The sequence below is a fragment of the Maribellus maritimus genome (genome assembly GCF_022267315.1).
In the GTDB taxonomy this organism is placed as follows: domain Bacteria; phylum Bacteroidota; class Bacteroidia; order Bacteroidales; family Prolixibacteraceae; genus Draconibacterium; species Draconibacterium maritimum.
The window spans coordinates 115,343-169,338 of record NZ_JAIKLE010000014.1 but is presented as its reverse complement, the minus strand read 5'-3'; the positions used below and the strand labels follow the sequence as shown (position 1 = coordinate 169,338).

General features: G+C 37.8%; 45 protein-coding genes (1 of these 45 cut by a window edge). 24 read left to right on the top strand and 21 right to left on the bottom strand.

Translation table 11 applies throughout. The features are described 5' to 3' along the window. Positions 1–105: 105 nt before the first annotated feature. The 6 genes from K5G00_RS14285 (at position 106) to nifJ (ending at position 10,581) form a co-directional block, all read left to right on the top strand. Positions 106–468 carry a hypothetical protein gene (locus tag K5G00_RS14285; RefSeq protein ID WP_238766855.1) on the top strand — a complete coding sequence of 121 codons (363 nt, stop codon included), beginning with the start codon at positions 106–108 and terminating at the stop codon, positions 466–468. Positions 469–511: 43 nt separating this feature from the next. Then, positions 512–1,105: a class I SAM-dependent methyltransferase gene (locus K5G00_RS14280; protein ID WP_238766854.1), complete on the top strand. Its 594-nt coding sequence runs from the start codon at positions 512–514 to the stop codon at positions 1,103–1,105. A 34-nt stretch (positions 1,106–1,139) separates the two neighbouring features. After that, positions 1,140–3,287 carry a carbohydrate binding family 9 domain-containing protein gene (locus K5G00_RS14275; RefSeq protein ID WP_238766853.1) on the top strand — a complete coding sequence of 716 codons (2,148 nt, stop codon included), beginning with the start codon at positions 1,140–1,142 and terminating at the stop codon, positions 3,285–3,287. A 362-nt stretch (positions 3,288–3,649) separates the two neighbouring features. Continuing rightward, a complete protein-coding gene (gene rho / locus K5G00_RS14270; RefSeq protein ID WP_238766852.1) occupies positions 3,650–5,485 on the top strand; it encodes a transcription termination factor Rho in 1,836 nt (611 codons plus the stop codon). 315 nt (positions 5,486–5,800) lie between these two features. Then, positions 5,801–6,976, top strand: coding sequence for an ATP-binding protein (locus K5G00_RS14265; protein ID WP_238766851.1), 1,176 nt, complete (start codon positions 5,801–5,803; stop codon positions 6,974–6,976). A gap of 50 nt (positions 6,977–7,026) precedes the next feature. After that, positions 7,027–10,581, top strand: a complete 3,555-nt coding sequence (gene nifJ / locus K5G00_RS14260) for a pyruvate:ferredoxin (flavodoxin) oxidoreductase (protein ID WP_238766850.1) — start codon at positions 7,027–7,029, stop codon at positions 10,579–10,581. Between the two features lie 54 nt (positions 10,582–10,635). Here the strand turns inward: nifJ and K5G00_RS14255 are convergent, their stop codons facing one another. From K5G00_RS14255 to K5G00_RS14235, 5 genes are all read right to left on the bottom strand, one after another. Beyond that, on the bottom strand, positions 10,636–11,367 hold the full coding sequence (locus K5G00_RS14255; RefSeq protein ID WP_238766849.1) for a penicillin-binding transpeptidase domain-containing protein: 732 nt from the start codon (positions 11,365–11,367) through the stop codon (positions 10,636–10,638). A 105-nt stretch (positions 11,368–11,472) separates the two neighbouring features. Beyond that, on the bottom strand, positions 11,473–11,916 hold the full coding sequence (locus K5G00_RS14250) for a GNAT family N-acetyltransferase (protein WP_238766848.1): 444 nt from the start codon (positions 11,914–11,916) through the stop codon (positions 11,473–11,475). A 135-nt stretch (positions 11,917–12,051) separates the two neighbouring features. After that, positions 12,052–13,278 carry an alpha/beta hydrolase-fold protein gene (locus K5G00_RS14245; RefSeq protein WP_238766847.1) on the bottom strand — a complete coding sequence of 409 codons (1,227 nt, stop codon included), beginning with the start codon at positions 13,276–13,278 and terminating at the stop codon, positions 12,052–12,054. A gap of 67 nt (positions 13,279–13,345) precedes the next feature. After that, a complete protein-coding gene (locus K5G00_RS14240; protein ID WP_238766846.1) occupies positions 13,346–14,383 on the bottom strand; it encodes a M56 family metallopeptidase in 1,038 nt (345 codons plus the stop codon). Next, positions 14,380–14,751: a BlaI/MecI/CopY family transcriptional regulator gene (locus K5G00_RS14235; protein ID WP_238766845.1), complete on the bottom strand. Its 372-nt coding sequence runs from the start codon at positions 14,749–14,751 to the stop codon at positions 14,380–14,382. Before K5G00_RS14235 ends, K5G00_RS14240 begins: the two co-directional genes overlap by 4 nt. 175 nt (positions 14,752–14,926) lie before the next feature. Between K5G00_RS14235 and K5G00_RS14230 the strand changes: the two genes are divergently transcribed. Next, positions 14,927–15,928, top strand: a complete 1,002-nt coding sequence (locus tag K5G00_RS14230) for an SMP-30/gluconolactonase/LRE family protein (RefSeq protein ID WP_238766844.1) — start codon at positions 14,927–14,929, stop codon at positions 15,926–15,928. 241 nt (positions 15,929–16,169) lie between these two features. On the opposite strand, the gene K5G00_RS14225 is transcribed toward K5G00_RS14230, so the two are convergent. The 3 genes from K5G00_RS14225 to mazG all read right to left on the bottom strand — a co-directional run bounded on the left by K5G00_RS14225 (position 16,170) and on the right by mazG (position 19,015). Next, entirely contained in the window at positions 16,170–17,729 is a 1,560-nt protein-coding gene (locus K5G00_RS14225; protein WP_238766843.1) for an ADP-ribosylglycohydrolase family protein, read from the bottom strand. 51 nt (positions 17,730–17,780) lie between these two features. After that, a complete protein-coding gene (locus tag K5G00_RS14220) occupies positions 17,781–18,152 on the bottom strand; it encodes a hypothetical protein (protein ID WP_238766842.1) in 372 nt (123 codons plus the stop codon). Between the two features lie 86 nt (positions 18,153–18,238). Beyond that, complete coding sequence (mazG, locus tag K5G00_RS14215) at positions 18,239–19,015, bottom strand: nucleoside triphosphate pyrophosphohydrolase (protein ID WP_238766841.1); 777 nt, start codon at positions 19,013–19,015, stop codon at positions 18,239–18,241. Between the two features lie 95 nt (positions 19,016–19,110). On the opposite strand from mazG, the gene K5G00_RS30190 reads away from it, so the two are divergent. From K5G00_RS30190 to K5G00_RS14205, 3 genes are read left to right on the top strand one after another with little or no spacing between them, the layout of a single operon-like run. Beyond that, a complete protein-coding gene (locus K5G00_RS30190) occupies positions 19,111–19,317 on the top strand; it encodes a DUF3098 domain-containing protein (RefSeq protein WP_394800864.1) in 207 nt (68 codons plus the stop codon). Then, a complete protein-coding gene (locus tag K5G00_RS14210; RefSeq protein ID WP_238766840.1) occupies positions 19,314–19,892 on the top strand; it encodes an RNA polymerase sigma factor in 579 nt (192 codons plus the stop codon). Before K5G00_RS30190 ends, K5G00_RS14210 begins: the two co-directional genes overlap by 4 nt. 3 nt (positions 19,893–19,895) lie before the next feature. Further along, complete coding sequence (locus K5G00_RS14205) at positions 19,896–20,264, top strand: hypothetical protein (protein WP_238766839.1); 369 nt, start codon at positions 19,896–19,898, stop codon at positions 20,262–20,264. A 64-nt stretch (positions 20,265–20,328) separates the two neighbouring features. Here K5G00_RS14205 and K5G00_RS14200 read toward each other — a convergent pair whose 3' ends face one another. Next, positions 20,329–23,319 carry a glycosyltransferase family 117 protein gene (locus tag K5G00_RS14200; RefSeq protein WP_238766838.1) on the bottom strand — a complete coding sequence of 997 codons (2,991 nt, stop codon included), beginning with the start codon at positions 23,317–23,319 and terminating at the stop codon, positions 20,329–20,331. An 88-nt stretch (positions 23,320–23,407) separates the two neighbouring features. Here K5G00_RS14200 and K5G00_RS14195 point away from each other — a divergent pair, with 88 nt between their 5' ends. From K5G00_RS14195 to K5G00_RS14185, 3 genes are all read left to right on the top strand, one after another. Then, positions 23,408–24,409 carry a PhoH family protein gene (locus K5G00_RS14195; RefSeq protein WP_238766837.1) on the top strand — a complete coding sequence of 334 codons (1,002 nt, stop codon included), beginning with the start codon at positions 23,408–23,410 and terminating at the stop codon, positions 24,407–24,409. A gap of 33 nt (positions 24,410–24,442) precedes the next feature. Further along, on the top strand, positions 24,443–25,393 hold the full coding sequence (locus K5G00_RS14190) for a phosphoribosylaminoimidazolesuccinocarboxamide synthase (protein ID WP_238766836.1): 951 nt from the start codon (positions 24,443–24,445) through the stop codon (positions 25,391–25,393). 67 nt (positions 25,394–25,460) lie between these two features. Then, positions 25,461–25,967: a TlpA family protein disulfide reductase gene (locus tag K5G00_RS14185; protein ID WP_238766835.1), complete on the top strand. Its 507-nt coding sequence runs from the start codon at positions 25,461–25,463 to the stop codon at positions 25,965–25,967. 56 nt (positions 25,968–26,023) lie between these two features. On the opposite strand, the gene K5G00_RS14180 is transcribed toward K5G00_RS14185, so the two are convergent. Beyond that, positions 26,024–27,085, bottom strand: coding sequence for a serine hydrolase domain-containing protein (locus K5G00_RS14180; RefSeq protein WP_238766834.1), 1,062 nt, complete (start codon positions 27,083–27,085; stop codon positions 26,024–26,026). A gap of 328 nt (positions 27,086–27,413) precedes the next feature. Here K5G00_RS14180 and trhO point away from each other — a divergent pair, with 328 nt between their 5' ends. From trhO to K5G00_RS14165, 3 genes are all read left to right on the top strand, one after another. Beyond that, entirely contained in the window at positions 27,414–28,457 is a 1,044-nt protein-coding gene (gene trhO, locus K5G00_RS14175) for an oxygen-dependent tRNA uridine(34) hydroxylase TrhO (RefSeq protein WP_238766833.1), read from the top strand. Between the two features lie 126 nt (positions 28,458–28,583). Next, the gene (locus K5G00_RS14170; RefSeq protein WP_238766832.1) at positions 28,584–29,558 is read left to right on the top strand and encodes a tRNA dihydrouridine synthase; all 975 of its coding nucleotides are present in this window, start codon (positions 28,584–28,586) and stop codon (positions 29,556–29,558) included. 86 nt (positions 29,559–29,644) lie between these two features. After that, positions 29,645–30,811, top strand: coding sequence for a sialidase family protein (locus K5G00_RS14165; protein ID WP_238766831.1), 1,167 nt, complete (start codon positions 29,645–29,647; stop codon positions 30,809–30,811). A gap of 8 nt (positions 30,812–30,819) precedes the next feature. Here the strand turns inward: K5G00_RS14165 and folE are convergent, their stop codons facing one another. Further along, positions 30,820–31,542, bottom strand: a complete 723-nt coding sequence (gene folE, locus K5G00_RS14160; protein WP_238766830.1) for a GTP cyclohydrolase I FolE — start codon at positions 31,540–31,542, stop codon at positions 30,820–30,822. 265 nt (positions 31,543–31,807) lie between these two features. Between folE and K5G00_RS14155 the strand changes: the two genes are divergently transcribed. Continuing rightward, the gene (locus K5G00_RS14155; protein ID WP_238766829.1) at positions 31,808–33,457 is read left to right on the top strand and encodes an alpha-L-fucosidase; all 1,650 of its coding nucleotides are present in this window, start codon (positions 31,808–31,810) and stop codon (positions 33,455–33,457) included. On the opposite strand, the gene K5G00_RS14150 is transcribed toward K5G00_RS14155, so the two are convergent. After that, positions 33,454–34,341: an SMP-30/gluconolactonase/LRE family protein gene (locus K5G00_RS14150; protein WP_238766828.1), complete on the bottom strand. Its 888-nt coding sequence runs from the start codon at positions 34,339–34,341 to the stop codon at positions 33,454–33,456. The two genes, K5G00_RS14155 and K5G00_RS14150, sit on opposite strands and share 4 nt — an antisense overlap. A 122-nt stretch (positions 34,342–34,463) precedes the next feature. On the opposite strand from K5G00_RS14150, the gene K5G00_RS14145 reads away from it, so the two are divergent. The 3 genes from K5G00_RS14145 to K5G00_RS14135 all read left to right on the top strand — a co-directional run bounded on the left by K5G00_RS14145 (position 34,464) and on the right by K5G00_RS14135 (position 39,407). Further along, positions 34,464–35,882, top strand: a complete 1,419-nt coding sequence (locus K5G00_RS14145; protein WP_238766827.1) for a sialate O-acetylesterase — start codon at positions 34,464–34,466, stop codon at positions 35,880–35,882. A 278-nt stretch (positions 35,883–36,160) separates the two neighbouring features. Further along, entirely contained in the window at positions 36,161–38,506 is a 2,346-nt protein-coding gene (locus K5G00_RS14140; protein ID WP_238766826.1) for a TonB-dependent receptor, read from the top strand. Positions 38,507–38,516: 10 nt separating this feature from the next. After that, positions 38,517–39,407, top strand: coding sequence for a DUF4249 domain-containing protein (locus K5G00_RS14135; RefSeq protein ID WP_238766825.1), 891 nt, complete (start codon positions 38,517–38,519; stop codon positions 39,405–39,407). Between the two features lie 3 nt (positions 39,408–39,410). On the opposite strand, the gene K5G00_RS14130 is transcribed toward K5G00_RS14135, so the two are convergent. The 8 genes from K5G00_RS14130 to K5G00_RS14095 form a co-directional block, all read right to left on the bottom strand. Next, positions 39,411–40,793 (bottom strand): hypothetical protein, encoded by a 1,383-nt coding sequence (locus tag K5G00_RS14130; protein ID WP_238766824.1) that lies wholly within the window; start codon positions 40,791–40,793, stop codon positions 39,411–39,413. Positions 40,794–40,897: 104 nt separating this feature from the next. Then, a complete protein-coding gene (locus K5G00_RS14125) occupies positions 40,898–43,213 on the bottom strand; it encodes a glycosyl hydrolase family 95 catalytic domain-containing protein (protein ID WP_238766823.1) in 2,316 nt (771 codons plus the stop codon). A 131-nt stretch (positions 43,214–43,344) separates the two neighbouring features. Then, positions 43,345–44,025 (bottom strand): TonB-dependent receptor plug domain-containing protein, encoded by a 681-nt coding sequence (locus K5G00_RS14120; RefSeq protein ID WP_238766822.1) that lies wholly within the window; start codon positions 44,023–44,025, stop codon positions 43,345–43,347. A 96-nt stretch (positions 44,026–44,121) separates the two neighbouring features. Continuing rightward, the gene (locus K5G00_RS14115) at positions 44,122–44,814 is read right to left on the bottom strand and encodes a TonB-dependent receptor plug domain-containing protein (RefSeq protein WP_238766821.1); all 693 of its coding nucleotides are present in this window, start codon (positions 44,812–44,814) and stop codon (positions 44,122–44,124) included. Positions 44,815–44,988: 174 nt separating this feature from the next. Further along, positions 44,989–45,930, bottom strand: a complete 942-nt coding sequence (locus K5G00_RS14110) for a glycosyltransferase family 2 protein (protein ID WP_238766820.1) — start codon at positions 45,928–45,930, stop codon at positions 44,989–44,991. A gap of 57 nt (positions 45,931–45,987) precedes the next feature. Beyond that, positions 45,988–46,281 (bottom strand): DUF1330 domain-containing protein, encoded by a 294-nt coding sequence (locus tag K5G00_RS14105; RefSeq protein WP_238766819.1) that lies wholly within the window; start codon positions 46,279–46,281, stop codon positions 45,988–45,990. 72 nt (positions 46,282–46,353) lie between these two features. Then, complete coding sequence (locus K5G00_RS14100) at positions 46,354–47,250, bottom strand: hypothetical protein (protein ID WP_238766818.1); 897 nt, start codon at positions 47,248–47,250, stop codon at positions 46,354–46,356. Positions 47,251–47,312: 62 nt separating this feature from the next. After that, positions 47,313–48,524 carry a C1 family peptidase gene (locus K5G00_RS14095; RefSeq protein ID WP_238766817.1) on the bottom strand — a complete coding sequence of 404 codons (1,212 nt, stop codon included), beginning with the start codon at positions 48,522–48,524 and terminating at the stop codon, positions 47,313–47,315. Between the two features lie 367 nt (positions 48,525–48,891). On the opposite strand from K5G00_RS14095, the gene K5G00_RS14090 reads away from it, so the two are divergent. Further along, on the top strand, positions 48,892–49,641 hold the full coding sequence (locus K5G00_RS14090; RefSeq protein WP_238766816.1) for a hypothetical protein: 750 nt from the start codon (positions 48,892–48,894) through the stop codon (positions 49,639–49,641). A gap of 227 nt (positions 49,642–49,868) precedes the next feature. Here K5G00_RS14090 and K5G00_RS14085 read toward each other — a convergent pair whose 3' ends face one another. Further along, entirely contained in the window at positions 49,869–50,441 is a 573-nt protein-coding gene (locus K5G00_RS14085; RefSeq protein WP_262921365.1) for a DNA-3-methyladenine glycosylase I, read from the bottom strand. 92 nt (positions 50,442–50,533) lie between these two features. Here K5G00_RS14085 and K5G00_RS14080 point away from each other — a divergent pair, with 92 nt between their 5' ends. The 3 genes from K5G00_RS14080 to K5G00_RS14070 all read left to right on the top strand — a co-directional run. Further along, the gene (locus K5G00_RS14080) at positions 50,534–52,555 is read left to right on the top strand and encodes a tetratricopeptide repeat protein (protein WP_238766814.1); all 2,022 of its coding nucleotides are present in this window, start codon (positions 50,534–50,536) and stop codon (positions 52,553–52,555) included. Between the two features lie 160 nt (positions 52,556–52,715). Next, positions 52,716–53,582, top strand: coding sequence for an AraC family transcriptional regulator (locus K5G00_RS14075; RefSeq protein WP_238766813.1), 867 nt, complete (start codon positions 52,716–52,718; stop codon positions 53,580–53,582). A 104-nt stretch (positions 53,583–53,686) separates the two neighbouring features. Beyond that, positions 53,687–53,996, top strand: partial view of a pirin family protein gene (locus K5G00_RS14070; protein WP_238766812.1) — the start only. 401 nt of this gene lie beyond the right edge of the window; only the first 310 of its 711 coding nucleotides appear in the window; the start codon lies at positions 53,687–53,689; its stop codon lies off the right edge, out of view.

Below are 53,996 nucleotides of genomic sequence, written 5' to 3'. Positions count from 1 at the left end.
TCAAGTTCTTTTAAATCCTCTTTTATATTGAATTTGCTTTGTCTTCCCATGCTTCAAAGATAATACAGCGACACTATATACTCAAATTGGTATTACAATTTAAAAATGGAAACAGTTACCCGACCAACTATGACGCACATTCTTACTGTGAGCGATAAAAATCTTTTTAATTCAAAAACTTCTGATCCATTACCTGTGAATTCCACAGACAACATCAGGAGATTCTTTGGGAAAAACGATACAATCAGGCTAAGTCAAATTCAATCCGGAGATTTAAACAGACTATTGAAAATTAACTACGGTATAAACATGGATGACAATATGGACACATCCGAATATTTTTCTTTAGAAATACCTTCAGAACGACTACCTCAACTTAAAAAATATTTGAAAAAAACTTATGGAATTCAAATCAGACAGAAAAGAGTAAAAAAAGAATTTTTGATCGTTAAACAACAAAAAAACTAAACTTCCATTTTTTACTTTTGTTACTTCGAATAAAACAATTAAAATGAGTGAATTTTGGAATAAAAGATATGCAGAAAATGAATATGCGTACGGTACGAATCCCAACGAATATTTTAAAAAAGAAATAGAAAAATTAAAACCCGGAAAAATCTTATTGCCAGGGGAAGGAGAAGGCAGAAATGCTGTTTTTGCTGCAAAAAAAGGTTGGGAAGTAAGCGCATTCGATAGCAGTAGCGAAGGAAAAAGGAAAGCGGATAAGCTGGCAAAAAAAAATAAAGTTGAAATTGACTATCAAGTTCTGGATTACGATTCAGCAAATTTCCAGCCGGACACTTACGATGCAATTGCATTGATATACACACACATGTCTCCAGAAAAAAGAAAAAAATACCACCAAAAATTGATTACATTTTTAAAACCCGGTGGAATTCTAATTTTGGAAGGATTTGCCAAAAAACAAATTGAAAACAACACCGGCGGCCCCAGAGATATTGGGATGTTATTTTCGAAAGAAGAACTGGAAAATGATTTCGGTTCACTGCAAAAACTCAAAATGAAAGAAATGGATATTTATTTTAAGGAAGGTATTTTTCATGATGGAAATGCATCAGTCATTCGTATTTTTGGAATGAAATAGTTATTTTCGGCATTCTAACACTTACAACTAAACCTTGAAAAAAATAATATTAACAACTTCGGTCATTGTTTTTACCCTAAACACCTTATTAGCACAAAACTTTATAAAAGCCATTCGCATTGAAACTCCGCCTGAAATTGACGGTTTTGTAAACGAAGAGGTCTGGAATCAGGCTTTTGCAGTTGATGAATTTTATCAAAGAGAGCCAAACGAAGGAGAAGCTGTAACCGAAAAAACAATTTTTTATACCTGTTACGATGAAAACAACATTTATTTTGCGGTGAAATGCTGGGACGATCCGGATAAAATTACAGCCAAAGAAATGGCCCGTGACGTGAGCCTGGGAAATGATGACCGTATTCAGATTATCCTGGACACATATCTCGACCGCAGAAACGGTTATTGGTTTCAAGTTGGGCCGCGAGGTTCTATTGGAGATGCCATTGTAAGTGAAAATGGAGCAGCATTTAACAAACAGTGGGATGGTTTATGGGAAGGCAAAGCCAAAATCCTTGATTACGGCTGGGAAGCAGAGCTTGCTATCCCGTTTAAAACCCTTGGTTTTGACAAAAATAACACGCAATGGGGAATTAAATTTATTCGAAACATCGTAAACAAACTGGAAACCGACTACTGGCCCGAAGCAAATCTAAACACCCATAAATTTCAGGTCTCAGATGCCGGCATTTTAGATGGGTTGGAGAATATTACACAGGGAATTGGCCTTGATATTTCACCCTATATCATTACGGGTCTGGACACAAAAAAAGGAGGAAAAAATGATCCAAAACTTACCGGTGGCGTTGACCTTTTTTACCAGATTACACCAAGCTTAAAATCATCATTAACCATTAATACCGATTTTGCTGAAACCGAAGTTGATGACCGCCAGATCAATCTTACCCGTTTTAGCCTTCACTTTCCTGAAAAAAGGGATTTCTTCCTGGACGGAGCCAATTATTTTCAATTTGGTATTGAAGGCGATCGGGAAAGTCCCGTGGCACAAAAAATTATTCCTTTTTTTTCGCGCCGTATGGGTTTAAATGAAAATGGTTCGCCAATTCCCATTAATGTAGGAGCAAAACTTACAGGACAGGTAGACAACTGGAACATTGGACTAATGCATATTAATGATGACAGGGAAACCGGAACAAACAATTTTTCGGTTGCACGTGTCACACGAAATTTAGGAAAACAATCGTCTGTTGGAGTTATCGGAACTTATGGAAACTCTGTTGGAGAAGAAAGCAATCTTCTTACAGGAGCCGATCTCAAACTGTCAACATCCACTTTTCAGGGAAATAAAAATGTTTCATTTTTTCTTTTTGGATTGAAATCAAACACCAAGAATGTGGAAGGTGCGGATGCAATCTGGGGCGCGCAATTTGTTTATCCCAACGACCTGATTAAAGCCAGGTTGGGATACCACGAAATTGGCAAAAACTTTATAGCCGGTATGGGATTTATTCCACGAACCAACATAAGAGAAAGCTATGGCGAACTTGAGTTTGGTCCCCGTCCAAACAAGTGGGGAATTATGCAAATTCAATTTGGAGGCAAATTTAGCTATATCACAAATCTTGAAACCCATGACCCTGAAACAAGGGAATTCAAAATTAAACCTTTAGGGCTTCGCTTTCTTTCCGGTGAAGAACTCAGCTATTCACTGATTAATCAGTACGAGATGCTTACTGAAGATTTTAATATTTTTGAAAATTTTGTGATTCCACAGGGAAAATATGAATGGTGGTACCATGTTTTTGAATTGGAAACCAAAGGAGCCAGAAATTTATGGGGAGAAGCAAGTTATGGTTTTGGCGACTTTTATACGGGCTACAGAAAAGATATAATTTTAGAGGCTAACTGGAAAGTTGCTGTACCCTTCTTTATTGGCGGGGCAATTACCAGAAACGAGGTAGATTTGCCGGATGGAAATTTTACAGCAAACATTTACCAGGTAAATGCTAACATTTTGTTTAGTCCCAACATTACTTTATACAATTACCTCCAGTATGACAATGCCAGTAAAAATATTGGATGGCAATCCCGCTTTCAGTGGATTTTAAAGCCGGGAAACGAGATTATCCTGGCCTGGAATTCAAATTTTTTAAAACCTGTTGACAAATTTTTTATGGACGAAAGCGCAATTCGCTTAAAATTGAAGTACAATATTCGATTTTAAACTTTATATTTGCTGAAGTTTTTATATTTCACCTGTTAGAATATAACAGACTCGAAAGAACAAAAATCAAAACTTGAAAAAATAATCAATTACAACTTTATTTGGATAATAACGTATACGAGGGTTACTTAGCCTCCTAAAAAGCACTTTTTATAAGACGTAAGAACAATAATAGACTAACAGACGTTTAAATAGAGAGTTTTAAAGGAGAATTTAGTAAAAAGAGAATTTAATTCTTGGTAAGTAGGTGGTAATTATTTATACTTGCACCCGAATTTCAAGAAATTCTCGTCCCCGCGTCATTTGTTCCAGATAGTTTATCAGCAATTTAGTTCACAAAAGGGAATAATTAAGTTTTAACAATGTACGATATTTTAGAATTAAACAAGAAACTCGTTCCAGAGTTACGTGAGATCGCGAAAGAGCTCAACATTAAAAGAGTTGAATCTTACAAAAAACAAGATCTGGTATACAAAATACTGGATACTCAAGCTATACAGGAGGCTGAGAAAAAAGAACAAAAGCCTTCAGGTAAAAGCCAAAACAAAGAAGAAAAATCAATAAAAAACATTTTGCGGAAGAAGCCCGAAAATAAAGAGGAAAAAGATTCGTCACAAAACGATAACCAAAGAGGGAAACGCCCTCGCCGCGAAAGAGTTGAACCGGTTGTAAAGCATGAGAAAGTAGCTCACGCAAAAAAGAAACAGGAGAAAAAAGATCCGCAGGTTCAATCCAGACAAGATCAAATAAAAGCAATAATTAAGGGTTTTAACCGAGAAAAAGGCCCTTCCAGCGAAATTGAACCGGAAAAAAAGGTAGAACAACAGCAAGAGCAACAGCAAAAACCACAGCAACCCAAACAGCAGGAACCCAAACAGCAGGAACAGAAACCGGAAGAGAAAAAATTCGAAGTAAAAGTTCAGAAAGACACAAATAAAAAAGAAGAGCCTCAAAAACAACCTCAAAAAACAAACGAGGCGAAATCAAAATCACAAGATCAATCGAAACAACAAAAACCTGAGAAAAAACAAAACAACGGTCACAACAATAGTTATCATAAAAATAAAGCATACGAATTTGAAGGTATTGTTACAAATACCGGTGTTTTGGAAATTCTTCAGGATGGTTACGGTTTTTTACGATCTTCGGATTATAACTATTTGAACTCGCCTGATGACATTTATGTATCGCAGTCACAAATCAAATTATTTGGATTAAAAACAGGCGACACGGTAAAAGGGACTATCCGTCCTCCCAAGGAAGGAGAAAAATATTTTCCGTTAATAAAAGTTTTGGAGATTAACGGAAGAAGCCCGGGGTATATCCGCGACAGAGTGCCGTTTGACCACCTTACTCCACTTTTTCCCGATGAAAAATTCGAACTGACAGGAAACGGGCATGACAATATTTCAACCCGAATTGTTGACATGTTTGCACCAATTGGAAAAGGGCAACGTGGATTAATTGTTGCTCAGCCCAAAACAGGTAAAACTGTTCTTTTAAAAGAAATCGCCAATGCAATTGCAGCCAATCACCCCGAAGTTTATATGATTGTTTTGCTTATTGATGAGCGTCCGGAAGAAGTTACAGATATGGCACGAAGCGTAAATGCAGAAGTGATCTCTTCAACATTTGATGAGCCCGCTGACAAACACGTAAAAGTGGCCAATATTGTTCTGGAAAAAGCAAAAAGGATGGTTGAATGCGGACACGATGTTGTAATTCTTCTCGACTCAATTACTCGTCTGGCCCGTGCATATAATACGGTACAACCAGCCTCTGGCAAAGTGCTTTCGGGAGGTGTGGATGCCAATGCTTTGCACAAACCGAAGCGTTTCTTTGGTGCAGCAAGAAATATCGAAGAAGGTGGTTCTTTAACCATTTTGTCTACTGCTCTTACTGAAACCGGTTCAAAAATGGATGATGTTATTTTTGAAGAATTTAAAGGAACCGGTAATATGGAGTTGCAACTCGACAGGAAACTTTCAAACAAACGAATTTTCCCTTCTGTAGATATTCCAACATCAAGCACACGAAGAGAAGATTTATTGTTGCCAAAACATGTATTAGACAAACTTTGGATATTGCGGAACTATCTTGGCGATATGAATTCACTGGAAGCGATGGAATTTATGAAAACCAGATTGATGCGTGCAAAATCGGTTGAAGAATTTTTAGCTTCAATGAACGACGGATAAAAAATAAAAATTCGAAAAAATATGTAAACAAAAGCAGGTGAATCGACCTGCTTTTTTATTTTCTCAGAATTAAAAATTAAATTTTATTAAAGCTTAAAAGTATTCTCCACTCAATTATCCTACTTTACTAAAAATACTCATATATTACCCTTTGTTTTATTTCTCATAAAAGCTTAAAAAAATCAACAACTGGTTTACTATTTTCAAAATCAGATTATTTTTACTAGTTATAAATTGCAGCAATTTTATATTTTTGCTATATACAGATTACAATACCAATAAAAATTGAAGTATTTTTGCCTAAAATTTTAACACTTGGAATATTTTCAACATACACATAAATCGTTACTGGAAAGCTCTAAAAAAACAATTAAAAGAGAGCTTACAAATAGTATTGAATGGAATAACCGATTGATAGCTATAAAAGGATTTCGAGGGGTTGGAAAAACCACATTTCTTCTTGACTACTTAAAAAAATATTTCGCGGACGATAATTCGACACTTTATATCAACCTCAATAACTTTTATTTTACAAAACGAAAAATCAGTTCGTTTGCCGATGAATTTACCAAAAGAGGAGGAAAAATTCTCTTGCTTGATCAAATTCAAAAGTACCCGGAGTGGTCATCCGATCTAAGGAAGTGTATTGATGATATACCCGACTTAAAAATTATTTTTACCAGTTCACCTGTATTAAGAATTGCAGAAGGTAATCCGGATTTAAACGGAATAGCAAAAATTTACCATTTGGAAGGTTTATCATTTCGGGAGTATCTAAATTACCAAACCGGGAGCAATTTCCATTTTTATTCTCTTGCTGAGATTATTGAAAATCACGTTGAAATTGCCAAGGAAATCGTGACTCAGATAAGACCGCTGGCTTATTTTGACGATTATTTAAAAACCGGATATTTCCCGTACTCAATTGACAACCCCAATTTTTACATGAACACGCTTCTTAAAAACGTTAATCTGGCACTGGAAATTGATGTACCGTATATCAACCAGATCGAACTGAAATATTTACCAAAACTAAGAAAACTGTTGCATATCATAGCCTCAGAAACTCCATTTACACCGAATGTTAGTAAATTGGCATCCGCAGTAAAAACTTCAAGGGCTACAATAATGAATTACCTTAAGTATTTAAAAAATGCAAAGCTGATTCAATTATTGTATTCAAATGGAGACGATGAGCAGATGAAAAAGCCGGATATGGTATACATGCATAATACAAATCTTTTGTATGCCATTTCACCGGACAATACTGATAATTTGAATTTAAGGCATACGTTCTTTTACAACCAGGTTGGATATAATAACAACCTAAAAAGTTCGGTAAAGGGAGATTTCTGTATCAATGGAAAATATCATTTTATTGTCGGAGGAAGAAAGTTAGAACCCACTTCCGATGTATACGCAGCATCTGATGTAATTGAGATTGGAGAAGGTAAAAAAATTCCTTTATGGCTTTTTGGCTTTTTGTATTGAAATAAACAAATAAATTAATATATCAATTAGAAGAATAAATCAACTTAAAAATGGCGAAACAAAAAAAATTCATCACATGTGACGGGAACTATGCAGCAGCATATATGAGTTACATGTTTAGCGAGGTAGCATGTATCTACCCCATCACGCCCTCGTCAACTATGGCAGAATATGTCGACGAGTGGGCGGCATTTGGAAAGAAAAATATGTTTGGACGCCCGGTGCGTTTAGCAGAAATGCAGAGCGAAGGTGGTGCTGCCGGTGCGGTTCACGGAGCACTTCAGTCTGGAGCGTTGACTTCAACATATACAGCTTCTCAGGGATTATTACTGATGATTCCGAACATGTACAAAATAGCTGGGGAATTATTACCAACTGTTTTCCACGTCAGTGCCCGTGCCCTTGCTGGTCATGCCCTTTCTATTTTTGGCGACCACAGTGATATTTACGCTGCCCGCCAAACCGGTTTTGCAATGATTGCTGCAGGCTCTGTTCAGGAAGAAATGGATTTAGCCGGCGTTGCTCACCTGTCTACAATAAAATCAAGAGTTCCTTTTCTGGCTTTCTTTGATGGTTTCAGAACTTCTCACGAAATCCAAAAAATCGAAGCCATTGAAATGGAAGATATGATTCCACTTGTTGATCAGGATGCATTACAGGAATTTCGCAATCGTGCGCTGAATCCTGAAAACCCGGTTACCCGCGGTACCGCGCAAAACCCTGACATTTTCTTTCAGGCCAAAGAATCGGCAAATAAATTTTACGACGCCGTTCCTGACATTGTAGCTGACTACATGAAAGAGGTTAGTAAAATTACAGGAAGAGAATACAAACCATTCACCTATTATGGTGATCCTGAAGCTGAAAATATTATCATTGCAATGGGATCGGTTACTGAAACAATTCGCGAAACAATCGATTATTTGACAGCCCAGGGTAAAAAAGTAGGTTTGGTTGTTGTTCATTTGTTCCGTCCTTTCTCAGCAAAATATTTTATGGATGCACTGCCAAAAACAGTAAAAAGAATTGCTGTTCTTGACCGTGCAAAAGAACCGGGAGCAGGCGGAGAACCGTTGTTCCTCGACATCAGATCTCATTTCTTCGGGAAAAAAAACGCACCGATAGTAGTTGGTGGTCGTTATGGCTTAGGTTCAAAAGATACTACACCATCACAAATTCTTTCTGTTTACGAGAACCTTGAAATGAACGAGCCCAAAGGTGATTTCACCATTGGTATTGTTGACGATGTTACCTTCAAATCGCTTCCTTTAAAACCAGAAATCAACATGACACCCAAAGGTACTTACCAGGCCAAATTTTATGGTTTGGGTTCTGATGGTACTGTGGGTGCAAATAAAAACTCAATCAAAATCATTGGTGATGCTACAGATAAATCCTGCCAGGGTTATTTCCAGTACGACTCGAAAAAATCAGGCGGTTTTACATGTTCACACCTTCGCTTCGGGGATAAACCAATCCGATCAACTTACCTTGTAACCACTCCTGACTTTGTTGCATGTCACGTTTCTGCTTACATCAATCTTTACGATGTATTAAAAGGACTGAAAAAAGGCGGTTCTTTCCTTCTAAACTCAATATGGGATGAAGAAGAAACCAAAGAACGTTTGCCCAATTCAATGAAAAAATACCTGGCCGAAAATGAAATTAATTTTTATATCATAAACGGTACGAAATTAGGAGAAGAAATTGGTTTGGGAACTCGCACCAACACCATTATGCAATCCGCTTTCTTTAAAATTACAGAAGTAATTCCTTATGAAATGGCAGTAGATGAAATGAAAAAAGCCATTGTTAAATCATACGGTAAAAAAGGCGAGCATATTGTTAACATGAACTATGCTGCAGTTGACGCAGGTGGTAAAAATGTGGTAAAAGTTGAGGTACCGACTGAATGGAAAGATATTGAAGTTGTTGAGGGCACAAACGGTGAATCAAAACGTCCTGAATATATCGCCAAAGTTGTAGACGTAATCAACGGACAACGAGGCGATGATCTTCCTGTTTCAACATTTGAAGGAGCAGAAGACGGAACATTCCCGATGGGAACAGCTGCATATGAAAAACGTGGAATAGCAGTTAATGTTCCCGAATGGCAAGCTGAAAACTGTATTCAGTGTAACCAGTGTGCTTATGTTTGTCCTCATGCAGCAATTCGTCCCTTCCTTTTAACAGAAGAAGAAACAGAAGCTGCTCCGGCAGGAACAGAGGTAAGGACTGCAACTCCGGCCAAAATGTTTAACGGACTAAACTTCCGCATTCAGGTAACGGTACTCGATTGTACTGGTTGCGGGAACTGTGCTGATGTTTGTCCATCAAAAGAAAAAGCACTGATTATGAAACCACTGGATACTCAACGTGGTGAAATAGAGCGTTGGGATTACATGGTTGATAAAGTCTCTCTGAAAGAAAAAGTAGTTGACAAAACAAAATCAGTTAAAAATTCACAATTTGCACAACCTCTGTTTGAATTCTCCGGTGCTTGTGCCGGATGTGGTGAAACTCCTTATGTAAAACTAATCACTCAGTTATACGGAGAGAGAATGATGGTGGCCAACGCAACGGGGTGTTCATCCATTTATGGTGGTTCTGCTCCTTCAACTCCATACTGCAAGCATAAAGATTCCGGACACGGTCCGGCTTGGGCCAACTCACTATTCGAAGACAATGCTGAATACGGTTTTGGTTTTGCTGAAGGTGTTCAGGCACAACGTGACCGCATTGAAGTGATTATGCAAACTGCTTTGGGTAACGGAGCCAGTGATGCGGAGAAAGAAGTATTTGCTGAGTGGATTGCCAACAAAGAAAATGCTAACGGTTCAGTTGTTGCATCTAAAAAAGTGTTAGAAGTTATTGAAGGCGGCAAAAGTGAATACGCTGTAGAAATTACCAAATTAAAACAGTACCTGGTCAAAAAATCAGTTTGGGTATTTGGTGGCGACGGATGGGCGTATGACATTGGTTATGGTGGTCTCGACCATGTTATGGCAAGTGGACAGGATATCAATGTTTTGGTAATGGACACCGAGGTATACTCAAATACAGGTGGGCAGTCATCAAAAGCAACACCGGTTGGAGCTGTCGCTAAATTTGCTGCATCAGGTAAAAAAATACGTAAAAAAGACCTTGGCGCAATGATGATGTCTTACGGATATGTTTATGTTGCTCAGGTGGCTATGGGAGCGAACCAGGCACAATATTTCAAAGCTTTAAAAGAAGCAGAGGCTTATCCGGGACCGTCAATCATAATTGCATACTCTCCGTGTATTAACCACGGTTTACGAGGCAGCATGGGACGCAGCCAGGATGAAGAGAAAAAAGCAGTTGCTTCAGGATACTGGCACCTGTTCCGTTATAATCCGCTTTTGGAAGAAGAAGGTAAAAATCCTTTCCAGTTGGATTCAAAAGAACCTGAATGGAGCAAATTCCAGGAATTCCTGAATGGTGAAGTTCGGTATACTTCGTTGAAAAAATCGTTCCCTGCCGAAGCTGATGAACTGTTTACTGCAGCAGAGGATAATGCAAAATGGCGATATAATTCATATAAAAGATTAGCAGCCATGGATTTTTCAAAGGCTGAAGAATAAAATCATGCTCTTATAAAAACAAAACCGTTCTGTCTCTCGGCTGAACGGTTTTTTTTATTCCAGAATATTCATCTGTTGCAGGATAGTTCTGGTAATTTCTTTTCTACATCTACCAAAATCAGGATTTATCATTTCTCTGTCTTTTATAAGCCTGGTGGCAAAAAAATAAACATTATTTTCTCTTTCAACATAACCAACCCACCAGCCGGTATCTTTCCCTCCGTCTCTTGTCCATCCGGTTTTTGCTCTCAAAATATATGAGTTGGTCTTTTCTTCCACCATTATCTCTTTAAGTGTTTTGAACGATTTCCTTGAAAACGGCAGCGATTCCTCATAAATACTAACCAATACTTCGATTTGATTTACCGGGGAAATACCAAGATGCCCAAAGTTCCAGAAATCATCATCATCAGTGGAAAGGTCTGCATTTCCATAGTTACAGTTGCTTAAATATTCTTTGTATTTCTTTTTCCCGACCTTTTTTGACAACTCCAGATAAACCCAAACCGCCGACAGTTTATAGGCTTCTTTCAAACTCATATCCCGGTAAATATCCGGACGGTAACCATACGTTAAGGTGTCAGGGTCACCGGGCCATTTAATAATATCGTTTTCACTTTTAACAAGTCCCTCTTCCAAAAGGATAAGCGAATTTAAAATTTTAAAAGTTGAAGCAGGCAGTGTTTGACAATGACTGTCATTTATGTCGCTTGAAATCCATTTGTGCGCATTATAATCGTAAATGGTTATGCTGCCTTCAACGTTACAGTCTTTAAAAGGTTGCATCAAATCATTTTGGCTACAAACTAAAAAAGACTGAAAACAAAAAAAGACAAACAATATAACTTTCATATATAGAAATTATAAATTCAGCAAAACTCTTTTATAGTCCTAAATCATCATATAATCACAGTTTAATTCCACATCGTCAACAACAGCACCCAACTTTTTATAAAAACCAATGGCACTTTTATTCCACTTCGACACCTGCCAGTGTACTCTTTTACAATTTTCCTGCTTTGCTTTTTGAATGACTGAATTGATTAGTTTTTGTCCTAATCCGTTACCCCGATATTCCGGTTTCACATACAAATCATCCATATAAACCGATTTGCCAATCCATGTAAAATAAGCAAAAAACCAGGTAGCGTATCCGGCAATAGTTCCCGAAGCTGTCTCGACCATAAAACCGTTCAAAAATTCAGCTTCCTTTTCCATTTCAGCAACAGAATTAACCATTCTCTCAGGCGTTTGCTGAAATGTTGCAAACTCTTTAAACATCTCAATTAAATCCGAATAATCACTTTTCCTGACAGGTCGTATTTTAAACTCCATCGATATGCATTTAAAAATTAAATTTCGAAAATAACTAAATTCAAACAATAAAACATTTTATTGTTTGCCGTTTGCGGCGGGCAACTGAGGAAAATCATTTCCTTCAAAGACGGCAGAAATTCGAAACCTGTATTTCTACTTTTTTAATTGCTCAATTTTCTTTTTAAAAGCAATATCCCCGCTTAATTCATACGCTTTTCGCAGGCTCTCCTCAGCACGTTTAGAATCGTTTTGTGAAATATAAAAATCGGCCATGGAATCAAAGGCATTCACACTCCAGGGGTAATATTTCACCTGCAGCCCGAAAAATAGTTTTGCTTTCTCTGGTTGTCCCGTTTGCAGAAACATATATCCTCCCATATTTAACATCTCTTCATCGGCTGGTGGAACCGGATATCCAAAATGTTTGCTCAAAACTTCAGCGCGTTCAGTTATGTGTCTTTCCAATACCTCAGGCAATGTTTCCGGATTGTTGTATACATTGGCATCTTTTAACTGATACCAGTCGAAGAGCCACCTCATTCCTTCAAGCATCGAAGGCAGCGGTACTGTAGCATGAATATCATCAGGATAATATTTCCACAAAAAATTTAAATGGTTGTTCTCTTTTACCTGTTCAGCTGCTTTTATAAACAGCAATTTGGAACGGGAAACCAATGAGCTTTCCGAATTGTTTCCCAATACCTCTTCAATTGTTGCATTTTCATTTTCCCTGTCGAGTGGGCTGGCCAGGCTGACAAAAAGAGATTTGCCGGCAAAACCCTGCGTCTTTAATCTTGTAATCGCCTCGTTCATAAATTTTTGATTATCCCAATCCAAACTCGGGTCAATGGCAATATAGTTTCTAAAAGACTGTGGATGGTTTACCAGCATATTTATGGTAAACAATCCACCATACGAATGCCCGATAAGCGTTCGGTAATTTGTAACCGGGTATTTTCGCTCCACAAAAGGAATCAGTTCTTTTTCCATAAATTCAGCAAAGTGTTTTGCTCCTCCACTTTTCATATTTGGATTTCCTATATCGGAAGTTGTCAAATCTTTTGTACGATTGAATTGATTGGATACACCTACCAAAATCATTTTCGGCAAATAATTTCCCCAGTAATATTCATAAACTGCAACCAGTGCACTCAACTGAACACCTCCGTCAAGAATATATACTACAGGATATTTCAGGTTTGGATTAAGCTTGCCGCCATTCGGCAAATGCACCCAAATATCCCGGTTCTCGTCAAGAATTTCAGAATAAACGCTGTCTTTAATGCCAATTTTATAGAGATAGCCTTTATCTGCATTTTGTGCCAAAATACGATTACAAAGAAAAGTAAGCAAAACAAGAATTATTACATAAGACTTCATGTCAACAGATTTTAATGGTTAAGAATTGTGAAAACTATTTAAATCGAAAAACAGAAGAATTCCTTCATTATTCTGCAATCGGCTCAAGGTAGGCAGGTAATTTATACACTGATTTTTTCTGCGCTTTGTTCATCCTGTTGTAAATATCCATCAGGCTGTCGTACCGGGCTTTTGTCTCAATAGGAACAATAATACCCTTTTTCAGTTCTTCGTCATCCATCGTTCCCGTTCGAAGAACTTCTTCCATATTGGCTGTCGAGCGCCAGTATTTTAACATTTCCTCCCCGGATACTCCCGGATTATCAGAGCAGGCAATCAAAATCAAAATAAATAAGGGAATAACCATGCTCTGTTTAATGCTGTGAATTTTTTCCTTCTGTTTTCGCATCATCTTTAGTCGCTTTTTAGTGACCGAGAAATTAAAACCACAGGACAACGGAGTTTTGGAAGCATCAAGATAGTCAATTAACAGACCTTGATAATATTTTATATTATTGTGTGAGTGAACCACCGAATTATCAGCCAAAAACTCATGATTAAGTTGCATCGCCCGTTTATATATTATCAACATCGGATTTACCCAAATAAAATTTTTCACCAATTCAATAAAAAAAATATCGATGGTATGAAGCTGGGTTACATGAGCCAACTCATGTTTTAATATTTCGGGAGGAATAGAATCGTATTGCTCTTTCCTGATAAAAATATATTTTAGAAATGAATACGGAGTTATTTTTTGATCGGTCAGAACCACTACAGCATGTTCAAGCGTCAGTCTCTCATGTTTTCTGATTTTCCGGATAAAATCAAAAATATGAACTCCAAACCGAAGAAAGAACAGGCTGGTAATTATCCAGTAAACTAATACCAAAAGCGAAACCTGATGATTATAATTTGTGGGGATATAAACCGGCATTTCGTTAATTATCTGTTTCACGTCCCTTGAGGCACCAAAAGAAATCAGAGGCACAATCAATGAAAACAATAAGCCGCCAAGCAAATAAAAGCGGTTAAAGTTGTATGACTTTTCTTTTTCCAGAAGAAGTTTATAAAAGCCCAGAATGAGAGCCAATGCCAGGCTAAACCTTAGGACATACAAAATCATTTTTTTTCATTGTTTAATTTATCATCAATCATATTCCGTAATTCCAACAACTCTTCTCTGCTCAATGTCATGTTATTGGTAAAAAAAGAAGCAAACCGTGCCGATGACCCCTGGAAAAATGTTTTAATCATATTTTGAAGATACGACGATGAGTAGTCCTTTTTTTGGAGAATAGGATAATATTCTCTTAAATTTCCATGGAGGTTATAAGCAATAGCACCTTTATTGCTTAGCCGTTTTAGTATAGTTGCCAGTGTTGTCGCCGCCGGTTTTGGTTCCGGATAAGCGTCCAACAGATCTTTCATGTACACTTTTTCAGCCTGCCAGATAAAATTCATCAACTGTTCTTCTTTTTGAGATAATTTCATAATCCAGAATTCTAAAAACCAAGAATTGATTCTACAAATATAGAATTACATTCTGATTCTACAAACATAGAACACATTTATTTTACCCGTCATCAAATCAATTCGTGGCAGCTTTAAATAAAATCTTCTTTCTGTTGGCCAATTTTTGTACCTTCGGATAGATAAAAACAGAATAATGAAAAAGTTTCTACTCCTCTCTGTTTCGCTATGGATTTTCATCCTGGGATTCGCTCAGAAAAAAAAGCCAGATGTTGCCCTAATTATGAACGATCCGAAATTACTTGAAGTTATTCCCAAGCAATTAGACGTCGAAATACTGGGAGAAGGCTTTGAATGGGCAGAGGGACCGCTTTGGCTGGCCGGCCAGCAGAAATTGCTTTTTTCAGACATTCCTCAAAATACAGTTTTTGAATGGACGGAAAAAAGCGGTATAAAATCTTATCTGAAACCTTCGGGTTATACCGGAACGCAACATCTCAGTGGTGAACCGGGCTCCAATGGGTTGCTTTTGAGTCCCGATGGCAAACTGGTGCTTTGTCAGCACGGTGACCGGAAAGTGGCAAAAATGAATGCGGATTTAAATAATCCCAAACCTGATTTTACGGCATTAGCCGATAACTATAAGGGTAAAAAATTAAACAGTCCTAACGATGCAGTCTTTCACAAAAACGGTGAACTATATTTTACCGATCCTCCCTATGGTTTGGAGCTTTTGACTGATGATCCTAAAAAAGAACTGGATTTTCAGGGAGTGTACAAAACCGATAGAAACGGAAATACAATATTGCTCACCAAAGAACTGTCGAGACCAAACGGAATTGCATTTTCAAACGACTATAAAAAGTTGTACGTGGCAAACTCCGATCCGAAAAATGCAATTTGGATGGTTTATGATGTGGATAAGAATGGTGGTTTGACAAATGGTAAAATATTCTTTGATGTTACCGATCAAGATACAGCAGAAAATGGAAACCCTGATGGATTAAAAGTACATAAAAACGGATGGATTTTTGCAACCGGCCCTAAAGGAGTGTGGATTTTCACCCCGGAAGGAAAACATCTTGGAACTATCATCACGGGAGAGAAAACAGCAAATTGTACTTTCAACAAAGATTATTCTGTGCTGTTTTTAACGGCCGATGATTATTTGCTGCAAATAAAACTCAAACCCAATTAGCATGGTCTGGCTACTGTTTGTTTTCAGTTATATTGCATTCTGTTTTCTTCTCTACACATTAATCAGTCTTAAAAAGTTGGGAATAAAAATTTACCATGCCCGCGTAATTGTTGAGTTGTTGTTTTGTATTGGTTTTGCTGTTGCAGGATTTATTTTTTTGAAATAAACAAGGTAAACCGGTTTATCTGAAAAACCAGTCAATGATTTTTGTTTTTCACATTCTGCTAAAAAGACAAAAACCTCAATTTGTTTTCCACGTATTTTCTATTTTAACGGAAGAATACACCAGTAAATCGTTTACATTTACAGCGTAGCCGTCAACAGGATTTTTCAGGCTAATTTTCACCACATGTTTTCCTTCCGGCAACTGGTATTTCCAGGCCACTTCGTGCCGGCGTTTTGCAAAGCCGGTCGGCATCAGGAAACTTTCACTTTCCCCTCCATCAATGCTCATTTCGAGTTCTAAATTCAGGTCTTCATATTCATTTTGTTTTTGCGCTGAACCTGTTAAAACAAAACCATTTCCTGTAAATTCCACTTCAAACTCCGAATTGTCTTTGGTCAGGCGCTCTCCGATTCCATTTCTTTCAACCGGAAAATGATTTTCAAAACCAACTTCCATAGCTACCGCTTGAATTTCCTGAACTGCCAAAGTGATATTTTCTCCTTTAACTTTACCTCCATTTTCAGAAATAACCTGCAAGGCATGTTTTAAACCGATTTCATACACATCGTTTAATGACATTGTGGTGTATTTGAAATCCATACTCTCCACAGGATAAACTCCTCTTTTCCAAAACTCCGGGATTTCTGAATAGCCAAGCATTGTTCCCAGTATTCCACCTGCACTCGCAGGATTACAATCTGAATCCTGACCGCAACGCGTTGATATTTCCAGTGTTTTTGAGTAGTCGCCTTCGCCATAAAGCAAACCAATAACAATGTAGGCTGCATTTATTTTGGCATCGATATTAAAATTTCGAAAAACTCCGTCAGGACAGCCAATATCAGCCGACCATTTTCGTTCTACCTCAAACCAGGTCTGTTTCCAGTCGTTCGGATATTCATTGTGCCATTGAATAACGTCATGTATACATTGATAAAACTGAGATTCTTCAGGAATAGCTTTTAAGGCCTCAGTTACAATATAGTTCACATCGTTTAAAACAAAAGCCAGTGAATACATGCCAGCTACGTATACACCTCCGTACCAGCCATCTCCGTAATTCATAATGTGCCCTACTTTATCGCATATCTCTGAAGCGGTGTTTACCATTCCCGGAGCCATTAATCCGGCAAAATCGGCTTCTATCTGAAAATCGATATCATCGGCGTGCGGATTATTTTCCCAATAACCCGACTCAGGTGGCATTATCCCGTTAAGAATATTGTAACGGGCTGCCTGGTTTGCATGCCAAAGTCGGTAATCAGCGTGGGCAAACGCAAGTGCATGAGAAGCAGCCGGCGCATCCAATCCCTCTTTTTCAAAAACTTCTACAAATGTGAGATCCATATAAACATCATCGTATAAACCAGGAGAATTTTTATAATACCACAAGCAACGATTTTCATCCCATGGAATGGGCTGGTAATCATTAATCATGGTGCCATTGTACCGAAACTCAGTTGGTCCGCCAAAGGTGCAACCAATTACCTGCCCGGCCCAGCCGCCTTTAATCTTATCCTGAAGTTCTGCTTTGGTAAGCTTTGTTTTAAGCTCCTTTTTCGTTACAGATTTTGAAAAACCTTGAGTGCATTCGCCCAGTAATAGAACCGTGAAAAACAAAATCAGTGTTTTCATATTTAGTCAGCATTTTAGTTTAGTTAAAATATTTTTCCCAATGAAGAAGTTTTATCTGATCCTCTTTGAATAAAAACCATTTCTTCCATGCGGCATTTCGCACCAAATAGAAAATTTTATCGGATTTCTATTTTCCGGATAATGCTTTCCGTTATGATGTAAAAATTCAGTTTGCCATATCGTATACTTTTCTCCCATTTGCAGATTGATATCTCTCAATTTATAATACTCATCTATTGAAATATCTGTATGAACGAAATCGAGGGTATCTTGGTTTTCAATTGTAAATTTCTTATCCGAATAGTTTACAGAGGCTTTCGAAGGAACAATGGCTACCTCATTCTCTTTTCTTAAAAACAGAAAAGCAACTACTGTAAAAAACAAAAGAACAGTAACAATTAAATACACACGTTTTCTTTTCATAAACAAACAAATTTCCCAGCGATCTAGTTAACTAGAATCAGAACAAAAACTGAAAACTGTGACAGAAAACTGAGGCAAAAAAACGGCTACTCCAATTTTTTCGCCTCCTCCCAAATCACATCCATTTCAGCCAAACTCATATCGTGCAGATTCTTCCCTTTCTGCAGGGTTTCGCTTTCTAAATAATTAAACCGTTTTATAAACTTCAGATTGGTACGTTCCAATGCAGCCTCCGGATCAACACCGTAGAGTCTGGCGGCGTTTACCATGGCAAAAAATAAATCGCCAAATTCCGCCTCAATTTTATCTTTATCCACTTGTTCAATCTCAAAACTCAACTCATTCACCTCTTCTTTTACTTTCTCCCAAACCTGTTCCTTATATTCCCAATCAAAACCCACACCACTGGCTTTTTCCTGAATCCGGTTGGCTTTTACCAGTGCTGGCATCGCCGCGGGCACACCTTCCAGCACACGTTTATTTCCCCCTTTTTCTTTTAATTTTAAAGCCTCCCAGTTTTCCTCAACTTTTCGTACAGAACCTTCAACATCAACTTCTCCAAAAACATGTGGATGGCGATAAATCAGCTTTTTATTGATTCCCTGAAGTACGTCGCCAATATCAAAAGCTCCTTTTTCCGAACCAATTTTAGCATAAAAAACAATATGCAACATCAAATCACCCAATTCCTTTTTTATTTCCTGCAAATCATTTTTTAAAATGGCATCAGCCAATTCGTAGGTTTCTTCAATCGTATTCTTTCTAAGCGATTCAAGGGTTTGTTTCCTGTCCCAGGGGCATTTTTCCCGCAACTCATCCATTATATCCAACAACTCTTTAAAAGCTTCTGTCTTTTTTTCCATATTCTTTCAAAATTATTAAAAATACACCGATTTTTTTGAACCTTTTCAAATTTGCGTGTACACTCATTTACAACACGGAAATACAAAAGCTAAAGATGGAAATATTTGACCGGAAAAGGAGCATTCTTTTAATTATCGTTTTATTAATATTATTAACCGGTTATTTTTTAATGGCAGGTCCCGGGCCTGACAGTAGCAATTTCGCTACTGAAATTTACAGTTTTAGAAGGATTACACTGGCGCCGGTAATCATTCTGCTGTCATACGGAGGAATTATTTTCTTAATTTTAAAACGGAAATGATTTTTATAAAACGGAACTCAGGCGATTTTACTGACGAGGCACTGATGAAATTTATTGGCGCTGGTGATCGTGCAGCTTTCGATGAACTTTATAATCGTTACCATAATCGTTTATTTTATTATTTCTATCGAATGTTGGGTAACTGTGAAGAAACGGCAAACGATTTTTTACAGGATATTTTTCTTAAAATAATCGATAAACCCCAACTTTTCAATCCGGATTATTCGTTCAAAAAATGGATTTTTTCGGTGGCGCACAACATGTGTAAAAATGAATACCGAAAACGCGAAAACCACAAAACAATATTACAGGACATTATTCCTGAAAACATAAAAGATGAAATAAATCCCGACAGGGAAGATAAAAGTCGTTGGATTGAGATTGCATTTCGCGAGATGGAGGGGCTTTCCGAAAAATCAAGAGAGATACTTGTGTTGAAATACCGCGAAAACTTTAGTCTGGATGAAATATCAGAAATCCTTTCTCTTCCGAAAGGAACAGTAAAATCGAGGCTTTTTTATGCGCGAAATGAATTGACCAAACTTGTGAAATACATCCAAAACATGGAGGATTAAAAAATGAAAAACGAATTGACAGATAATTATTTAAGCAAAGCATTTCAAAACGACAAATTGGACTGTACCCCTGATTCGTCTATTAAATCGCGGCTCGACTACACCTTTATGCTTAAAGAAAGTCAAAATAAAATTCGGCAAAATTCGTTTTTGGGTTTATTTACATGGATTTTTTCCGGGAAGAACCTCCCCTTAAAAGCAGCTTTTATTTCGCTGCTTGTGCTTTTATCTATTTTCAATTTTCAGCAAAAGCCCGGGAATTTTGAATCTCCGGTTGTTGACTCTGCTTCCGTGTTAACGATTCCGTTTAACATTGATTCTGTTACAAATAAACCCTTCAAAAGCGACACCTGTTCATTCCCCGGAATATAGCAGTTTCTGATTTTCAGAAAAATAACATTTTGCCAGCTACCTAAAATATTCAGAAAAACCGGACTCACAGACCTTTGTTAAAAACCATTGCCAGACTTTCAAAATTCTTTCCTGCATTCGGAAATTCTTTGTCCAGTTTTTGTTGCCCGATGATATGCAAAAGCTGCTGATAGTAAAACATATCGGTCATAATATCAGTCTTTAAACGGTCGCGTTGACTTGCTTCAAATTGCGCATAATAGCTTAAGTTCTCCTGCACCGAATACACAAAATCTTTCAGATAATTGATCCCGTCTTCCGTTAAACCTGCTTCAAACAACAAATTAGTAAGTTGTAATGAATAACTGTTATGATGAAAAACCTGTGTTGGAAATAATAAAATGCTTTTGTTTAACACTTCACAAGCCTTTTCTTTTTCTCCTTCTTCAAGGAGGGCTTTGGCCAATGAATTAAATGCATTTTGCAACTGAAATACGCCCGCATTATAAACCGTAAAATAATCGATATTTACATCAGGTTTATCTATATTCCCCCAGGCAAAATCGTTCATCAGTTGGGTATATAAACGCCCGGTATTGGCAGGTGGATTATCCAAAATACTCTTCACTTTATTTTCCACCGGAACCAATTGATAAACCAAGCCATCCTGATGCAGATAATTTAAAAGTCCGTGATTTTGCGCTTCCAACTTCGAAACAAAACAGATCGGACGTGATATAGCGTTTGAAACCACGATATCCCAAAAAGCCAATTCATGTTTATACAACACCTCCCTGTTTTTTAACGAAACGGGAATTGTTCCAGTTTTACTTTGGGCAGAAACATTAAAATATAATTCAGCGGCCGGTATAAAACTTAATGAATCACCATTCCGGGTTTGAAGTTTTGTTCCCTCTGCATCGCTGGAAACAAACTTCAAAACCTCTAAAAAATTCACTTTTTCCTGAATTTTATGCTGAACCGAAACATAATCCAATTTTCCCTCGTCAATCTTTTTTTGGGGAAGATTCATTTTCAAACCGTCACTTCTGTTTTTTTGCATTTTCAACTGATTGATAAACCAGTTAGCACTCACAAAAGGCATAACAACAATCCGAACATCGGGTCTGATTTCTTCAACTTCCTGACAATACAAAAGCGGATACGTATCGTTGTCTCCACTAGTAAACAAAATCGTATTCTCGGGACAGGAGTTTAAAATATTGGCTGCAAAATCACGTGCAGCATAACGGTTCGACCGATTGTGATCATTAAAATTCTGTGAAAATAACAGAGTAGGACTACCCAAAAAAACAATTATAAAAAGGAGTACCGTTGTTATTTTAGATGACAATTTTTCGGGCAACCATTCTGCAATTGCCATAAAACCAAAACCAATCCAAATACTAAAAACCATAAAACTACCCACAAAAACATAATCGCGTTCACGGGGAACAAGCGGAATTTCATTTATATAAACCACCAAACCCAACCCGGCCAGCAAAAACAACGACAAAGCGCAGTAAAACATCATCTTACTTTTTTTGAAAAAAAACACAGCTCCTAAAATTCCCAATAAAAACGGAATAAAAAAGTAGGTATTTCTGGCCCGGTTATTCCTCATCCACTCCGGTTGGTTATCCTGCGGACCTAAACGCAACTGATCAATCGGTTTTATCCCTGAAATCCAGTTTCCCCTGGTTGGTTCTCCCCTCCCTTTGATATCATTTTGGCGCCCCACAAAATTCCACATAAAATACCGCCAGAACATATGCCCGACCTGAAAACGAACAAAAAATGCCAGCTGTTCACCCAAGCCCGGAACCGTCAACACTTCCGATTTTCCGTCCCGGTTCTGTACCCGAACTTTTTTCCCTGTAATATTCACCCAGCTTTTATAGGCTTTTTCATGACCCGGCGAGTTACTATACATCCGTGGAAAAAAAGTACAGGTTTCAGGTGCATAAATATATGCAGAAGGAAGGTCGCGTTCAACATATCGCTGCCCGTCAAAATCTTTCGTTTTTCGCTCTTCTACTCCGATTACAGGTGAATTAAAATTTTCGCCATACAAAAGTGGCCTTTTCGGATATTGTTCGCGGTTTAAATAATCAATCAAAGAAAAAACATTATCGGGTTCACCAAAATTTACAGGCGGGCCTGCCTGCGATCGAATCAGATTTACTGCATAAACTGAAAAGCCCGACAAAACAAGTGCCACCGAGAAAATAGCAAGCGAAACGTTTACGCTTCCCTTTTTTTGAAAAAAACGGATACCCAATGCTGATGCAACACCCCAGGTTAAAACAGCGAAAATCAGCCCCGAATTTAAAGGCAGATGCAAATTGTTGATAAAAATAATTTCTGACACCGACAAAAACCACATGGTTGCCGGAACTAAAATATACAGCACCGATAACAATAAAAAGCAGCCCAAAACAAACGACAACAAAATATTTTTAACAGAAACTTTATATGATTTCAGAAAAACAATCATTGTTATCGAAGGAATTATAAGCAAATTCAACAAATGTACGCCCAGCCCCAGACCGACCAAAATGGCAATAAACAAAAGCCAGCGGTTATTTTCCGGCTCTCCAAAACCGGCTTCCCATTTTAAAGCAGCCCAAAAACCGGCCGAAAGAAAAAACATGGAAAGTGCATAAACCTCACCCTCTACTGCAGAAAACCAAAACGAATCAGTAAAAGCAAATGTGAGCGAACCGATTATGCCGCAACCAATAACTAAAAAGGCATTATTATTCATTTTCTTCGCCATAAAAACTATAATTTGGAAAAGAAAAAAAACAGTTCCAGCACTAAAAAGTCCTGACATCAAATTAATTGACCAGGCAATTTTTTGCGGATTGCCAAATGACAAAAACGTAAAGATTCTGCCTAAAAGGACAAACAAAGGTGACCCCGACGGATGGTTTACTTCCAGCTTATTCGCCGAAAGAATAAATTCACTGCAATCCCAAAAACTGGTTGTTGGCTCAAGTGTTATATAATAGGTGAGAAACGATAAAATAAAAACAATGATGCCGGAGATATAAAATAATGATTTAAATTTCATTTTTCTTCAACAGTACACTTTACTGCAGAAAAGTTCAAATTCATCGAAAAGTAATTATTTTTGTAAGGCATCAAAAAAGAACAAATTATTGGAAAAACAAATCTATCTTGAAGGGATTGACCCGTTGGAGTTTTACGGGATCAACAATGTAAAAATAAACCTTATAAAAAAACTTTTCCCTAAAATAAATATTGCCGCACGTGGTAACTCACTCTTTGTTCAGGGTGAAGAAAAAGAGATAAAACAGTTTGAGAAAAAATTTGCACTCCTGCTCAACCACTTTTTTCAATACAATATTTTAACGGAAGAAATTATTCTGGAAATCCTTGCATCGGGCGTATCAACTTTTGAAGAAAACGGAACGTCGGAGAAAGACATTATTGTTTTTGGAAATTCAGGAAAACCAATTCGGGCGAGAACTCCCAACCAGCGAATTCTGGTAGAGGAAAGTGAAGAAAACGATTTAATTTTCGCCATTGGTCCTGCCGGAACAGGAAAAACATATACGGCTATCGGACTGGCTGTAAAAGCGCTAAAAAATAAACAAATAAAAAAGATAATTCTCAGCCGACCTGCTGTGGAAGCCGGAGAAAACCTGGGGTTCCTTCCCGGTGATTTAAAAGAGAAAATTGACCCGTACTTACAACCGCTCTATGATGCGTTGCAGGATATGATTCCACCCAAAAAGCTCGAGGAGTTTATGAAAGACGGAACCATCCAGATTGCTCCGCTGGCGTTTATGCGGGGCCGAACTTTAAGCAACGCCTTTGTTATTCTGGACGAAGCACAAAACACTACGGTTAACCAGCTAAAAATGTTCCTTACAAGGATGGGGCTGAACGCCAAGTTTATCATTACAGGAGATGTAACCCAAATTGATTTGCCCAGAAAAAGTCATTCAGGACTATTACATGCATTAAAAATTCTGAGAAAGATTAAGTCAATTTCAATTATTGAGTTTAACAAAAAAGATATAGTAAGGCACAGACTGGTTCGCGATATTGTTGATGCTTACGACAAATATTCTGAAGAAGCAGAAATAAAAAAAGAAAAAGTCAGGGCAAATAGAGACAAGAACAAAGAAAAATAATCAACGTTATATCAGTAACAAAAAAATAATAATATGAGCAACGCATTAACAAAAACAGATTTCAATTTTCCGGGACAAAAAAATGTTTACCACGGAAAAGTTAGAGATGTTTATAATATCAACGACGACTTTTTAGTAATGGTCGTCTCCGATCGTATTTCAGCATTTGATGTAGTTTTGCCCAAAGGTATTCCGTTTAAAGGACAGGTTTTAAACCAGATTGCAGAAAAATTTCTGAATGCTACAGCCGACATCGTTCCGAACTGGAAAATTGCATCGCCGGACCCAAATGTAACTGTTGGCCATTTTTGCGAACCTTATAAAGTTGAAATGGTTATTCGTGGCTATCTCACAGGTCATGCATGGCGTGAATACCGCGACGGGAAACGTTCATTGTGTGGTGTACCAATGCCGGATGGAATGGTTGAAAACCAAAAGTTTGAGGAGCCAATATTGACGCCAACCACCAAAGCAGACGAAGGTCACGATGAAGATATTTCGCGCGATGAAATTATTGCGCAGGGATTGGTTGATAAAGCTGAATACGAAATGCTGGAAGATTACACCCGGAAATTGTTTCAACGAGGTACTGAAATTGCAGCAGAAAAGGGGTTGATACTCGTGGATACAAAATATGAATTTGGTAAAAAAGACGGTAAAATCTACCTTATCGACGAAATTCATACTCCCGATTCTTCACGCTATTTTTATGCTGAAGGTTACGAAGAAAGACTTGCCAAAGGCGAAAAACAAAAACAACTTTCGAAAGAATTTGTACGCCAGTGGTTAATTGAAAATGGTTTCCAGGGAAAAGAAGGACAAACCATTCCTGAGATGTCAGAAGAATTTATAAACTCGGTTTCTGAGCGTTACATCGAACTTTTCGAAAACATTACAGGTGATACTTTTCAAAAATCGGACACTGCAAAAATCAACGACAGAATTGAGGCTTCGGTGAATGAATTCTTAAAAGAAAAAGCTTAATTATTCAAAATATTCAGCGGGTGAACATGAATCACCCGCTGAATAAGAAAAGTAGAAATAAACAACAATGAAACAAATCATTTTTATCGCCTTCTTATTCCTTTTTACAGGAAGTATGTTTGCACAGGATGAGTTTACAATGGCAAAAAAAGGTGAAAAAGCGCCTGATTTTACTTTTGAAACGGCACCTGGAAAAATGCAGAAACTTTCTGATTTTAAAGGGAAAGTGGTTTGGATCAACTTTTTTGCAACATGGTGCCCTCCCTGCAGAAAAGAACTTCCTCATCTTCAGAAAGAAGTTTACGACAAATACAAAGACAACAAAGATTTTGTGTTAATTATTTTAGGCCGTGAACACAGCTGGGATGAGATAAACACGTTCACAAGCGAACAGGGATTTACGATGCCGTTTTCGCCGGATCCTGACAGGAAAGTTTTTTCGATTTATGCCAAACAAAATATTCCGCGTAATTTCATCATCAATAAGGATGGAAAAATCGTAGAATCGTCGATTGGTTTTGAAGAGAAAGAATTTAATGCAATGAAGGAAAAAGTTGAAAATTTGCTGAAATAATACAAACAAGGATAAAATTTAACCGGGCATTTCACCCGTTTTTTTAGGCTTTATTCTTAATAAAATACCTCTACCAGATCATCCAGGTTGGTAACTTTCGAGTTCGAATCGTTTGTTGTTGCTGCAATCACCATTTTCTTTTCAGGAAAAATCATCAGATTACTTGTTCCGCCAACCGAACCTCCGGTGTGTCCGAAATACTTTCTTCCATAACTGGTTTCGCGGACAGCAAATCCCATTCCGTAGCCCGTTTTTTTGCCATCGTTTGTTTTTTGCGAAGTCGTTAATTCTTTCGTTACTTCTTCCGAGAACAATACATTATCCAGTATTGCATTTCCAAATTTTACCAAATCCTCCGTTGTTGAAAGAAAACCACCGCCGGCCCATTTGTAACTGTTATCAACATATGGAGCATTAATATCTTTTCCGTCTTCCGTTGTTGCGTAATATCCTGAACGAAACGGAACAATGGAATCGTGATATTCAGGAAGCGTCTGTGTCATTTGCAGCGGATCAAACACTGCCTTTTTCATATAACTCAAAAACTCTTCGCCCGACGCAGCTTCCATCACAGCGCTTAACAAATTAAATCCGTAACTGGAATATCTATACTTTGTTCCGGGTTCAAAAAGTAGTGTGTCGTTTTTGAAAATATCAAGTCCTTCCTCAACGGTTTCATAATATTTTGACGAAAGAAATTCAGTTCCGTTGTAGTGCCGAATCCCCGCAACATGACCGGCCACTTGCCGCACAGTTATCGGATATTTCTTTTCAGGAAAATCAGGTACATATTTCCGGACATGCGCATCCAAATCAATTTTTCCTTGTCTCATTAGAACCCCCAAACCTGCAGCCGTTAATGCTTTTGAAATACTTCCAATCCGGAAACGGGTTTTATCGGGATAAACCGGCGTTTGTTGTTCCAGGTTACCATAGCCAAAACCTTCCGACATAATTATTTTACCGTCGATAGAAACGGTTACCGACCAGCCCACCGACTGGCCTTCTTCTTTTAAATTTTGAATCAGCGTTTCAGCCTCAGCAATTTTGGGCTCTTTAGTACCGCAGGAAAACAGAAAAAATGAAAAAAAAAGAAAAGTTACAATGATTGCTTTCATATTCCTTTCTATTTATTGATATTATAAAGCTTTATTTGATTCAACCATAACGCAGGTTTTGCCCAATCCGATGAAAAAAGAGCCCCTCACGAATATAGGGATACAGTAAATTGCGCCATACTAAACTTCATTCCTTCTGCAAAAGACACCTGACGCTCTGTTAAAAAATCAAAACTAAGGAAAAACACACATATTTTTAAATATTCCCATTTGAATTTATAAAAGATAATAGATGATTTTCAAACTAATTTTCAGAATAAAAACTCTTTTTTGCTCTTTATTGTTGAAATAATTATTTTTGCGCCACAATTTTTTTGATATTTTCAAAATGCATTTATACAACAGAGTCAATAAAGAGGAGCTGAAACAAAGGTTACAGAAAGAAACCTTTGAGCGAAAAACCATTTCGTTTTATAAATATCACTATCTGGAAAACCCGCAGGAATTTAGAGACAATATTTTCCGCGACTGGTTTCCGCTGGATTGTTTCGGGCGAATTTACGTAGCACGCGAAGGAATTAATGCGCAAATGAGTGTGCCGGAACATCATTTTGAAGCTTTTTTGCAAACACTTGAGAAGTATAAAATTTTACAAGGAATTCCAATAAAATATGCCATCGAAGACGACGGAAAATCGTTTTATAAACTCACCATAAAAGTGCGCCCAAAATTGGTTGCCGATGGTTTGGATGACGGAGCTTACGATGTTACAAACGTTGGAAAACATTTGACCGGCCTGGAATTTCACAATTACATCGGTCAGGAAAATACAGTTGTTGTAGATATGCGCAATTTTTACGAAAGTGAAATTGGCCATTTTGAAGGAGCAATTTGTCCGGAGGCAGATACGTTTCGCGAAGAATTGGAGATTGTAACTGATTTGCTGGAAGACAAAAAAGACAAAAAAATTCTGTTGTATTGCACCGGTGGAATTCGCTGCGAAAAAGCCAGCGCCTATTTGAAACATAACGGTTTTGAAGATGTAAACCAGCTTCATGGAGGCGTTTTGGAATATGCGCGCCAAATAAAAGCGGCTGAGCTTCAACCAAAATTTATTGGTAAAAACTTTGTTTTTGACGAACGCATGGGCGAAAGTGTAAGCGGGGAAGTTATTTCTCATTGCCACCAGTGTGGAAAACCTTGCGACACGCATACCAACTGCGCCAATGATAGTTGTCATCTGCTTTTTATTCAGTGCGACGAATGCCGTGAAAAATACGACGGATGTTGCACACCCGAATGTACAGAAGAAAAAGCCGGTCATAATCACGCAGCCCAAAATCGCTACATTTTTGGGAATAGCCGAAAGTATAGAAAAAGTTTAGCATTAGTCAGAGCAGAGAAGAAGTCAGAAGCTCCAATAAGCAAATAACAAAACTCAAATAACAACAACTTCAAGCTTAATGAATTTTTGATTTGAATGATTTGAAGCTTGTTTTTTGGAGATTTAAATTTTACATGTTTTTTGATGATTGAGATTTGATAATTTTGCATCGCGATGAATAATTTCTGGAGAGAATATAAAGAACCAGTTTTTTCCCTTGCCCCCATGGAAGACGTGACGGACACTGTTTTTCGTGAAATAGTAATGGGCATGACAACTCCCGGAAAACTTCATGTAGTTTTTACAGAATTTACCTCAGTGGAAGGAATGAATCATCCGGTAGGTCGGGAACGTGTTTCTGAACGCCTGATTGTAAACGACTCAGAACGTGAATTGCTGCAAAAATTAAACATCAAACTGGTTGCTCAAATTTGGGGACGAAATCCGGAGATTTACCACAACATTGCCAAATATATTTCCAAGAATTATCAGTTCGACGGAATTGATATCAACATGGGGTGCCCGGTAAAAAAGGTGTTTAAAATTGGTGCGTGCAGTGCGTTGATTGGCGAACCGGAACTCGCAAAAGAAATTGTTCTGGCAACCAAGGAAGGCACCCAGCTTCCTGTGAGTGTAAAAACCCGAACAGGAATAAAACAGCATCAAACAGAAGAATGGATCTCGAATTTATTGGAAGTAAATCCGGCAGCCATAATTTTACACGGACGCACACAACGCCAGCAATCGGAAGGCAATGCCAACTGGGAAGAAATTGCAAAAGCCGTACAGCTAAAAAATGAAAAAAAACCGGAAATTCCGCTACACGGAAACGGCGATATTTTTTCTTACAAACAAGGCTTGCAACGCATGGAAGAAACCGGAGTAAATGGCATAATGGTTGGGCGCGGAATCTTTCAGAATCCCTGGTTTTTTATGCCTGAAAAAACGGAAATTTCGAAAGAAGAACGAATTCATAAATTAATAGCTCACACAAAACTTTTTGAAAAGACCTGGAGCCCCGAAAAAAACTTCAACATTTTGAAACGTTTTTATAAAATCTATCTCAACAGTTTTGAAGGCGCAGCAAAATTACGCGCCGACTTAATGAATGTAAAAAATTACGACGAAGTGTATTCTTATTTTACATAACACATTCCTTCTCATTTTCAAAAATAAAATTTTATCCATCCTCAAAAAATGATACATTCGCAAAAATCATTTTATCTAAACCAATTATGCGAATTCTATCCACTTTATTTTTCCTGTTTCTTTTCGCAGGTATTTCAACACAGTCAGTCGCAAAAAAACTTCCGGGAGTTGCCGTTAATTATTCCAATCCTGAAAGTGAAATTTATTTGGGCAGCCCTAGCATTGCGATTCTTGGCGATGGAACCTATGTAGTGAGTAATGATTATTTTGGAAAAATTGACGGAAAATCCAGAAATGGATCGGTATTTCAATCTAAAAACAAAGGAAAAAGCTGGGAAAAAATTGCTGATGTAAAAGGTATGTTCTGGTCGAACCTGTTTGTTTTGAATAATGAACTTTATTTATTGGGAACCGACGGACAGTACGGCAATTTTGTAATTCGCAAAAGTACAGACGGTGGACACACGTGGACAACTCCAAAAGATAAAAACTCTGGTTTGCTTCGCGATGATTTTGAATACCACACTGCGGCTATGCCGGTAATTATAAAAGATGGAAGAATTTACAGGGCAACTGAAGTTCGGAATCCGCCGGAAAAATGGGGTGTTAATTTTGAATCGTTGGTTTTGTCGGCACCAGTGAACAGCGATTTATTAAAAGCTAAAAACTGGACCGCTTCAAATCATATTCACTACAATCCGGAGTGGCCTGTTGGAGATGCCTGGCTGGAAGGAAATGCGGTAAAAACAGCAGACAATGAAATTGTAAATATACTGCGCGTAAATGAAAAAAAGAACGGCGATTACGCAGCTATTATTAATATTTCCGAAGAAGGAAAAAAAGCAGAATTTAACCCGAAAGAAGGTTTTATCCATTTCCCGGGCGGTTGCAAAAAATTTACAATTCGTTACGATGAAAAATCAAAAAGATACTGGACATTAACCAATTTCAAAAAAGACATTGGCTATAATCCGGAAAGAACCCGAAATTGTTTGTCGCTGGCTTCGTCGCCCGACCTAAAAGCCTGGACCGTTCATGAACATGTCATTTATAATCCGGATTACTTTGCACATGGATTTCAATATGCCGACTGGCTAATTGATGGAGACGATATGGTTGCCGTTATCCGCACAGCTTTCGACGATGGGAAAGTACCTGCGCACAATTGCCACGACTCCAATTATATTCTTTTCAAACGAATAAAAAATTTCAAAGATTTCGAGAAATCAGAAATTGCTAAATATCACAACTGATACTGCTTCTAAAGATTTAAATATTTCAGAAACTCTTCGCGAACAGATTTGTCTTTGAATTTTCCTGAGTATTCTGCGGTAACCGTTGTGCTGCTTTCATCTCTAATTCCGCGGCATGATACACACATGTGTTTTGCATCGATAACAACCGCAACGTCTTCGGTTTTCAGAATCTTTTTTAATTCACTGGCAATTTGCACTGTTAAACGCTCCTGTACTTGCGGGCGGCGTGCAAAATAATCAACAATCCGGTTTATCTTTGAAAGCCCAATAACCTGACCACTTGAAAAATAAGCAACGTGCGCTTTCCCAACAATGGGTAAAAAGTGATGCTCGCAAAACGAATTCATGTTAATATCTTTCTCCACTAACATTTCACCGTATTTGAATTTATTTTCAAAAACCGAAATGGCCGGTTTGTTTTTGGGATCCAATCCATAAAAAATCTCCTGCACAAACATTTTTGCCACCCGGCGCGGAGAGCCACTCAAACTATCATCAGTTAAATCGAGGCCAAGTGTGTCCATTATATCGCGAAATTTATCCTCAATAATTTCCATCTTCTTCTTGTCCGACAAAACAAAAGCATCCTTTTTTAACGGCGTTTCTATTGAAGTTGCAATATGATTGTCACCGATAACAGCATGTCCGTTCAATTTTTCTTTTGAATGCCCGTTACCGTTGATTTTAGTGTTCCCATTTATTTTTTTAAGTACAATTCCTTCTTTCATCGTTTCCTGCTTCAATTATTTAACAAAATCGAAAACGATATTTAAAACAGACGACAGAGTGTTTTGTTTAAGATTAGTTTACATTTTTTTAAACAAATCTATTTTCGTCTTATTAAAATCAAAATTCCCTGGCTTTTACACATCAGTTCTGAAAAAGAATTAGAACTGAGAGCAAGAAGTGCAGCACGGTAAAGTATTTTTTCAAAACAATTGGTTATTTTAGGGCTGTAAAGATTATTTTCAAACCATAAAACCTAGTTCTGTTATGAAAAAAGTTCCAATAATTCTTTTACTTATATTTTCCACTAATTTTATATTTGCTCAACAGGAGGAAGATAACAGCGATTTCCTAAACCTTAATAAAACAGAACGTCTGGAATGGTTCAGGGAACTGGGGTTTGGGATGTTTATTCATTTTAGTTTCGACAGTCAGCTGGGAATTGTCATCAGTCATTCCATGGCCGGTGCTTCCGACGATTACTTAAACCGTTTTGTAAACGAATTGCCCAAAACATTTAATCCGAAAGATTACGATCCGGAAGAAATTGCCAATCTGGCTAAACTTGCCGGAATGAAATACATTGTTTTTACAACAAAACACCATTCCGGCTTTTGTATGTGGGATACCAAAACAACCGATTTCAACATAACCAATACCCCGTATGGGAAAGACCTGATAAAAGAATACGTTGACGCCACCAGAGAAGCAGGATTAGCGGTCGGATTTTATTTTTCGCCGGAGGACTTTAACTTTTTATATGAAAACGATTTACCGGTAAGACGAAGATTCCCTGATCCAATTCCACAAAACATAATGGCAAAATACCTGGAATTGGTTGAGTTGCAATGCATGGAGCTAATGGCACAATATGGTGAAATTGATGTTATCTTTTTTGACGGGGGCGAGGGTCCTTTACAGGAAAAATGTAAAGAAGTAGTATGGGAACTCCAACCCAATATTGTTGTAACACGGGGAGCTATTCAAACACCGGAACAAACTCTTTTGGGAATTGCATCTGATGAACCATGGGAATCGTGTATTACCATGGGAACCCAATGGGCTTACAAACCAACAAATGAGGAATATAAAACCGGAGCACGTTTAATCGAAATATTGATTGAAACCCGTGCAAAAGGAGGAAATTTATTATTAAATGTTGGGCCAAAACCTGATGGAGAACTTCCGGAACAACAGGAAGAAAATCTGCGTGAAATGGCCGCCTGGAACTTTATAAATGGCGAGTCTGTAGAGAAAGTCAGTTCTTGGATTCTTCCCAATGAAGGTGACATTTGGTTTACATGGAAACCGGAGGAAAAAACACTGTACGCATTTCTAACAAAAATCTCTGATTGGGAGAAAGGAACACGACGGGAGTTTACTCTAAAATCAGTGACTGCAAATGAAAATACCGGAGTGAGTGTGTTGGGGCAATCAGGCGAATTGGTAGAATATCAGCCATCAACCGATGCAAAAACTTATTTTGAACAAAAAGAAGACGGACTTCAGATTTCGTGCGTACGTGCGCAACGGATTTATAACAACAGCAAATGGACAAATCCGGTTGTTTTGAAACTAAGCAATGTGGAGCCCGCACTTGTACCTCCGGTTGTGCTTACAAAAAATGCTGAAATAACAACAGGAACTACTGAATCTCTGGTTTTTAATGGTGAAGTAGTAAAAATGGGGGATGGAAAAAAATTGAAAGTCGGTTTTCAATATCGCGAATATGCCGGCTTTGTAGAAGAATTGTATTCAGATGAATGGAAAGAAACACAAACTATCCAGATTTCGACAAACAGCGAATTCAGCATAAAACCAAATCTGAAAACATCAGGAAAAGAATATCAGGTAAGAGCATTTATCGACCATCCAAAATTGAGGGTATACGGCGATATTGTCAGAGTTAAGTTTTAATCTACTCCTTTTACTTTCAATTTAATTGTATAGACTGAAGTTCTGGCAGTAATAAAAAGAATATTTCGTTTTTTACCTCCGAAACAAACATTTGAAGGTTTTTCCGGGACTTCGATTTCCTGCACCAGTTCACCTGTTGGAGAGTAAACCCACACCTTTCCCGACGTAAGGTAAATATTTCCTGCATTGTCAACGGTCATGCCGTCAGAACCTTTGGGGGCAAAAAAGGTTTTGTTTGCCAAACTACCATCGGGTTGAACATCATATTTCCAGATTTTGCCGTCGTTAATATCGGAAACATAGAGAATTTTACCGCTGGGTGTACCAATCAAACCATTGGGCTGTTTAAAATCGTCAATTACACGTATTATTTTCCCGTTTGGATTCAAATAGTAAACACCCCTCACCTCCTGCTCTTCACCACGACCTTTCTCCCACCATTTGCGATGATAATAGGGATCTGAAAAATAAATCCCGCCGTCCGGAGCAATCCACAAATCGTTGGGTGCATTTAGCAATTTCCCGTTATATCCTTCGTGAAGGATATTTAGTGTCTTATTCGCATCAAAATAAGCCAGTTGATTATATAAATCAGCACAGGTAACCAATTCACCCTTTTTATTAAAGTACAATCCATTGGAACGGTTCGTGCCTTCCAACCAAAGCGAGATTCCTTCTTTCTCATCCCAAACATAAATTTTGTCGTTGGGCTGATCTGTAAAATATACACGCCCATCGGGTGCCACCGCAGGCCCCTCGGTAAAAGAATAACCTGTTCCTGCTTTTTCAACCTGAGCCCCACGAATAGTATAATTCTTGCTTTGTCCAAAAACTACAGAATAAAGTATGATTACAAAAAAAAGTAAGAGACCCAATTTTTTCATTTTGTGTTGATTTAATATGATAAATTTATGTATTCTTTCCGAAGTAGCAATCAACTCGAGTTTGGATTTGGTATATTTGGGGCAGTATCTAAAATAATATAATATCTAAATCAACCAAAATCATGAAGAAGTCTCAAATTACTTACTTTCTTTTTGTATTTCTGTTTGTTATTTCCGCATCAAGTTCCAAGGCTGAAATAACTCTACCTGCCATTTTTGGCGACCATATGGTTTTACAGCAACAAACCGATGCGGCTATTTGGGGAACAGCATCTGCCAATAAAACGGTAAAAGTTACCACTTCGTGGAACAACAAAAACTATTCAACAAAAGCCGATTCCGACGGGAAGTGGAAAGTAAAAGTTTCAACTCCTGTAGCAGGCGGTCCGTTTTCAATCTCCATTTCTGACGGAAAAACAAAAAAATTAAACAATGTTCTAATAGGCGAAGTATGGGTTTGCTCAGGGCAGTCGAACATGCAGATGACAATGTCAGGCTATTTTAACCAACCGATTTTAAACGCCAACGAAGATATTGCAACTTCGGCAAACGAATCCATACATCTATTCACAGTTAAACGTGAAAAAAGTATGGAAGTAAGTAACGACTTTACAGGTGAATGGCTGGAATGTGTTCCTGAAAATGTGGCCGACTTTAGTGCCGCCGCTTATTATTTTGGAAGAATGATTCAGAAAGCGCTGGATGTTCCGGTTGGGCTTATTTGCTCCAGTTGGGGAGGAACCCGGATAGAACCATGGATGAGTGAAAGCGGTGTCAAAAATTTCGATTTTGTAAATCTGCCGGATAAAAACATGACCGGTGATTTTTCACAGCAAACACCGACTGTCTTATTTAACAAAATGATTGCACCCATGGTAGGATATGCGATTGCCGGTGGTTTGTGGTACCAGGGAGAAGCCAACAGAAACCAACCTAAAGAATATGAAAAACTGTTGCCCGGACTGGTTGAAAACTGGCGAGATGAATGGGGAATTGGCGATTTCTCGTTTTATTATGTACAAATTGCTCCCTACGATTACGGACAGGCTGGTATGAATTCAGCATTTATCCGTGAGGCAATGCTAAATGCTGCCGATGATATTCCCAATATCGGGATGGCCTGTGTAATAGATGCCGGCGAAAAATATTGTATACACCCTGCAAACAAGGAAGCCGCAGGTGAAAGACTGGCCTATCTTGCCTTGGCTAAAACTTACGGGAAAAGTGGTTTTGAATATTCAGGGCCTGTTTTGAAGGATATGACAGTTGAAGGACAAGTTGTAAAACTTACCTTTGACCACGCAAAAAACGGTCTGACTACTTTTGGGAAGAAACTGGAAAACTTTGAAATTGCCGGAAACAACAAACGATTTTATCCGGCTGAAGCATTTATCACCCGCCAGGGAATTACTGTGTTTTCGCCCCAGGTTGGCGAACCTGTAGCCGTGAGATATGCTTTTAAAGATTTTGTAGTTGGTGAGTTATACAACACAGAAGGACTGCCGGCGTCATCTTTCCGAACTGACGACTGGGAAAATTAAAATTTGAAACGGGAAAATTTTATTTTAGACTATATCCCGGAAAAAATTCCATCAGTTGAATTGCTGATGGAATTTTTTTTATCTCTTTTATCAAATTAATTTACTGCCCCAAAAAGCATCATTAACCGACAAAAACCAACCACTCGTTGTTTTTTGACTTTGATTTCCTTTTAGCTTTCCTCAAATTTGAAGCGAAAACAGAAAACAATTTGCAACCTTCTTTCATTTTCACTGTCGTTAGACAGTAGAAGCTATGAAAACAATTAAACAATTTCGCAATGAAACAAATCTTACTTGTTCTGCCTTTTTTGTGTCTTTTTCTAAAAACATATTCACAAAATTCAACAGTAAGCGGCTATATTAAGGATGCCGCAAGCGGAGAAGCGCTGATTGGCGCCACCTGTTATATCCCTGGATTACAAACCGGTGTTACTTCAAATCAATATGGTTTTTATTCGTTAACCCTGCCAACCGGGAACCACAAGATCAACTTTTCTTTTATCGGCTACGAAACACAATCAATTGGCGTTGATTTGAAAGAAAATAAAGTGCTTAACATCTCGTTGGCAGAAGACAGCAAACAACTTGAAGACGTAGTAGTTACCGGAACCAGACGAGACAGAAATATCGAAAGCACCGAAATGAGCATGGAGAAGATTTCGGTAAAGCTGGTAAAAAAGCTTCCTTCGTTTATGGGAGAGGTAGATGTTTTGAAAACCATAACTCTTCTTCCCGGAATCCAAAACGGAGGAGAGGGAAGTTCTGGTTTGTATGTTCGGGGTGGTGGCCCTGACGAAAACTTAATGATTCTGGACGAGGCACCTGTTTACAACGCTTCTCATTTAATGGGTTTCTTTTCCGTCTTTAATTCCGATGCGATTAAGGATATTGAAGTATACAAAGGCGGAATCCCCTCAAAATACGGAGGAAAAGCATCCTCTGTTGTGGATATTCGCATGAAAGACGGAAACATCAACAAATTTCACGGACAGGCCGGAATCGGAAACATATCAAGCCGCCTGACCTTGGAAGGACCGGTAATTAAGGATAAATGGAGTTTTATTGTATCAGGCAGAAGAACCTATGCTGATGTAGTTGGAAGAATGTTGGGACTGGATGAACTCAAAGAAAACAAGTTGTATTTTTATGATTTAAATTTAAAAACCAATATCCAGTTTTCACACAAAGACCGACTGTATATTTCAGCCTACACCGGCGACGATAATTTCAAACTGGGAGAATCGATTTATATGCGCTGGGGAAACGTGACAGGAACGGCCCGCTGGAACCACATTTTTGGAAACAAACTCTTTTCGAATACTTCATTTATTTATTCCAATTATGGTTATAAACTGGGTGTACCGGGAAATTCGGCTGACCAATTTGACTGGGATTCACATATCAAAGATTACAATTTCAAAGAAGATTTTTCGTGGTTCTTAAATGCCAACAACAGGATTAATTTTGGAATTAATATTATCAAACACCATTTTGAACCCGGTAATATCGACGCGAATGAAAACTCATTCTTTGAACCTTTACAGCTTACCAACTACAATGCTGTTGACGGAGCCGTTTACGCTTCAAATGAACAAAAAATTGGTCGTTTGCTCACCGTAAAATATGGATTCAGATTATCTGCCTTTCAACAAATTGGAGTAGGAAAAGAAAGAGAGTATCAGGATGAGAATGCTCCAAATGCAGATGAAGTTATCAGTGAAACTTCATACAAAAAAGGAGAACGGATTGGCTCTCCCTATATTCATCTTGAACCCAGAGTATCACTTAAATTAACCACAGGTGAAACCAGCTCGATAAAAGCATCTTACAACCGGATGGTACAGAATCTGCATCTCATTTCAAATACAACTTCACCGACTCCGCTTGACATATGGTTGCCAACGAGTAAATATATCAAACCATTGATTGCCGACCAAATTGCAGCAGGCTATTTCCGCAATTTTGGGAATAATGCCATTGAGACTTCTGTTGAGGTGTATTATAAAGACATGAAGAATGTACTCGACTACAAAGACGGAGCTGAACTCTTTTTAAACGAAGACCTGGAAACGGAGCTTTTAACCGGAACCGGATATGCTTACGGCATGGAAATGCTGATAAAAAAACAGGAGGGGCGGTTTACAGGATGGGCGAGCTACACGCTGGCAAAAGCAATGCGAAAAATCCCGGGAATCAACAATGGCGAAGAGTATCCTTCGACCTACGATCGAACCCATGATCTGTCGTTGGTTTTAAACTACGAAGTCAGTAAACAACTTTCAGTGGCAGCTAACTGGGTTTTTTCGACCGGAAATCCGATAACTTATCCGGTTGCAAAATACGACGTACAGGGAAATACGATGTTTTATTACTCAAAGCGGAACGGGAACCGAATTCCTGATTACCACAGAATGGATCTCTCTTTCACCTATGACTCCAAAAAAAATGAACACCGAAAAGTAAAACGTTCTTTAAATGTTTCTTTTTATAACGTTTATGCACGCAGAAATGCCTATTCAATTTATTTCAGACCCAATGAGGATAATCCGAATATCACTGAAGCTGTAAGGCTTTCAATTATCGGGACAGTTATCCCATCAGTAACCTATAATATCACTTTTTAAACTCGAAATCATGAAAAACAAAATTTATATAATTCTGGCTTCCATTTTATTTGCCTTAAGCGCGTGCGAAGATGTTGTGGAAGTAAAGCTCAGCGACGAAGATGTAGATTTATATGCTGTTGAAGCTAAAATTACAACCGAAAATAACCCCTACGTATTTGTTTATAAAACGCAGGTTGTAAGCTCGGACCAATCGTACGAGGGTTTAAGCAATGCAGTTGTTACTATTTCTGATAATTCTGTACCTTCCAACACCATTCAGTTGTTCGAAAGTACTGAAACCACAGGCCTTTATATGCCTGCTGAAAACGAAACCTATTTTGGTGAAACCGGCAAAGAATACACCGTCAGCATTTCAACTGATGGCACTACAATAACCGGAAGTGATTTATTATCTCAGGTTGAACCTATCGATTCTATTCAGGTGCACTCCTCTCTCCGCGGCGACCACCGCTTTTTGGGGGTGTTTACTTTTGGAAATGAAACTCCTGGTCTCGGGAATTATTATAAATGGGACATTTACATCAACGATGAATTATTAAATGAAGCTGAATACCTGATGGTGGTCAACGATGAGCTTGTGGATGGAAATTATGTAAACGGTTTTGAAATTTTCACTGATTTTCATGACCCAAATGAGGAGTCAGAAAGACTATTAAATCTTGGAGATACCGTGCAGGTAAAACAAACATCCATTTCGGAATTTGCTTACTACTACTATTATCAGATGTTGAACCAAAGCATGTCAGGAGGAATGTTTAGCGTCCCTCCTGCCAATATCGAAAGTAATTTTACAGCAAGCGACGGCAGCACTGTTTTAGGACTTTTTACGGCACATGACGTTTCCACTTCAAATATTGTTCTTATTGATGAAACGATTGAAAGTCAGCTAAAGGATTAATATCTAATTTCGGGGTGGGTTATCCACTATCGGGCTGATGTCAATCAGATACATTTGCCGGCCAAATCCTTCGTGAGAAGAATCGATAGCTACCTGTTTACCATCAGGAGTAAAACGTGGGTGCAAATCTACTCTTAAAACTCCAGGATTATAGGGGTACAGATAACCACCCAACTTATAAGCCAATTTACCAAGCGGTACAAATTTTTTGGTTGGAATATGATACATGTACAGATAGATAAAACCATTAATATTGTATGTGTCGGTTAAAATCCAGTCACCGCTTTTATGCAGGGTAATATGTCCGTTCGGAGCATCAAAATATTTTTCTTTGGGAACACCGGTATCGTCATCTAAAAAACGGAAATACCCCCGAACACGATTTCCGGTTTCAGGATCGGGATGATATCCGTTATCCATAATTTCTTTGTCGTTAATCCAAAAATGATGACTGGGTTCACGATACAGGTATTTCACATCTTTACCATCCAAATTCATAGAAAAACCTTCGGTCCTCGCCTGTGTCTTTCCCGGTTCAGTTTCACGTGCATCTTTAATAAATGCAATAAAACGATCTCCTGAAGGATTAAATCCTTCTCTAAAAAAGTACAATGTCCCGTTTATTGTGTCAGCCGGTAATCCATCAGGATATAAAATATGCGCCATATCGCGAACCGACATAAGCATCTCTACGTTTTCGGTTTTCATATCCATTTTCCAGACTCCAATCTCCGAAGGGGCCCATTGTTTTTTATATGGATCTTCCACTCCCATATATCTGCATCCCGCATGCACAATACGTTCAAAATTCACCGATAACAATGTTTGCCCATCGGGCGAAATGGTGTAAACGGAAATTGGGAGCGTGCGTGTTTGTTTGGTTCTTATATTATAAACCCTGCTTATCAGTTTCTTCCCGTCATCCGAACGGTCATTCCAGATTATCTCTTCCGATGAGCCGGGAATCCATTGTAGCCTGCATCCTTGTTGCCAATTCCAGGCAGTTGTTTCGCCTATTTTTATCCATTTATTGTTGTCCACCAAATCAAAGTAGCCAATTTCTCCTTTGTCTGACGACTGAACAATCCTGCCTTCAACAAAAATACGCATCCCCAGCATGTATCTTCCTTCCGGGTCAAATTCCAATAGCTCGCGCTGCGCACAATTATAAAAAAAGAATCCGTGATACATTGGAGCCTCAGAACTTCCCACCGGAGAAATTCTTACAGGTTCAAAATACACCGCATCCTTCGCATTTAAAACTTCCTCAAAACTATTATAAACGGAATAAGATTTTTTGTCGTTTGATTTTAAACTTTCTTTTTCTGACGCAAATAAACTGATTGATAACAGAAATGGAAAAACAACAAATAATGGCCTCATCATATTTCATGGTTTAGTTAAAATAAATAACACCATAAAATACAAAAAATTCGCTAACATACTGTATAGAAAAAGGAAGCGCTCGCTTTAATCAATGTATTTTCTTTTTAAACTTTCTTCAATTGATTGTTTAAAATTAGCTGTTCTCCTTTCTGGGGCTGAAAAACAACAGTATTTCCGTCGTACATTATCTTGCATGATTTTCCAAGTAAAGAAGTAATTTTTAACTCCTTCAAAACACTTTCTTCCCACTTAATATCAATTTCAAAACCACCACGAGAACGCAAACCTGTTATCTCGCCACTTTCCCAAGAAGGAGGAAGTGCCGGTAGAATCTGTAATACACCATTGTGACTTTGCATCAGCATTTCGGCAATACCTGCAGTGGCACCAAAATTACCATCAATTTGAAATGGAGGGTGAGTATCAAAAAGATTCGGAAGGGTTGATTTGGCCAACAATGCCTGTAAATTTTCTTCTGCCTTTTTGCCATCTTTTAAACGGGCATAAAAATTTATTATCCAGGCGCGGCTCCAGCCCGTGTGTCCTCCTCCGTTTGCCAATCTTGCTTCAATGGTCTTTCTTGAAGCTTCGAGCCATTTTGGATCATCCGGATTGGTAAATTCTTCTCCCGGATAAAGGGCATACAAATGTGAGATATGCCGGTGCCCCGGGTTTTCCTCAGGTAATTCTTCCGACCACTCTAATACACGGCCATCCGACCCTATCTGAGAAGGAGTAAGTTGAGCAAGTTTATTTTTTAATGTATCGGCAAATTCAGCATCAACTTTTAATATTTCTGAAGCTTTTATACAATTTTGAAAAAGTTCCCTGATGATTTCGTGATCCATGGCAGGTCCCATACAAACAGCCGCCGCCTCTCCATTTTTGGTTATAAACTTGTTTTCAGGCGACATGCTCGGTCCGGAAACCAGCAATCCGGTTTTTGGATTTTCAACCAAAAAATCAACAAAAAACAACGCAGCTTCTTTTAAAACCGGATAAGCCTCTTCTTTTAAAAATTGTTCATCGCCTGTATATTCGTAATATTCCCAGAAATGATCGGAACACCAGGCAGCGCCCATGGGCCACATTCCGTAACCGGTCATTCCGATTGGGTCGGTAAATTTCCAAACATCAGTAGTGTGGTGAGCCACAAAGCCTCTGCAGCCGTATACCTCTTTTGCGGTTGTTGAACCACGTTCTCGGAGGCCTTTAACAAACTCAAAAAATGGCTGCTGACATTCTGCAAGATTGGTTACCAGCGACGGCCAGTAATTCATCTGAATATTTATATTAATGTGGTAATCGGCATTCCATGGCGGCGATAAAGAAGGATCCCAAATTCCTTGCAGATTTGCCGGAAGACCATCAGGCTGTGAAGAACTGATTAATAGATAACGTCCAAACTGAAAATACAATTCTGCCAGATGAGCATCAAGCGCCCCATTCTTTATCCTTTGTAACCTATCATCTGTTGGGATATTCAAAGTATCTGGTGAGTTCAACTCTATATCCAGACGGTTAAACTGCTTCTGATAGGCTGCAATATGTTTTGATTTGAGCGCTTTAAATTCAGTTTCCTTTGCTTGTTTAATATCAGCCGATGCTTTTTCAACTTCGTCTGCACCCCAAAAATCCGTTCTTCCTGAAATTAGAATTTCAATTTCGTCCGCATTCTTAACGACTAAACTTTCATTTTCAGCAATTATTTCACCTCCATTGTTTTTTATATTTACAATCGAAGCAAAATGGGTTCCTTCTCCTTCGTATTCCGCAAAACCAGACATCAACAACTGGTTCTCACCAACCGAAACCGTTTCTGCGTCACCTGGCCTTTCCAGCCAGGTTTTAAAATTTAAACTTCCTTTTTTGGATGCTGAAAGTTTTATAACAATAAGCTCATCAGGGCGTGATGAAAAAAACTCACGAGTAAATTTCACTCCATTCGATTCAAATGTGGTTGTTGCAACTGCATTCCGCAAATCGAGTTCTCTTTTGTAGTTACTTATATTCTCTAATCCCTCAAACTGAAGAAAAAGATCACCCAAAGTTTGATAAGTATGAACTCCGCCATCCAACCGTGTTCCCATAATTTTTTCCTGTGCGAGCCGATCTCCTTCTGCATATTTTCCTTCAAAAAGTAACTGTCTGATTTCTCTCAGGTAATTTAGTGCTTCCGGATTTGCCCGGTTAACAGGGCCACCTGTCCACACCGACTCTTCATTCAATTGAACATATTCTGTTTCAATTGTTCCAAAGACCATAGCACCAAGCCGTCCGTTTCCAATCGGAAGGGCTTCAGTCCACTCACTGGCTGGTTCATTAAACCAAAGTTTTAAATCACGTTTTTCTTCTTTATGGGGTTCACAAGACAATAAAAACAAACAAACAATCAAAAAAGAGTTGAAAATTCCTCGCATCTTATCAGGTTTTTGTTGATACTCCGAAGATAAGAATTAATATTTTCATTACAGAAGCCATAAAACAAAAGGGGTAGTGGTTTTAACAAATAAGCCATTCTACCCCTTTCTATTTATTACCAAAATTTCTTTTACTCGTCTCCTCTTCTGGTTTCAATAATTACGACTCCGTTTGCGCCGCGTGCACCATAAATTGCTGCGCTTCCGTCTTTAATCACATTTATACTTTTTACCTGTGTAGTTGGTATTGAATTTAATACACTTGAATCTACTGTCACACCATCAAGAACAATTAAAGCTGCTGTACTGGAATTGATTGAATTCACTCCTCTTATTTGAATTTCTCCGTTTACCACCTGAACACCAGTAAAACGCCCGCGAATAATTTCAAAAATGTTACTATACTGTGAGAAATCCATATCATTTCGATCGAGCGAAGACAAAGCATTCAGCTTTTCTTCATCACTTACATAGCCATATCCGATTGCGTACTCTTTAGCCTTTGTACCAGGTTTGAGTTTCAAATTAATGGCTGCAAGCTTCGATTTCTCGTCCAGCTTTACTCTTTGATTATAAAATCCTTTTGCACTAATAACAAGAACATCGTTGTTAGCAACACCAACAGAAAAATTTCCGAGGCTATCTGTAAAAACCTCCTGTTTGCTACTTTTTACTTTAACACTTGCACCGCTTACCATTATACTGTCAAAAGTAGTTACCAATCCGTGAATAATTCGATCCTGTGCCTGCAAGTTCAACGATAACAAAAAAGCTACTGCAAATAGTAACGAATAATAGATTTTTAGATTCATGGTTTCTGTTTTAAAATTTTTAAACTCACTGCTCAAAACTAAATTTGAAAAAAGAATATACAGGAAGCGATCAACAAATTCCGTGCTAGTTATCCTTTACTTATTCTCGTCACTTCCACTTTTAGTTCGAATAACGACAACACCATTTGCACCTTGAACTCCATAAATAGCTGAACTTCCATCCTTTAAAACATCAATACTTTTTACCTGATCGGTTGGTATATTACTTAGAGCAGTTATGTCCCGCTGGATTCCATCAACTACGATGAGTGCTGCATTATTAAAGTGATCAAATGTATTTTTTCCTCTCACGATTACCTCCCCGTTTACAACACGTACACCTGAAAAACGACCTTGCAAAATTTCATAGATATCTGCATATTTCGAAAAGTCTATGTCATCGTCATTGAGATTTGACAATGCATTAAGTTTATCGACATCCCTTACATGTCCATAACCAATGGCATGTTCCCTGCTTTTGATTCCTGGCTTTAAATTTAGATTTACTGCAGCAAATTTTATTTTGGGTTCCAATTTAACTCGTTGCTTGTAAAATCCATTTGCACTAACGATTAGAACATCTTCATTATCACACTGTACGGTAAAACTCCCTAAACTGTCGGTTAAAACAATTTGCCCTGTACTTTTTACTTTTACATCCACTTTTGCCAGCCGAATGCTATCAAAAGTAGTAACAGTTCCATGGATAACTTTATCTTGTGCTTTTGAACCAAATACCAAAATAAAAAAGAAGATACATGTGAAAGAAAAAAAGTTAACAATTCTCATGGCCTATTTTTTTGGTGAACAACTACAACAAATTTAGACTAATTATTCTATCAAAAGTTTAAAAACCAATCATTTTCTTAAAGAAAGAATATGTTCTTTAACCTATTCTCACCTCAAAAAAAAAGCTTGGTAATCTTCTGTTTTTAAAATTTCAGATGAATTTTAGCTGATTTTTTATGCCTTTGTTGATCCCACTTTTTTTACCCGATATGGTTTTTTATGCTGCGATTCAAAATATGTACGCATTTGTAACTCGGCAATTATTCCAATAGTAATAAATTGAATCCCTCCCATTACAAGCAAAATACCCAATAATAACAGGGGTTTCCCCCATATATCGTTTCCCAAAATCTTCAGAATTAGCATGTAAATATTAATCAACACACCGATTCCAAGCGTAACAATACCGATAGTTCCGAAAAAATGCATCGGGCGTTGCAAGTATTTTTTAAAAAATACCATTAATATCAAATCGCTCATTACCCGTGTAGTCCGCCCCAGATTATATTTAGAACTTCCAAATTCACGAGGTCTGTGGTTTACATCTACCTGTGTAAGGTGAGTGGCTCCTTCAAGTGCAATCAAAGCCGGAATATAACGATGTAATTCCCCATAAATATGAATACTTTTTATGGTTTCTTTTGTGAAAATTTTAAGCGTACAGCCTAAATCCTTCATATGGATTCCAGTGGATTTCCGAATCATATAATTGGCAATCTTTGAAGGTATTTTACGAAGGAACATTCCGTCCTGCCGGTTAGCACGAATGCCGGCAACCATATCCCACTCTTCATCCTCAATCATTTTGAGCATCATTGGCACATCGGCCGGATCGTTTTGTAAATCACCATCAATCAACGCGATATATTCTCCTTCCGCCTGGTCTATTCCTGCCTGTAATGCTGAGCTTTGGCCGTAATTCTTTTTTAGCTCAACAAGGATAAAACGCTCATCGTTTATTTTTTTGATTTCAGCAACTGTATTGTCGCTTGAACCATCGTCAACAAAAATAGCTTCAAAATCAATTCCATCTAATCCTTCTTTTATTTGTTCTGAAAGGGGGTAAATACTTGGTTCTTCATTATATACACAAATAACCAGCGAAAGTTTTTTCATGTTTTTGTCTTTAATTCTCTGAATTTCGTTTTCTGTTTCTGTTTACAATTAGCGAATTTAGCTTTTTATTCCTTTTATTAACAAGGTGTCGCATTTTGCTGCTTTTAACCTGTACTTCAATATTTTTTGATAATCATCGGAGTTATACCATTCATCAAAATCTTCTTTGGTTTTAAATTGAATAAGCACAAGGCGTGTATAATCCCATTCTCCTTCCAGAAGTTGTGGTTCATTCTCGACAGATAAATATTCACCATTAAACTTTTTAAATATCTCTCCAGCTTTATCAATATATTTTTGATATTCCCGGGAGTCTCGAATTTTTATGTTGGCAACAAAATAATAGCTCATTTTTTTGAATACAAAAGCAACTAACGATAAATAAAGTGCAAAATTAGTATTCCAAATTAATTTTTATATGATTTAATTTATGCCTTTAAACTTCCATATGAAAGAAACACGCAACGTCTTATATTTCCAGTCGTGTAAGCCATGTTGATATTTAAGCCTGACTGCTCTGTTCTCAAAATCTTTACGCATTTCAAAATTCATATGCAGCGGTCGGTCACGCTCATTTTTATAGCCGGAGTACCCCGAAAATGAACCTGAAAACACCCATGTATTTTTTATAATTTCACCTCCTAAAGCATATAACAGCGCGTCGTTTTGAAGGTTGAGTTCGTCGTTGGTTTGCCAGGAATAAAAACCTATTAATCCAAATGGACGAAATAAAGTGGCCTCTTTTTGTCCAAAATCCTTTGAAAAACTCAAATCGAAAAAATAACCGGGGCTATCGGTGTAACGTGCAGACTCCAACTGGTTTCCCGAAGCTGTTTTTGTGGCAAACCGAAGCAAAGTATTGGGAAATTTTCTGTCTTTTGAAATCTGAATCAGAGTACTGAAATAAAAATCTCCAATCGCAACTCCCGTTCCATCTTTGTTTCGGGCAATTCGCTCGTTTCTAATTTCCTCCGAAAAAGCAAAATGCTCAAACAATACTCCCCACATTTCTACAGCAATTCTATTTTTTGCAAACGGAAGAAAAAGTTTTGCGGAAATATCCTGAGTGGGATCTCCTGAATGAAAGTGATTTGAGGTTGTAACCTGAAATTCGGTTTTCTCCGTGATTAATCCTCGCTTAACTTCGGGAACCGGTAGCGCATTTGGTCCCATATAACCGGGAGTAATCTTAATCCAGTTTCGCCACCCCGGATCACCCGACTCCCAGCCGTGGAGTTCGTTCCACCATCCCCAGTCATCCTGAGCGTTCGTATAAAAAAATGAAAATAAAAAAGTGAAAAATAAAAGCCGAAACTTCATGTTTTATCGTTTGAATTTTCAAAGATAAAAAAACCCTTCAGACAAATCTGAAGGGCTGTTATTTAAAGCTCCAATTTTTCTCTTATTTTTTTGGGAATAGCATCTTTATGAACCATAATACACATGGTTTTATAATTTACATAAGGTTTTGATGCATAAAAATATCCCTGGTACTTATTATAATCGCCCCATGAGTTCTTTACTTTGTAGAATACTTTTCCTTCCTGATTTTTTGATATTCCTACAATGTGCATCCCATGATCATCAGTAGTCTGATAGTTATCAAATGCTAACTGCCGCATTTCCTGGGTAACATCCATTTCCGGAACCGGATTTTTTAGTTCGTATAACTCCTTTTCCTTTTCTCTTTCAGAAAGTGCCTCCCAACGAGCAATCTCTGCATCACTCATATCCTCAGATGGCGCAGCAGGCAAAACGGCGACTCCCTTGTTGCTGGTAGCAAAACCTTTCTCGCTAACATCGGCAGCCCAGGCAACTGTAAAACCGTTGTTTAGTGAATAATCTATAATCTCCTCCAAATCTTTTAACGGCACATTATAAACTTTATCCCACGACCAGTTATCAGGCACTTCCAAAATAAATTTTGAATAAAACGGGTGATGCGTGTATGAGGAAATCTCAACATAGTCATCCATATTTAAACCAATATAATCGGAAGCAAAACTTCTTGGATTATATGCTTTTCCTTTATAATCAAAACTCTCGGGAAGCTCACCAAGGTATGAATTTAGTGTTTGGTCAATGGTTTCGTGCCATACAGTGCTCAATTTTCTGTTCTTATTTTCAACAACCGCATCAACACTTTCTCTTAATACTCTATCCATTTCTCCGTGAACATGCTTTTCCTCACCATATTCCAAGCCATCGTAAACCGATTCAGGAACGATACCAAATTCACGTATCATATTGGTAACATCGTGAAATGCACCACCGGCAGAAAAATTCAAATTTCCATGCAAACGTACGTGTTTTTTTGCCTTCTCTGAATAGGCATGCCATACCACAAACATTTCAGAAAGATCAACTTCGGGCTTGCCCAAACGTAGCATTTCCGACTCGAGAAACGAAAGCGCAGAAAACGACCAGCAGGTACCGGAACGATACTGATCTTTCACAGGTGTAGCAGGCAAAAGGACTTCATCCTTAAACTCATAACCTGGCTCCCTTTTGTTCTTTTTTATTTCATTTCCTGCAAACAGAGTGTTTGCCACAAGAGCTGTAAATACAACAGCAAAAAGTAATTTCAACCTCATCTTATCTCCTAAACTATTAATGCTTTAATTTGAATCGCTGTCAAAATTAATAAATAAAATCTCTTAACAAAAACTTTACCTTTTAGAAACATTCTGAATTTTAAACATGGATTCAAGCTCAATGTTTAAAGGGATCATATAAATAGTTGCATGTTTACATATAATGCGAAACACAATAGTTTGCAATCATTATCTTATACAAATAAACTCTGAAAATGTAATATTAAAACAGATACCGTTTACATAAAAAATCACCAAATGGGTTAAAACAATAGTTTTTGAATATTAGTGATTTCTCAATGGTTTTTATTTTGAAATAAGTGAGTTTTATTTACATATTTGTATCAAAATACCATAAAACAAAATCATGATGGAAAAATTTCATTATATGTTTAATAGAAAAATGTGGTCTGCCGGAATTGTTTTTCTGCTTTTGCTTGGGATTGTTCTTTTTTCTTGCAAAGATGAGTTTAATGAAGGCGAGGAAACTTTTGAAGGTTATGGTGACATTTTTATACAGAAAAAGAAAGCCGGCGACGAAATACTTTACGCACCTTATTATCACTTAGTTGCAAACTCGTCTATTGAATCTGCAACGGTTGAAACACCAAATGGGGAAAGCGTTGAACTCGCCCCATATGAATACCTGACAACCTATATAAGAGAGCCGAAGGAAGACGAATTTTCCACTTCAATAATGGCGGCCGGAACTTATCAATTTACTGGTTCATATGACAATAATAAAACATTTACTGTTACCGATATGTTTGATGCCGGTATTATCGATTTCCCAAAAATTGATTCCGTTAGTTATGACAACACAAATTACTACATTTATCTTTCCTGGGAGACTGTCAGCCGTGCAAACATGTACAAGGTGAATCTGTTAAATCAAGCCGGGAATATTGTTTTTAGTGGTGCTGAACTTACTTCAGAATCAAATGCTTTTGTGATAGGTATAGATACAGAAGGCTGGATAAGCACTCCGTATACAGGAGATGTTTTAACGATACAATTGCATGCTTATTTGTTTGACAGTGATGCCGATGACGACAACTGGTATTATAATATTGAATGTAATTCATATACAGAAACGCAGGTTGTTTGGGGAGAATAGCAAATCTGGCAACGAAATCCTAACTGCGAATAAAAACATAACAAAACTGACTACTAACACATTGAAATTATAACCAAAGTGTAAGGGAAGCCTCTATTCTATTCTTGTTTGGTAGAATATTAACTCATAAAATTAATCTCATCATAGCGAAAACAAAACATCAAACGGTCATTTACCATTCCAGTCGCCTGTATATAAGCATATTTTATTATTACAGCAACAGTTATTTAAAACAAATCCAATATCTCTTTATATCTATAGCAAGTGATTAAATGGTCGTTGATAACTCCCGTAGCCTGCAGATGAGAATAAATAACAGTACTGCCTACAAACTTAAAACCTCTTTTCTTTAAATCTTTAGATATCTCATCTGAAAGAGGTGTTGTAGTTGGCATATCCCTGATAGTTTTTAATCTATTTACTATCGGTTTATTGTTTACAAATCCCCAGATATATTTATCAAAACTGCCGAATTCCTTTTGTACATCAAGAAAGCATTTTGCATTATTTACACACCCATTAATTTTAAGTTTATTTCTAATTATAGAACTATCCTGAAGCAGTTCATCTATTTTGTCCTGATTATAATTAGCTATTATATCTGGATTGAAGTTATCAAATGCTTTTCTAAATGCTTCTCTTTTATTTAGAACAATTTGCCAACTTAAGCCAGCTTGAAAACCTTCCAAAACCAGAAACTCAAACAATTTTTCATCATCGTGCAGAGGTACCCCCCACTCAGTATCGTGATACTGAATCATCAACTCATTTTTTGTTCCCCATTCACATCTTTTACACATTTTATCATCTTTTGCCGAAAAAGTTAAATAAAATTAATCAAACCTTTAGCTCTGTTTGTAAAATATTATTTTTGTTTCCTTACAATAAAAGAATGAAACGAATATTAGCTATACTCTTTCTGGGACTCCTGATAGCTCAATCGCAGGCGCAGGTTAATCTGAACCATTATATGACCGTTGGGCAAACCCGTATTCAGATTGGAAATTATACAGGAGCCATCGAATATTTTAACATTGTAATAAAATTTAAACCCTATCTTCCTGAGGCCTATTTTTACAGGGGGGTGGCAAAACATCAGCTTGAAGACTATCGCGGGGCGATACAAGATTATAATAAAGCGCTGGAAATAAAACCTTTTTACCCTCGGGCCTATACCAACCGTGGCATGGCCTACCACAACCTGAAGGAATACGACGAAGCCATTAGTGATTATAATAAAGCACTGGAGTTTGACCCTGACAACGAATCAATATACAATAACCGGGGAATTGCAAAACTGGCTCAGAAAAATATGGAAGGAGCCATTGAGGACTATAACAAAGCGCTGGAAATCAATCCAAAATCGACATATGCTTTGATGAACCGAAGCAATGCAAAAATTGTGCAAGGTGACATTAACGGAGCCGTTCGCGATTTGAACCAGGTTATTGTCATCCGGCCTCATTACGCGGCAGCTTATTTAAACCGTGGTCTGGCTCGTTTTGAACAGGATGATTTTGCTTCGGCTTTGCGCGACTATGACCAGAGCATCAGGCTGGATCCGAAAAATGCACTGGCTTTTAACAACCGGGGAATTGTAAAACATAAACTGGAGGATTACGCCGGTGCAATTATGGATTACGACATGGCACTCCAGCTTAACCCGGAAATGGCAAGTGCCTATTTTAACCGAGCAATGGCTCGGGAGATTCTTGGTCGTCCGGGGTATACCAACGACTACAAAATAGCCTCCCAACTTGATCCTAAATTTGATTTGGAAAGCAGACGTTTGGATGCTGAACAGTTGGCGCAAAATCAACAAAACCAGCAGAATCAAAATCAGGGACAAAATTCATCCAATGCACAAACACAACAGTCTGGAAATTCACAAAGTAATTCCTCTGCTACTTCAGCAAAAAATAATACAGCGCAGCAAAACAATTCTTCTGGCGCTCCCCCTGCGAAAAACACATCGCAGAAAAACAATACTTCGTCTAATGCAACTGATCACAACAAGCAGGAAGACGACAAGGAAAACAATGAGAGAAATAGAAATAGAAGGAGAAGAATGAATCTGATTATTGAGGACTCTCGAAATTTACCTGATGAAGAAGAAGAGGAAGTTGACGATGGCAGGATCCAGAACAGAAACATCGTAATTGATTTGCAGCCAATTTTTATCATTTCTGCTTTCGACAAAAATGATGTTGATTATGACCGTTTTCAGTACTATAACATGGCCATTGAAGACTTAAACGAAAAAAATAATTATAATCCTTTGTTGACAATCTCAAACAAACCGGTAGCTGAATATTTGGATGTATTTGAAAATTTTATTTTGTATTTTAACGCACGCCTGGAAATACAGAAAAACGCCCACAACTATTTAAACCGTGGAATCTTCAATAGCCTGACCAGAAACTATAACGATGCATTAGCTGATATAGATCAATCAATCAAAATGGATGACAAAAGTGGTGTCGCATACTTTACAAGGGCAAACTGTCGTTTTAAAATGTTGCATGAAATTGAAACGAATTCGGGTTCGGAAAGTGAATTCAGCATCCCGATTACACAGCGTTTTTCAACTGACGACGGTCAGCAACCCCATGCAAATATCGATTATAAAGAAATAATGGATGATTACGAAGTAACACTATTTCTTAATCCAAAATTCTTTTTTGGATACTACAATCGAGCTTATATAAAACTGAGGCTGAAAGAATACAAAAGTGCGATTGAAGATTTGAATCGAGCAATAGAACTAGAACCTGAATTTGCGGAAGCCTACTTTAATCGCGGTTTGACAAAAATTTATCTTGATGATGTGGAAGGCGGGGCACTCGACTTAAGCCGCGCAGGAGAATTGGGATTGATTGGAGCATATAATATTATAAAAAGGTATTGTAATTAGTTTCGCTTAAGGAGTAACAACGTCTTTCAAGGAGGTGCTCAACAAGAATCTGTCATTACTAATGGATTTTGAAAAAAAGTAGCTTATTTCAATTTCATTTTTTTCAAAATCCAAAACAGAATTGACTTTTTACCACCGTCCTAATAAGGTTTGAGGAAAAATGGAAGAAAGCATTAAAACATATAAAGATGTAAATCGTAACAATGGTTTGAATTTTAGGATTCAGCGCATGGAAGACATTTATGCTGAACGAAACGGACAAGTTGACAAACCGCACCGGCATGATTATTACACGGTTTTGGTAGTAAAAAAAGCCACAGGAAAACACATCATCGATTTTAATGAATACTCGTTTTCAACAAACCAGGTATTTTTTGTAAGCCCGGGGCAAATTCATCAGGTAATTGAAGAACGCCAATCTTCGGGTTACGTCATTCTTTTTTCAACTCAGTTTTTAATTGAAAACAACATTCCCTTTCATTTTATTGATGATTTAAATTTATTTAACGACCACGGACACTCGCCTCCTCTGCCAATTAATAACGAAGAATTGGCTATCCTTTCAGGCTTCTGCGAGGAAATGCTAAAAATACAGGCCTCCGATTTAAAATATAAAGAACAGGCCATTAGTTCGTATATAAAATTGCTGTTGATTCACGGGAATAACGTTTGTACATTAAAAAGCAAAGACCCACAAAATCAGGAAGCTGTAAATTCTATTCTGAAGAATTTTAAGAATCTGGTTGATAAAAAATTTTCAGAATGGCACCAGACAAGCGACTATGCCAGTGAACTTAGTGTTACGCCCGACTATTTAAACCGTGTTGTAAAATCGCTGACAGGAAAAACCGCCAAAGAATTTATTCAGTCGCGAATAATTATTGAGGCCAAACGACTAATTGCATTTTCCGGTTTAACCGGCAAAGAAATTGGCTACGAATTGGGATTTTCGGAACCTGCTAATTTTAGTGCTTTTTTCAAAAAAGAAACAGGAATTCCACCTTCTCAATTTAATAAAATACCTTAAAGTCGTTTTTTCATAATCTTTCTCCGTATTCTCATATTCCCCAACTTTTATTTTCTTCTGACCTTTGTATGAACAATAATTCAAGAAGCAGAAAGGAAACAAAAATGAAAACAATTTTGCATCAATCAGAAACAAGAGGACACGCCAACCACGGCTGGCTCGATTCGCATCACACCTTTAGTTTTGCGAATTACTACAACCCGGAAAGAATGCACTTTGGCGTTCTTCGGGTTTTAAACGATGACCGTGTCGCTCCCGGCAAAGGATTTGGAATGCATCCACATGACAATATGGAGATTATTTCCATTCCGCTGGAAGGTGACTTGGAACACAAAGACAGCATGGGAAACAAAGCGGTAATTAAAGAAGGCGATGTTCAGGTAATGAGCGCAGGAACCGGAGTATTTCATAGCG

Coding starts and splice junctions, on each gene's coding strand:
- K5G00_RS14285 (WP_238766855.1), top strand. CDS start 106: ATGGAAACAGTTACCCGACCAACTATGACGCACATTCTTACTGTGAGC.
- K5G00_RS14280 (WP_238766854.1), top strand. CDS start 512: ATGAGTGAATTTTGGAATAAAAGATATGCAGAAAATGAATATGCGTAC.
- rho (WP_238766852.1), top strand. CDS start 3,650: ATGTACGATATTTTAGAATTAAACAAGAAACTCGTTCCAGAGTTACGT.
- nifJ (WP_238766850.1), top strand. CDS start 7,027: ATGGCGAAACAAAAAAAATTCATCACATGTGACGGGAACTATGCAGCA.
- K5G00_RS14255 (WP_238766849.1), bottom strand. CDS start 11,367: ATGCAACCTTTTAAAGACTGTAACGTTGAAGGCAGCATAACCATTTAC.
- K5G00_RS14250 (WP_238766848.1), bottom strand. CDS start 11,916: ATGGAGTTTAAAATACGACCTGTCAGGAAAAGTGATTATTCGGATTTA.
- K5G00_RS14245 (WP_238766847.1), bottom strand. CDS start 13,278: ATGAAGTCTTATGTAATAATTCTTGTTTTGCTTACTTTTCTTTGTAAT.
- K5G00_RS14240 (WP_238766846.1), bottom strand. CDS start 14,383: ATGATTTTGTATGTCCTAAGGTTTAGCCTGGCATTGGCTCTCATTCTG.
- K5G00_RS14235 (WP_238766845.1), bottom strand. CDS start 14,751: ATGAAATTATCTCAAAAAGAAGAACAGTTGATGAATTTTATCTGGCAG.
- K5G00_RS14230 (WP_238766844.1), top strand. CDS start 14,927: ATGAAAAAGTTTCTACTCCTCTCTGTTTCGCTATGGATTTTCATCCTG.
- K5G00_RS14225 (WP_238766843.1), bottom strand. CDS start 17,729: ATGAAAACACTGATTTTGTTTTTCACGGTTCTATTACTGGGCGAATGC.
- K5G00_RS14220 (WP_238766842.1), bottom strand. CDS start 18,152: ATGAAAAGAAAACGTGTGTATTTAATTGTTACTGTTCTTTTGTTTTTT.
- mazG (WP_238766841.1), bottom strand. CDS start 19,015: ATGGAAAAAAAGACAGAAGCTTTTAAAGAGTTGTTGGATATAATGGAT.
- K5G00_RS30190 (WP_394800864.1), top strand. CDS start 19,111: ATGGAAATATTTGACCGGAAAAGGAGCATTCTTTTAATTATCGTTTTA.
- K5G00_RS14210 (WP_238766840.1), top strand. CDS start 19,314: ATGATTTTTATAAAACGGAACTCAGGCGATTTTACTGACGAGGCACTG.
- K5G00_RS14205 (WP_238766839.1), top strand. CDS start 19,896: ATGAAAAACGAATTGACAGATAATTATTTAAGCAAAGCATTTCAAAAC.
- K5G00_RS14200 (WP_238766838.1), bottom strand. CDS start 23,319: ATGAAATTTAAATCATTATTTTATATCTCCGGCATCATTGTTTTTATT.
- K5G00_RS14190 (WP_238766836.1), top strand. CDS start 24,443: ATGAGCAACGCATTAACAAAAACAGATTTCAATTTTCCGGGACAAAAA.
- K5G00_RS14185 (WP_238766835.1), top strand. CDS start 25,461: ATGAAACAAATCATTTTTATCGCCTTCTTATTCCTTTTTACAGGAAGT.
- K5G00_RS14180 (WP_238766834.1), bottom strand. CDS start 27,085: ATGAAAGCAATCATTGTAACTTTTCTTTTTTTTTCATTTTTTCTGTTT.
- trhO (WP_238766833.1), top strand. CDS start 27,414: ATGCATTTATACAACAGAGTCAATAAAGAGGAGCTGAAACAAAGGTTA.
- K5G00_RS14170 (WP_238766832.1), top strand. CDS start 28,584: ATGAATAATTTCTGGAGAGAATATAAAGAACCAGTTTTTTCCCTTGCC.
- K5G00_RS14165 (WP_238766831.1), top strand. CDS start 29,645: ATGCGAATTCTATCCACTTTATTTTTCCTGTTTCTTTTCGCAGGTATT.
- folE (WP_238766830.1), bottom strand. CDS start 31,542: ATGAAAGAAGGAATTGTACTTAAAAAAATAAATGGGAACACTAAAATC.
- K5G00_RS14155 (WP_238766829.1), top strand. CDS start 31,808: ATGAAAAAAGTTCCAATAATTCTTTTACTTATATTTTCCACTAATTTT.
- K5G00_RS14150 (WP_238766828.1), bottom strand. CDS start 34,341: ATGAAAAAATTGGGTCTCTTACTTTTTTTTGTAATCATACTTTATTCT.
- K5G00_RS14145 (WP_238766827.1), top strand. CDS start 34,464: ATGAAGAAGTCTCAAATTACTTACTTTCTTTTTGTATTTCTGTTTGTT.
- K5G00_RS14140 (WP_238766826.1), top strand. CDS start 36,161: ATGAAACAAATCTTACTTGTTCTGCCTTTTTTGTGTCTTTTTCTAAAA.
- K5G00_RS14135 (WP_238766825.1), top strand. CDS start 38,517: ATGAAAAACAAAATTTATATAATTCTGGCTTCCATTTTATTTGCCTTA.
- K5G00_RS14130 (WP_238766824.1), bottom strand. CDS start 40,793: ATGATGAGGCCATTATTTGTTGTTTTTCCATTTCTGTTATCAATCAGT.
- K5G00_RS14125 (WP_238766823.1), bottom strand. CDS start 43,213: ATGCGAGGAATTTTCAACTCTTTTTTGATTGTTTGTTTGTTTTTATTG.
- K5G00_RS14120 (WP_238766822.1), bottom strand. CDS start 44,025: ATGAATCTAAAAATCTATTATTCGTTACTATTTGCAGTAGCTTTTTTG.
- K5G00_RS14115 (WP_238766821.1), bottom strand. CDS start 44,814: ATGAGAATTGTTAACTTTTTTTCTTTCACATGTATCTTCTTTTTTATT.
- K5G00_RS14110 (WP_238766820.1), bottom strand. CDS start 45,930: ATGAAAAAACTTTCGCTGGTTATTTGTGTATATAATGAAGAACCAAGT.
- K5G00_RS14105 (WP_238766819.1), bottom strand. CDS start 46,281: ATGAGCTATTATTTTGTTGCCAACATAAAAATTCGAGACTCCCGGGAA.
- K5G00_RS14100 (WP_238766818.1), bottom strand. CDS start 47,250: ATGAAGTTTCGGCTTTTATTTTTCACTTTTTTATTTTCATTTTTTTAT.
- K5G00_RS14095 (WP_238766817.1), bottom strand. CDS start 48,524: ATGAGGTTGAAATTACTTTTTGCTGTTGTATTTACAGCTCTTGTGGCA.
- K5G00_RS14090 (WP_238766816.1), top strand. CDS start 48,892: ATGATGGAAAAATTTCATTATATGTTTAATAGAAAAATGTGGTCTGCC.
- K5G00_RS14085 (WP_262921365.1), bottom strand. CDS start 50,441: ATGTGTAAAAGATGTGAATGGGGAACAAAAAATGAGTTGATGATTCAG.
- K5G00_RS14080 (WP_238766814.1), top strand. CDS start 50,534: ATGAAACGAATATTAGCTATACTCTTTCTGGGACTCCTGATAGCTCAA.
- K5G00_RS14075 (WP_238766813.1), top strand. CDS start 52,716: ATGGAAGAAAGCATTAAAACATATAAAGATGTAAATCGTAACAATGGT.